59 protein-coding genes (1 of these 59 cut by a window edge) are annotated in these 55,744 nt (G+C 76.1%); 36 read left to right on the top strand and 23 right to left on the bottom strand.

Annotation, left to right across the window (positions count from 1 at the left end; genetic code table 11):
* Positions 1 to 461 carry the 3' portion of a tRNA (adenosine(37)-N6)-dimethylallyltransferase MiaA gene (gene miaA, locus ACI79L_RS19135; protein WP_456938303.1) on the top strand. It extends 460 nt beyond the left edge of the window, so the window shows 461 of its 921 coding nt (coding positions 461-921); the start codon falls outside the window, past its left edge; the stop codon is at positions 459 to 461.
* Positions 458 to 1,348: a diaminopimelate epimerase gene (dapF, locus tag ACI79L_RS19130; RefSeq protein WP_456938302.1), complete on the top strand. Its 891-nt coding sequence runs from the start codon at positions 458 to 460 to the stop codon at positions 1,346 to 1,348. The genes miaA and dapF overlap by 4 nt, the downstream gene beginning before the upstream one ends.
* On the opposite strand, the gene ACI79L_RS19125 is transcribed toward dapF, so the two are convergent.
* Entirely contained in the window at positions 1,345 to 1,548 is a 204-nt protein-coding gene (locus ACI79L_RS19125) for a hypothetical protein (RefSeq protein ID WP_456928984.1), read from the bottom strand. The two genes, dapF and ACI79L_RS19125, sit on opposite strands and share 4 nt — an antisense overlap.
* Positions 1,549 to 1,700: 152 nt before the next feature.
* On the opposite strand from ACI79L_RS19125, the gene hflX reads away from it, so the two are divergent.
* From hflX to ACI79L_RS19110, 3 genes are all read left to right on the top strand, one after another.
* Positions 1,701 to 3,164, top strand: coding sequence for a GTPase HflX (hflX, locus tag ACI79L_RS19120; protein ID WP_456938301.1), 1,464 nt, complete (start codon positions 1,701 to 1,703; stop codon positions 3,162 to 3,164).
* 114 nt (positions 3,165 to 3,278) lie between these two features.
* Positions 3,279 to 4,025 (top strand): phosphatase PAP2 family protein, encoded by a 747-nt coding sequence (locus ACI79L_RS19115; protein WP_456938300.1) that lies wholly within the window; start codon positions 3,279 to 3,281, stop codon positions 4,023 to 4,025.
* A complete protein-coding gene (locus tag ACI79L_RS19110) occupies positions 3,997 to 5,067 on the top strand; it encodes a hypothetical protein (protein WP_456938299.1) in 1,071 nt (356 codons plus the stop codon). Before ACI79L_RS19115 ends, ACI79L_RS19110 begins: the two co-directional genes overlap by 29 nt.
* Positions 5,068 to 5,095: 28 nt before the next feature.
* Here ACI79L_RS19110 and lexA read toward each other — a convergent pair whose 3' ends face one another.
* Positions 5,096 to 5,875: a transcriptional repressor LexA gene (gene lexA, locus ACI79L_RS19105; RefSeq protein ID WP_456938298.1), complete on the bottom strand. Its 780-nt coding sequence runs from the start codon at positions 5,873 to 5,875 to the stop codon at positions 5,096 to 5,098.
* 236 nt (positions 5,876 to 6,111) lie between these two features.
* On the opposite strand from lexA, the gene ACI79L_RS19100 reads away from it, so the two are divergent.
* The 7 genes from ACI79L_RS19100 to ACI79L_RS19070 all read left to right on the top strand — a co-directional run bounded on the left by ACI79L_RS19100 (position 6,112) and on the right by ACI79L_RS19070 (position 15,643).
* Positions 6,112 to 6,747 carry a LysM peptidoglycan-binding domain-containing protein gene (locus ACI79L_RS19100; RefSeq protein ID WP_456938297.1) on the top strand — a complete coding sequence of 212 codons (636 nt, stop codon included), beginning with the start codon at positions 6,112 to 6,114 and terminating at the stop codon, positions 6,745 to 6,747.
* Positions 6,748 to 6,865: 118 nt separating this feature from the next.
* A complete protein-coding gene (locus ACI79L_RS19095; RefSeq protein WP_456938296.1) occupies positions 6,866 to 7,441 on the top strand; it encodes a hypothetical protein in 576 nt (191 codons plus the stop codon).
* A 500-nt stretch (positions 7,442 to 7,941) separates the two neighbouring features.
* Positions 7,942 to 8,487, top strand: a complete 546-nt coding sequence (gene nrdR, locus ACI79L_RS19090) for a transcriptional regulator NrdR (RefSeq protein ID WP_456938295.1) — start codon at positions 7,942 to 7,944, stop codon at positions 8,485 to 8,487.
* Between the two features lie 136 nt (positions 8,488 to 8,623).
* The gene (locus ACI79L_RS19085; RefSeq protein ID WP_456938294.1) at positions 8,624 to 11,491 is read left to right on the top strand and encodes a vitamin B12-dependent ribonucleotide reductase; all 2,868 of its coding nucleotides are present in this window, start codon (positions 8,624 to 8,626) and stop codon (positions 11,489 to 11,491) included.
* A 412-nt stretch (positions 11,492 to 11,903) separates the two neighbouring features.
* Positions 11,904 to 12,725 carry an MEDS domain-containing protein gene (locus ACI79L_RS19080; protein WP_456938293.1) on the top strand — a complete coding sequence of 274 codons (822 nt, stop codon included), beginning with the start codon at positions 11,904 to 11,906 and terminating at the stop codon, positions 12,723 to 12,725.
* A complete protein-coding gene (locus ACI79L_RS19075) occupies positions 12,722 to 13,795 on the top strand; it encodes an anti-sigma factor RsbA family regulatory protein (protein ID WP_456938292.1) in 1,074 nt (357 codons plus the stop codon). Before ACI79L_RS19080 ends, ACI79L_RS19075 begins: the two co-directional genes overlap by 4 nt.
* Before the next feature lie 216 nt (positions 13,796 to 14,011).
* Positions 14,012 to 15,643, top strand: a complete 1,632-nt coding sequence (locus ACI79L_RS19070; protein WP_456938291.1) for an FAD-binding oxidoreductase — start codon at positions 14,012 to 14,014, stop codon at positions 15,641 to 15,643.
* Between the two features lie 214 nt (positions 15,644 to 15,857).
* Here ACI79L_RS19070 and ACI79L_RS19065 read toward each other — a convergent pair whose 3' ends face one another.
* The gene (locus ACI79L_RS19065) at positions 15,858 to 16,130 is read right to left on the bottom strand and encodes a hypothetical protein (protein ID WP_456938290.1); all 273 of its coding nucleotides are present in this window, start codon (positions 16,128 to 16,130) and stop codon (positions 15,858 to 15,860) included.
* A 137-nt stretch (positions 16,131 to 16,267) separates the two neighbouring features.
* A complete protein-coding gene (locus tag ACI79L_RS19060; RefSeq protein WP_456938289.1) occupies positions 16,268 to 16,573 on the bottom strand; it encodes a hypothetical protein in 306 nt (101 codons plus the stop codon).
* 223 nt (positions 16,574 to 16,796) lie between these two features.
* On the opposite strand from ACI79L_RS19060, the gene ACI79L_RS19055 reads away from it, so the two are divergent.
* The 6 genes from ACI79L_RS19055 to ACI79L_RS19030 all read left to right on the top strand — a co-directional run bounded on the left by ACI79L_RS19055 (position 16,797) and on the right by ACI79L_RS19030 (position 23,803).
* Positions 16,797 to 18,593: a multicopper oxidase domain-containing protein gene (locus ACI79L_RS19055; RefSeq protein ID WP_456938288.1), complete on the top strand. Its 1,797-nt coding sequence runs from the start codon at positions 16,797 to 16,799 to the stop codon at positions 18,591 to 18,593.
* Positions 18,590 to 19,705 carry a flavin-containing monooxygenase gene (locus tag ACI79L_RS19050; protein ID WP_456938287.1) on the top strand — a complete coding sequence of 372 codons (1,116 nt, stop codon included), beginning with the start codon at positions 18,590 to 18,592 and terminating at the stop codon, positions 19,703 to 19,705. The genes ACI79L_RS19055 and ACI79L_RS19050 overlap by 4 nt, the downstream gene beginning before the upstream one ends.
* A 27-nt stretch (positions 19,706 to 19,732) precedes the next feature.
* Positions 19,733 to 21,097, top strand: a complete 1,365-nt coding sequence (locus tag ACI79L_RS19045) for a DJ-1/PfpI family protein (protein WP_456938286.1) — start codon at positions 19,733 to 19,735, stop codon at positions 21,095 to 21,097.
* Between the two features lie 39 nt (positions 21,098 to 21,136).
* Positions 21,137 to 21,595 carry a hypothetical protein gene (locus ACI79L_RS19040; protein ID WP_456938285.1) on the top strand — a complete coding sequence of 153 codons (459 nt, stop codon included), beginning with the start codon at positions 21,137 to 21,139 and terminating at the stop codon, positions 21,593 to 21,595.
* A 143-nt stretch (positions 21,596 to 21,738) separates the two neighbouring features.
* Positions 21,739 to 22,902 (top strand): patatin-like phospholipase family protein, encoded by a 1,164-nt coding sequence (locus ACI79L_RS19035; protein ID WP_456938284.1) that lies wholly within the window; start codon positions 21,739 to 21,741, stop codon positions 22,900 to 22,902.
* Positions 22,903 to 23,014: 112 nt separating this feature from the next.
* Positions 23,015 to 23,803: a GAF domain-containing protein gene (locus ACI79L_RS19030; RefSeq protein ID WP_456938283.1), complete on the top strand. Its 789-nt coding sequence runs from the start codon at positions 23,015 to 23,017 to the stop codon at positions 23,801 to 23,803.
* 36 nt (positions 23,804 to 23,839) lie between these two features.
* On the opposite strand, the gene ACI79L_RS19025 is transcribed toward ACI79L_RS19030, so the two are convergent.
* The gene (locus ACI79L_RS19025) at positions 23,840 to 24,052 is read right to left on the bottom strand and encodes a hypothetical protein (RefSeq protein ID WP_456938282.1); all 213 of its coding nucleotides are present in this window, start codon (positions 24,050 to 24,052) and stop codon (positions 23,840 to 23,842) included.
* Between the two features lie 167 nt (positions 24,053 to 24,219).
* Between ACI79L_RS19025 and ACI79L_RS19020 the strand changes: the two genes are divergently transcribed.
* The gene (locus ACI79L_RS19020; protein ID WP_456938281.1) at positions 24,220 to 24,417 is read left to right on the top strand and encodes a hypothetical protein; all 198 of its coding nucleotides are present in this window, start codon (positions 24,220 to 24,222) and stop codon (positions 24,415 to 24,417) included.
* Between the two features lie 12 nt (positions 24,418 to 24,429).
* Here the strand turns inward: ACI79L_RS19020 and ACI79L_RS19015 are convergent, their stop codons facing one another.
* Positions 24,430 to 24,915 (bottom strand): hypothetical protein, encoded by a 486-nt coding sequence (locus ACI79L_RS19015; protein ID WP_456938280.1) that lies wholly within the window; start codon positions 24,913 to 24,915, stop codon positions 24,430 to 24,432.
* A 237-nt stretch (positions 24,916 to 25,152) separates the two neighbouring features.
* Between ACI79L_RS19015 and ACI79L_RS19010 the strand changes: the two genes are divergently transcribed.
* The 7 genes from ACI79L_RS19010 to ACI79L_RS18980 all read left to right on the top strand — a co-directional run bounded on the left by ACI79L_RS19010 (position 25,153) and on the right by ACI79L_RS18980 (position 30,592).
* Positions 25,153 to 25,848 (top strand): SemiSWEET transporter, encoded by a 696-nt coding sequence (locus ACI79L_RS19010; RefSeq protein WP_456938279.1) that lies wholly within the window; start codon positions 25,153 to 25,155, stop codon positions 25,846 to 25,848.
* Positions 25,849 to 25,903: 55 nt separating this feature from the next.
* Positions 25,904 to 26,749 (top strand): SDR family oxidoreductase, encoded by an 846-nt coding sequence (locus ACI79L_RS19005; RefSeq protein ID WP_456938278.1) that lies wholly within the window; start codon positions 25,904 to 25,906, stop codon positions 26,747 to 26,749.
* A complete protein-coding gene (locus ACI79L_RS19000; RefSeq protein ID WP_456938277.1) occupies positions 26,746 to 27,612 on the top strand; it encodes an alpha/beta hydrolase fold domain-containing protein in 867 nt (288 codons plus the stop codon). Before ACI79L_RS19005 ends, ACI79L_RS19000 begins: the two co-directional genes overlap by 4 nt.
* A gap of 34 nt (positions 27,613 to 27,646) precedes the next feature.
* Positions 27,647 to 28,357, top strand: coding sequence for an ATP-dependent Clp protease proteolytic subunit (locus ACI79L_RS18995; RefSeq protein ID WP_456938276.1), 711 nt, complete (start codon positions 27,647 to 27,649; stop codon positions 28,355 to 28,357).
* Complete coding sequence (locus ACI79L_RS18990) at positions 28,354 to 28,596, top strand: hypothetical protein (protein WP_456938275.1); 243 nt, start codon at positions 28,354 to 28,356, stop codon at positions 28,594 to 28,596. The genes ACI79L_RS18995 and ACI79L_RS18990 overlap by 4 nt, the downstream gene beginning before the upstream one ends.
* A 50-nt stretch (positions 28,597 to 28,646) precedes the next feature.
* Positions 28,647 to 29,393, top strand: a complete 747-nt coding sequence (locus ACI79L_RS18985) for a hypothetical protein (RefSeq protein ID WP_456938274.1) — start codon at positions 28,647 to 28,649, stop codon at positions 29,391 to 29,393.
* Positions 29,394 to 29,614: 221 nt separating this feature from the next.
* Entirely contained in the window at positions 29,615 to 30,592 is a 978-nt protein-coding gene (locus tag ACI79L_RS18980) for an NAD-dependent epimerase/dehydratase family protein (protein ID WP_456938273.1), read from the top strand.
* On the opposite strand, the gene ACI79L_RS18975 is transcribed toward ACI79L_RS18980, so the two are convergent.
* The 3 genes from ACI79L_RS18975 to ACI79L_RS18965 are packed head-to-tail and all read right to left on the bottom strand — an operon-like array spanning position 30,577 to position 34,349.
* The gene (locus ACI79L_RS18975) at positions 30,577 to 32,700 is read right to left on the bottom strand and encodes a phosphotransferase (protein ID WP_456938272.1); all 2,124 of its coding nucleotides are present in this window, start codon (positions 32,698 to 32,700) and stop codon (positions 30,577 to 30,579) included. The two genes, ACI79L_RS18980 and ACI79L_RS18975, sit on opposite strands and share 16 nt — an antisense overlap.
* On the bottom strand, positions 32,697 to 33,488 hold the full coding sequence (locus ACI79L_RS18970) for an SDR family oxidoreductase (protein ID WP_456938271.1): 792 nt from the start codon (positions 33,486 to 33,488) through the stop codon (positions 32,697 to 32,699). Before ACI79L_RS18970 ends, ACI79L_RS18975 begins: the two co-directional genes overlap by 4 nt.
* A 45-nt stretch (positions 33,489 to 33,533) precedes the next feature.
* Positions 33,534 to 34,349 carry an alpha/beta fold hydrolase gene (locus tag ACI79L_RS18965; protein WP_456938270.1) on the bottom strand — a complete coding sequence of 272 codons (816 nt, stop codon included), beginning with the start codon at positions 34,347 to 34,349 and terminating at the stop codon, positions 33,534 to 33,536.
* Positions 34,350 to 34,511: 162 nt separating this feature from the next.
* Between ACI79L_RS18965 and mgrA the strand changes: the two genes are divergently transcribed.
* Positions 34,512 to 35,543, top strand: coding sequence for an L-glyceraldehyde 3-phosphate reductase (mgrA, locus tag ACI79L_RS18960; protein ID WP_456938269.1), 1,032 nt, complete (start codon positions 34,512 to 34,514; stop codon positions 35,541 to 35,543).
* Positions 35,544 to 35,574: 31 nt separating this feature from the next.
* Positions 35,575 to 36,135 carry a putative glycolipid-binding domain-containing protein gene (locus ACI79L_RS18955; RefSeq protein ID WP_456938268.1) on the top strand — a complete coding sequence of 187 codons (561 nt, stop codon included), beginning with the start codon at positions 35,575 to 35,577 and terminating at the stop codon, positions 36,133 to 36,135.
* A gap of 6 nt (positions 36,136 to 36,141) precedes the next feature.
* Here the strand turns inward: ACI79L_RS18955 and ACI79L_RS18950 are convergent, their stop codons facing one another.
* Both ACI79L_RS18950 and ACI79L_RS18945 read right to left on the bottom strand, forming a co-directional pair.
* On the bottom strand, positions 36,142 to 36,477 hold the full coding sequence (locus tag ACI79L_RS18950) for a VOC family protein (protein WP_456938267.1): 336 nt from the start codon (positions 36,475 to 36,477) through the stop codon (positions 36,142 to 36,144).
* 97 nt (positions 36,478 to 36,574) lie between these two features.
* Positions 36,575 to 37,081, bottom strand: coding sequence for a MarR family winged helix-turn-helix transcriptional regulator (locus ACI79L_RS18945; protein ID WP_456928949.1), 507 nt, complete (start codon positions 37,079 to 37,081; stop codon positions 36,575 to 36,577).
* An 88-nt stretch (positions 37,082 to 37,169) separates the two neighbouring features.
* On the opposite strand from ACI79L_RS18945, the gene ACI79L_RS18940 reads away from it, so the two are divergent.
* Entirely contained in the window at positions 37,170 to 37,862 is a 693-nt protein-coding gene (locus ACI79L_RS18940; protein ID WP_456938266.1) for a GTP cyclohydrolase II, read from the top strand.
* 3 nt (positions 37,863 to 37,865) lie between these two features.
* Positions 37,866 to 38,747 (top strand): dioxygenase family protein, encoded by an 882-nt coding sequence (locus ACI79L_RS18935; protein ID WP_456938265.1) that lies wholly within the window; start codon positions 37,866 to 37,868, stop codon positions 38,745 to 38,747.
* Between the two features lie 67 nt (positions 38,748 to 38,814).
* Here ACI79L_RS18935 and ACI79L_RS18930 read toward each other — a convergent pair whose 3' ends face one another.
* The 6 genes from ACI79L_RS18930 to ACI79L_RS18905 are packed head-to-tail and all read right to left on the bottom strand — an operon-like array spanning position 38,815 to position 44,811.
* A complete protein-coding gene (locus ACI79L_RS18930) occupies positions 38,815 to 39,999 on the bottom strand; it encodes an alpha/beta hydrolase family protein (RefSeq protein WP_456938264.1) in 1,185 nt (394 codons plus the stop codon).
* A gap of 13 nt (positions 40,000 to 40,012) precedes the next feature.
* Positions 40,013 to 40,762: an SDR family NAD(P)-dependent oxidoreductase gene (locus ACI79L_RS18925; protein WP_456938263.1), complete on the bottom strand. Its 750-nt coding sequence runs from the start codon at positions 40,760 to 40,762 to the stop codon at positions 40,013 to 40,015.
* Complete coding sequence (locus ACI79L_RS18920) at positions 40,759 to 41,721, bottom strand: fumarylacetoacetate hydrolase family protein (protein ID WP_456938262.1); 963 nt, start codon at positions 41,719 to 41,721, stop codon at positions 40,759 to 40,761. Before ACI79L_RS18920 ends, ACI79L_RS18925 begins: the two co-directional genes overlap by 4 nt.
* Positions 41,721 to 42,659 (bottom strand): VOC family protein, encoded by a 939-nt coding sequence (locus ACI79L_RS18915; RefSeq protein WP_456938261.1) that lies wholly within the window; start codon positions 42,657 to 42,659, stop codon positions 41,721 to 41,723. Before ACI79L_RS18915 ends, ACI79L_RS18920 begins: the two co-directional genes overlap by 1 nt.
* Positions 42,660 to 42,672: 13 nt before the next feature.
* On the bottom strand, positions 42,673 to 43,803 hold the full coding sequence (locus ACI79L_RS18910; protein ID WP_456938260.1) for an FAD-dependent oxidoreductase: 1,131 nt from the start codon (positions 43,801 to 43,803) through the stop codon (positions 42,673 to 42,675).
* Positions 43,804 to 43,812: 9 nt separating this feature from the next.
* Complete coding sequence (locus tag ACI79L_RS18905) at positions 43,813 to 44,811, bottom strand: cyclase family protein (protein WP_456938259.1); 999 nt, start codon at positions 44,809 to 44,811, stop codon at positions 43,813 to 43,815.
* Between the two features lie 85 nt (positions 44,812 to 44,896).
* Here ACI79L_RS18905 and ACI79L_RS18900 point away from each other — a divergent pair, with 85 nt between their 5' ends.
* From ACI79L_RS18900 to ACI79L_RS18890, 3 genes are all read left to right on the top strand, one after another.
* Positions 44,897 to 45,856, top strand: coding sequence for a LysR family transcriptional regulator (locus ACI79L_RS18900; RefSeq protein ID WP_456938258.1), 960 nt, complete (start codon positions 44,897 to 44,899; stop codon positions 45,854 to 45,856).
* A gap of 85 nt (positions 45,857 to 45,941) precedes the next feature.
* A complete protein-coding gene (locus tag ACI79L_RS18895; RefSeq protein ID WP_456938257.1) occupies positions 45,942 to 47,189 on the top strand; it encodes an MFS transporter in 1,248 nt (415 codons plus the stop codon).
* Between the two features lie 86 nt (positions 47,190 to 47,275).
* Entirely contained in the window at positions 47,276 to 47,647 is a 372-nt protein-coding gene (locus tag ACI79L_RS18890; RefSeq protein ID WP_456928938.1) for a VOC family protein, read from the top strand.
* Between the two features lie 3 nt (positions 47,648 to 47,650).
* Here ACI79L_RS18890 and ACI79L_RS18885 read toward each other — a convergent pair whose 3' ends face one another.
* The gene (locus ACI79L_RS18885; protein ID WP_456938256.1) at positions 47,651 to 47,806 is read right to left on the bottom strand and encodes a hypothetical protein; all 156 of its coding nucleotides are present in this window, start codon (positions 47,804 to 47,806) and stop codon (positions 47,651 to 47,653) included.
* Positions 47,807 to 47,865: 59 nt separating this feature from the next.
* On the opposite strand from ACI79L_RS18885, the gene ACI79L_RS18880 reads away from it, so the two are divergent.
* Positions 47,866 to 48,255, top strand: coding sequence for a hypothetical protein (locus ACI79L_RS18880; RefSeq protein ID WP_456938255.1), 390 nt, complete (start codon positions 47,866 to 47,868; stop codon positions 48,253 to 48,255).
* 6 nt (positions 48,256 to 48,261) lie between these two features.
* Here ACI79L_RS18880 and ACI79L_RS18875 read toward each other — a convergent pair whose 3' ends face one another.
* Together ACI79L_RS18875 and ACI79L_RS18870 are read right to left on the bottom strand one after the other, a co-directional pair.
* Positions 48,262 to 49,833, bottom strand: a complete 1,572-nt coding sequence (locus tag ACI79L_RS18875; RefSeq protein ID WP_456938254.1) for a Na+/H+ antiporter — start codon at positions 49,831 to 49,833, stop codon at positions 48,262 to 48,264.
* Complete coding sequence (locus tag ACI79L_RS18870) at positions 49,833 to 50,087, bottom strand: UBP-type zinc finger domain-containing protein (protein ID WP_456938253.1); 255 nt, start codon at positions 50,085 to 50,087, stop codon at positions 49,833 to 49,835. The genes ACI79L_RS18875 and ACI79L_RS18870 overlap by 1 nt, the downstream gene beginning before the upstream one ends.
* Positions 50,088 to 50,220: 133 nt before the next feature.
* On the opposite strand from ACI79L_RS18870, the gene ACI79L_RS18865 reads away from it, so the two are divergent.
* Both ACI79L_RS18865 and ACI79L_RS18860 read left to right on the top strand, forming a co-directional pair.
* Positions 50,221 to 51,153: a hypothetical protein gene (locus ACI79L_RS18865; protein WP_456938252.1), complete on the top strand. Its 933-nt coding sequence runs from the start codon at positions 50,221 to 50,223 to the stop codon at positions 51,151 to 51,153.
* Between the two features lie 54 nt (positions 51,154 to 51,207).
* A complete protein-coding gene (locus ACI79L_RS18860; protein WP_456938251.1) occupies positions 51,208 to 52,014 on the top strand; it encodes an SDR family oxidoreductase in 807 nt (268 codons plus the stop codon).
* Here the strand turns inward: ACI79L_RS18860 and ACI79L_RS18855 are convergent.
* From ACI79L_RS18855 to ACI79L_RS18845, 3 genes are all read right to left on the bottom strand, one after another.
* Positions 52,011 to 53,408, bottom strand: coding sequence for an NAD(P)/FAD-dependent oxidoreductase (locus ACI79L_RS18855; protein ID WP_456938250.1), 1,398 nt, complete (start codon positions 53,406 to 53,408; stop codon positions 52,011 to 52,013). The genes ACI79L_RS18860 and ACI79L_RS18855 overlap by 4 nt on opposite strands.
* 153 nt (positions 53,409 to 53,561) lie before the next feature.
* A complete protein-coding gene (locus tag ACI79L_RS18850) occupies positions 53,562 to 54,497 on the bottom strand; it encodes a GGDEF domain-containing protein (RefSeq protein WP_456938249.1) in 936 nt (311 codons plus the stop codon).
* A gap of 98 nt (positions 54,498 to 54,595) precedes the next feature.
* Positions 54,596 to 55,540, bottom strand: coding sequence for a S1C family serine protease (locus tag ACI79L_RS18845; protein WP_456938248.1), 945 nt, complete (start codon positions 55,538 to 55,540; stop codon positions 54,596 to 54,598).
* Between the last annotated feature and the right edge of the window lie 204 nt (positions 55,541 to 55,744).

Genomic DNA, 55,744 nt, shown 5'->3' with positions numbered 1-55,744 from the left:
TGCCGTCGAACGGACGGCGGATCGTGCGCGCGCTGGAGGTCGTGGAGATCACCGGCCGGCCGTTCCGCGCGACGCTGCCCGAGCCGCGGCCGCACTACCCGGCGGTGGTCCTCGGCCTGGACCGCGAGCCCGCCGAGCTCGACGAGCGGGTCGCCGCCCGGGTGGACCGGATGTGGGCCGCCGGGTTCGTCGCCGAGGTCGAGGCGCTGGTGGCCGAGGGCCTGCGCGAGGGGCCCACCGCCTCCCGGGCGCTCGGTTACGCGCAGGTGCTCGCCCAGCTCGACGGCGGGCTCACGGCCGCCGAGGCGCGCGAGCGGACGGTCAGCACCACCCGCCGCTTCGTCCGCCGGCAGCGCTCCTGGTTCCGCCGGGACGCGACGACGACGTGGTTCGACGCCGCCCGCCCCGACCTCGCCGACGCCGTCGGGGCGCTGCTGGCCGGCCGTACGATCGGGCGGTGAGCGACCGGTTCCTCCTCGGGCACGGCACCGAGAACGACTTCGTCGTCCTGCCCGACCCCCACGGGGACCGCTGGCCCGAGGACCGCCTCGACGCCGCCCTCGTGCGGCGGCTGTGCGAGCGCCGCGCGGGCCTCGGCGGCGACGGCGTCCTGCGGGTGGTGCGCAGCCGGCACGTGCCCGACGCGCCCGCCGTCCTCGGCGACGCGCTCGACGCCTGCGAGTGGTTCATGGACCACCGCAACGCCGACGGCTCGCACGCGGAGATGTGCGGCAACGGCATCCGGCTGTTCCTGCACGCGCTGGTCACCGAGGGCCTGCTCGACCGCGCCGCCTGCGCCGACGGCGTGCTGGTCGGCACCCGGGGGGGCCCGCGGCGGGTCGGCGCCGGCGCCGACGGCAGCTACTGGGTCGACATGGGCCCGGCCCGGCCGTTCGGCCGCGGCGAGGCCACCGTCGCCGGGCAGGCGTTCCCCGGGCAGGCGGTGTCGATGGGCAACCCGCACCTGGTCTGCCTGACGGACGCGGACCTCGACGCCCTGGACCTCACCGCCCAGCCCGGCTTCGACCCGGGCCTGTTCCCCGAGGGCGTCAACGTCGAGTTCGTGCGGGTGCTCGCGGGTCCGGCCGAGGGCGCCGACGCGCACGTGCGGCTGCGGGTGCACGAGCGCGGCGTGGGGGAGACCCGCTCCTGCGGCACCGGCGCCTGCGCCACGGCCTACGCGGCGCTGGCGGCCGGCGCGGACGGGCCCGCGGTGCGCGGCACCGTCGTGGTCGACGTCCCCGGCGGCCGGCTCACGGTGGACGTCACCCCGGAGACGACGGTGCTGCGCGGTCCCGCCGTCGTCGTCGCCTCCGGGGAGCTGACCGGGGAGTGGCTCGCCGGCTAGGGGTTGTCCGGGGTGTCCGCGCGGGTCTCGGGCTCGTCGGTGGGCGCCTCGGGCTTGTCGGCCGGGCCGGTGTTGCCGGTGCCGCGCGGCTCGCCGCGGCCGGTGTCCTGGTCGGCGCCGCCGAACGGGTTGCGGGGCGGGGTCAGGCCGGCCGGGTCGCGGCCGGGGTCGTCGGTGCCGGCGTCGCTGCTGGTGCTCACGGGGGTCCCTCCTCGGCTGTGGTGTCCGTCCCGCCCTACCCGCCTCCCGGCGGGATGCACCTGACCCGTTCCGGTGTTGTAGGGGGCGTATGACGACTGCAGAGACGACAACCCAGGTGACCGGCGTGGCCTCGCGTGTCACGCTGGACGCGATGACGACCGCCCCCGAGAACACCCCGCTCGACGACGACACGCTCGTCGAGACCCGTCCCGCGCCGGCCGGCCAGTGGGACGAGGACGACGACACGACCGGCTCCTACGCGCTCGAGGCCCGTGGCGCTCTGCGCCGCGTCGCCGGGCTGTCCACCGAGCTCGCCGACGTCACCGAGGTCGAGTACCGGCAGCTGCGCCTCGAGCGCGTCGTGCTCGTCGGTGTGTGGACCGAGGGCACCCAGGCCGACGCCGACCGCTCGCTGGCCGAGCTGGCCGCGCTCGCCGAGACCGCGGGCTCCCAGGTCCTCGAGGCCGTGAGCCAGCGGCGGGACAAGCCCGACGCCGGCACCTACGTGGGCTCGGGCAAGGCCAACGAGATCCGCGACATCGTGGCCGCGACCGGCGCGGACACCGTGATCTGCGACGGCGAGCTGACCCCCGGCCAGCTCAACGCGCTGGAGAAGATCCTCAAGGTCAAGGTGGTCGACCGGACCGCGCTGATCCTCGACATCTTCGCCCAGCACGCCACCAGCCGGGAGGGCAAGGCCCAGGTCGAGCTCGCCCAGATGCAGTACATGCTGCCGCGGCTGCGCGGCTGGGGTGAGTCGCTGTCCCGGCAGGCCGGTGGCCGCGTCGCCGGCGGTGGCGGCATCGGGACCCGCGGTCCCGGTGAGACGAAGATCGAGACCGACCGGCGGCGGATCCGGTCGCGGGTGAGCAAGCTGCGCCGCGAGATCGCCGGCATGGCGACCGCCCGGGCCACCCAGCGCTCGGGCCGCGACCGCAACGCCGTCCCCGGCGTGGCGATCGCCGGCTACACCAACGCCGGCAAGTCCAGCCTGCTCAACCGGCTGACCGGCGCGGGCGTGCTGGTGGAGAACGCGCTGTTCGCCACCCTCGACCCGACGGTGCGCCGGGCCCAGTCGCCCGACGGTCGCGAGTACACGCTCACCGACACCGTCGGGTTCGTGCGGCACCTGCCGCACCAGCTCGTCGACGCGTTCCGCTCCACGCTGGAGGAGGTGGCCGGCGCCGACCTGCTGCTGCACGTCGTCGACGGCTCCGACCCCGACCCGCTCGGCCAGATCGACGCGGTGCACGTGGTGCTGCGCGAGATCGACGCGGCGGCGGTGCCCGAGCTGATCGTCGTCAACAAGGTCGACGCCATGACCGAGGACGACGTGCTGACCCTGCGCCGGGCGCTGCCCGGGGCCGTGTGGGTCTCCGCGCGCACCGGCGAGGGCATCGAGCAGCTGCGCGAGGTCGTGGCCGCCCGGCTGCCGCACCCGGACGTCGAGGTCGACGTGCTCGTCCCCTACGACCGCGGCGACCTGGTCGCCCGCGTGCACCGCGACGGCGAGGTGCTCAGCGAGGAGCACGAGGCCGCCGGCACCCGGCTGACCGCCCGCGTCGACGGCGGCCTGGCCGCCGCGCTCGAGCGGTTCGCCGTCCCGGTCGGCTGACCGCCTCCTCCACCCCGGACCGCCCGGGTGCCCGGCCCCGCGCCGGGTGCCCGGGCGGCTCGCCGTTCCGGCCCGTGAGATCACGGGCGGGTCACGGCCCGGTACCGTGACCCGGTGACCAGCGGCGTGGTGCGGCGCACCTCCGGCGCGCCGGCCGGGCGCCCGGGAGGGGCCGCCCGGCCGCCCGCCGTGGTCGGTGCCGGCCGCCCGCCGTGGTGGCTGCTGCTCGTCGCGCTCGCGTTCACCGTCGGGGTCACCGTCGACCTGCTCAGCCGCGGGGTGCTCGAGCGGCTGGACCTCGAGGTCTCCGAGGTGGTCAGCGCCTGGGACCTGCGCGACTCCCCGGCCTACTGGCCGGTGTGGGCGGTCACCCAGATCGGCGGCCGCGGCACCATCCTCATCGTGCTGGCCGCCCTGGTCGGCTGGCTGTGCCTGCGGGAACGGACGCTGCTGCCCCTGCTGCGGGTGGTCACCGCGCTGGCCCTCCTCACCGTCGTCGTCTACGCGTTCAAGTTCGGCACCGGCCGCACCGCCCCTGCCTATCCCGGCTCGTTCTTCCACCGCGACGGCGCCAGCTACCCCTCCGGGCACGTGGCCAACGCCGTGCTCATGTGGGGCGTGGCGCGCTGGCAGGCGGTCGAGTACGGGCTCGGTCCGCGGGTGCAGCGCACCCTGTGGTGGCTGGCCGTCGTCGGCCCGGTGGCCACCGGGATCGCGATGGTCTCGCTGGACTTCCACTGGGTCACCGACGCCGTCGTGGGCGCGGCCGTCGGGCTCCTGCTGCTGGGCGTGGTTCACGCACTCGACGCGCTGGTGCTGTCACGCTGGGCGAGTGCCCGAGCCGGCCGCCCCTCCGCGTAGCGCCGCCCGGCGGGCCCCGGCCGTCCTGCTGACGACGGTCCTGCTCGCCCTCCCGGCGGGCCCGGCCGCCGCCGAGGAGCCGGCCGCCCCCTCGGTCCGCTGCCAGGTGACCGACCCCCGGCTGGCCGAGCTCTCCGGCCTCGTCGACGTCGGCGACCGGGTGCTCGCCATGGTCGACGGCGGCGACCAGGTCACCGTGTACGTGCTCGACGGCGCCTGCCAGGTGGTCGACGTGACCACCGCGCCGGTGGACCCCTACGACCCCGAGGACCTCGGCGTCGGCCCGGACGGCACGGTGTGGCTGGCCGACACCGGCGACAACACCGCGGTCCGGACGACGGTCGCGCTCGTCGCGCTGCGGCCCGACGGCGGGACGGCGCTGTACCGGCTGACCTATCCCGACGGCCCGCACGACGCCGAGGCGCTGCTGCTCGCCCCCGACGGCACGCCGTACGTGGTGACCAAGGAGGTGCTCGGGGCCAGCCACGTCTACCGGCCGGCCGCGCCGCTGGCCGACGGCGGCACGGTCGCGCTGGCCGACGTCGGCACGGTGGTGTTCACGCTGACCGGCACGCCCGGCGGTCCCGTGGGCCGGGCGGGGCAGCTGATGGTCACCGGCGGGGCGGTGGCCCGCGACGGCAGCCGGATCGCGCTGCGGACCTACACCGACGCCTACGTCTGGCCGCTGACCGGCGCCGACGTGCCGGGGGCGCTGGCCGGGGAGCCGGTGCGGATCGCGCTGCCCGAGGCGCCGCAGGGGGAGGCGGTGTCGTTCACCGCCGACGGGAGCGCGCTGCTGGTGGCCGGCGAGGGCGTGCCCGGGGACGTCACCTCGGTGCCGGTCCCGGCGGGGTCCGCGCCGTCCGCCCCGGCGGGGGCCGACCCGGCCGACCCGTCGCCGTCGGCGCTGCTCGGCGGGGACTCCGCGGGCCTGTCGCCGGTGACCGGGGGCGTGGCCGCGGCCGTCGTCGCGACCGTGCTGGTGTGGTTGGGCGGGCGGCTGCGCCGCCGCCGGTCCGGTGGTCCGCCCGCCGGCGCCTGAGCTCCGGCGCCGGCGGGGGACCTGCGGCTCAGACCCGCCGCAGGACGGTGACGACGCGGCCGAGGATGGTGGCCTCGTCGCCCGGGATCGGCTCGTAGGCCGGGTTGTGCGGCAGCAGCCAGACGTGCCCGTCCCGGCGCTTGTAGGTCTTGACCGTGGCCTCGCCGTCGAGCATCGCGGCGACGATCTCGCCGTTCTCGGCGGTGGGCTGCTGGCGGACGACGACCCAGTCGCCGTCGCAGATGGCCGCGTCGACCATCGAGTCACCGGCGACGCGCAGCATGAACAGCGTGCCCTCGCCGACGAGCTCGCGGGGGAGCGGGAAGACGTCCTCGACGGCCTGCTCGGCGAGCACCGGGCCACCGGCCGCGATCCGCCCGACCAGCGGCACGTAGGTGGGCGCGGTCGAGCCGTCGGCGGCCGCGGCGGGCGCGGCCGGGGCGGTCTCGCCCGTGGTCTCGCCGGGCAGTCGCACGTCGAGCGCGCGGGGCCGGTTGGGGTCGCGCCGCAGCCAGCCCTTCTTCTGCAGCACCGACAGCTGGTGGGCGACCGACGACGCCGACGACAGGCCGACCGCCTCGCCGATCTCGCGCACCGAGGGCGGGTAGCCGCGCCGCTCGATCGAGTCGCGGATGACCTCGAGGACCCGGCGCTGCCGCTGGGTCAGGCCGTCGCCGGCCTCGCCGCGGTCGGGGAAGGTGCGCACGGCGCCCGCGCCGTCCGCGCCGGCGCCGCGCTCCGCGGCCGGACGGCGGGTCGTCGTGCCGCCGCCCCGGGTGCCCTGGCCGGTCCCGCTCGTGCCCGCCACGTCTCCTCCTCGCCGGCCGCGTCCCCGCGGCCCGTCCGTCGCCCTCCCGGCCCGAGGCCGGTCGGCGGGCGGTGCGCCCGCACGGACCGTAGCGCGCCGGCGCCGCAGGTTCAAACGTGTGTTCGAAGGACACGCCGCGCCGCTCTCGCCCTCGTCGGACCCGTGCGGTAGACATCCGATCAGACGTTCGATCGAACAGGCGTTCGATGCGGTCGACCCGATCAGGAGGAGCGGTCATGGGCAGCGTGCGGCAGGCAGTGCTCGAGTTCGACGCGGCGGTCCGGGTCCCGTGGCGGCCGCCGCTCCGCGGGGAGGGCGCGACGGCGGCCGCCGGTGCCGGCCGCTCCACGTCGCCGGCGCGCACCGACCGGCCGGCACCGCGCGCCGCCCTGCCGGGCTCGGGTCCCCGCGTCACCGGGCACCTGCGGCCGGTGCCCGACCTCCCCGCCGCGGCGCCCGCGCGCACCGTCGGGCGGGCGGCCGAGGGGCCGCGCACCCGCCGCGACCCGGCCCGCCCGAGCGGTCGGCCGGTGCGCTCGGAGCCCGCCCGGGCCGCCGTCCGCGCGAGGTGCGCGCCGGCCCCGGCTCCGGTGCGGCTCACCCGCCGGGGGCGCCGCCTGGTCACCGTTCTGGTCCTCGCCGCCGGCGTGGGCGGCGCCGCCGTCGGCCGGGAGTTCCTCGCCCCCCACGACGGCCTGCGCCTGGCCGGCGGGAGCAGCGTCGTGGTCGAGAGCGGGGACACGGTGTGGTCGATCGCCGCGGAGGTCGCCGGCGCCGACCAGGACGTGCGCGCGGTGGTCGATGCGATCGAGGCGCTCAACGACCTGGAGGGGGCGGTCGTCGTCCCCGGTCAGGTGCTCCGCGTGCCGTAGGCGCCCTGCCCGGCGCCGTCACCGCGGAGATGTGACGAGACCGCGCCGGTGAGTTCGTCAACCATGCAGGCGCCGTCGTTTACGGTCCGGAGTCGTCGGGACACTTACGGTCAGGAGCGTGTCAGCAGCCGTGAACAGCAGCGCAGCGGTGACCTTCCGGTCCCCGCAGGACGTCGAGGTCCTCGTGGACGGCGCGTGGGTGCCGGGCGCCATGCTCGGCTGGCGCCACGACGTGACCGGCGGCTGCGAGGCCGGCGTCCGGCTGCGCGACGCCGCGGGAGCGGACAGCTGGGTGGACCTGGCCGCCGTGCGGCTGCCCGAGCGGCACCTGACGCTGGCCTCCGGGCGCACGGACCTGGCCGCGGACCCCACGGGGACGGCCGTGCTCCCGGCCGTGGACCGGCGCGCGGTCGTCCCGGGTGCCCACGCCGCCCGCCGCGGTGCCCGCCGGCACGGCGGTGACGTCACCGCCGAGCAGCCCGCCGTCCGCCCCGCCACGGCCGGGCGGCACCGCGCTCCCGCCGGCTCCGGCCGGCACCGGGCGGTGACCACCGAGATGCCGGTCGTCAACTGCCCCGCTCCGGCCGGCGGCGCGGCCGCGGAGGAGTCGGACATGCTGACCCGCCCCATCCGCCTCGGCGACCTGGTCCCGCACCCCCGCGGCGGCCGCCCCGCGGTCCGTCCTCCCGCCTGACCCGACGCCGGGGGCGCGCCCCCGGCGGTCCTCCGTCACCTCCGCCGGTGTCCCGCCGGACGTCCCGGGGAGGAGTCCGCGCGCCTCCCCGGGTGTCCGCGCGTGCCCTGCGCGCGGTGGCCGGTTACACCCCGACGCCCCTCCTCGCGCGCCGACGCGCGTGGCGCCCCGGCGTGTCGTGTGACGGGAGGGAGCCCTGCTCGCGCCTGGTCACCACGGGGTCACGACCGGGTCTCGGCGGAAGAGACACGCGGGCTCCCGCCTTGCAGATGTAGTGGAGCGCGGCCTACTGTCCCCCTACATCTAGTAGTTGCACCGATGGAAGTCCTCCACAGGCCGTCCCCAGGACCTCCACGGGGTGTCCACCGGATGTCCCCAGAGGGGTCCACAGACAGACGCAGACGGGCGGGTCCGCCAGGACCGGACGAGCCCGCCGGCACCAGCCGCCCGAGCCGGGTCCCCGGTCCGGGAGGGTCTTCCGCGGAGGGAGGTGAACCGCAGTGCGCTGCCCGTTCTGCCACAACCCCGACAGCCGGGTGATCGACTCGCGCGAGGCCGACGAGGGTGCCACCACCCGTCGCCGCCGCTCGTGCCCGGCCTGCGGTCGCCGGTTCACCACCGTCGAGGAGGCGGTGCTCGCCGTCGTCAAGCGCAGCGGGGTGAGCGAGCCGTTCAACCGGACCAAGGTCGTCGCCGGCGTGCGGCGCGCCTGCCAGGGCCGGCCGGTCGACGAGGACCAGCTCCAGCAGCTGGCCCAGCAGGTCGAGGACGCCATCCGCGCCAGCGGGGTGGCCGAGGTCCCCAGCCACGAGGTGGGGCTGGCCATCCTGCAGCCGCTGCGCGAGCTCGACGAGGTCGCCTACCTGCGCTTCGCCAGCGTCTACCGCGCCTTCACCTCGGTCGAGGACTTCGAGAAGGAGATCACCGAGCTGCGGGCCCGCCACCACCGCGGCGGCACCCCGCCGCTGCCCGGGCTGCAGATCGAGCCGCCGGCGCCGCGCCGCCGGGGCTCCGCCCGCACCCCCTCCACCACCCGCGACGGCTGACCGCCGCCCGCGCGACCAGACGTGCGCCGGCAGCGTCGCCGGCCCTCTCAGCACCACCGGAACCGTCAGCAGGACCAGATAGGAACAGGGTGGCTCTCTTCCCCAGCCGCCCGCACCACTCACCGAGGGAGAGCTCGTGACCGAGATCGAGGACCGCCCGGCAAGCCGTACGCGCCGGGCCGCCAAGGCGCCGACCAGGGGGAAGGGCCTGAAGGTCAAGCGGGTCTACACGACCGCCGGCGTCCACCCGTACGACGAGGTGACGTGGGAGCGTCGCGACGTCGTCATGACCAACTGGCGTGACGGCTCGATCAACTTCGAGCAGCGCGGCGTCGAGTTCCCCTCCGAGTGGAGCATCAACGCCACCAACATCGTCACCACGAAGTACTTCCGCGGCGCCGTCGGCACCCCGCAGCGGGAGAGCAGCCTGCGTCAGCTCATCGACCGGGTGGTGCTCACCTACGGCGCGGCCGGCCGCGAGCACGGCTACTTCGCCACCGAGGGCGACGCCGAGGTCTTCGAGCACGAGCTGACCTGGATGCTGCTGCACCAGGTGTTCAGCTTCAACAGCCCCGTCTGGTTCAACGTCGGCACGAGCGCGCCGCAGCAGGTCAGCGCCTGCTTCATCCTCGCCGTCGACGACACGATGGACTCGATCCTCAACTGGTACCGGGAGGAGGGGCTGATCTTCAAGGGCGGCTCCGGCGCCGGCCTGAACCTCTCCCGCATCCGCTCCTCCAAGGAACTGCTGTCCTCCGGCGGCACCGCCTCCGGCCCGGTCAGCTTCATGCGCGGCGCCGACGCCTCCGCCGGGACCATCAAGTCCGGCGGTGCCACCCGGCGCGCGGCCAAGATGGTCGTCCTCGACATCGACCACCCCGACATCGAGGAGTTCATCGAGACCAAGGCGCGCGAGGAGGACAAGATCCGCGCGCTGCGGGACGCCGGGTACGACATGGACCTCGGCGGCAAGGACATCACCAGCGTCCAGTACCAGAACGCCAACAACTCGGTCCGCGTCTCCGACGAGTTCATGCGTGCGGTGGAGGACGGCACCGACTTCGGCCTGCGCGCCCGCCTCGACGGCTCGGTCATCGAGGAGGTCGACGCGCGGGGCCTGTTCCGCAAGGTCACCCAGGCCGCGTGGGAGTGCGCCGACCCCGGCATCCAGTACGACGACACGATCAACGACTGGCACACCAACCCCGAGACGGGCCGGATCAACGCGTCCAACCCCTGCTCGGAGTACATGAGCCTGGACAACAGCTCGTGCAACCTGGCGTCCCTGAACCTCATGAAGTTCCTCAAGGACGACGGGACGTTCGACGCCAGGACCTTCGTCAAGGCCGTCGAGCTGGTCATCACGGCGATGGACATCTCGATCTGCTTCGCCGACTTCCCGACCGAGCCGATCGGTGAGACCACCCGCGCCTACCGGCAGCTGGGCATCGGCTACGCCAACCTCGGCGCGCTGCTGATGGCCACCGGCCACGCCTACGACTCGCGGGGCGGCCAGACCCTGGCCGCGGCCATCACCTCGCTGATGACCGGCACCGCCTACCGCCGCTCGGCCGAGCTCGCCGGCATCGTCGGCGCGTACGAGGGCTTCGCCCGCAACGCCGACGCGCACGCCCGCGTCATGCGCAAGCACGCCGCCGCCAACGACGCCATCCGCCCGGTCGGCGCCGACGACGCCGACGTGCTGCGGGCCGCCACCGCCCAGTGGCAGGAGTGCCTGGAGATCGGCGGGGAGAACGGCTGGCGCAACGCGCAGGCCTCGGTCCTCGCCCCCACCGGGACCATCGGCTTCATGATGGACTGCGACACGACCGGCATCGAGCCGGACTTCTCGCTGGTCAAGTACAAGAAGCTGGTCGGCGGCGGGTCCATGCAGATCGTCAACCAGACGGTCCCGCGGGCGCTGAAGAGCCTCGGCTACCAGGACGAGCAGGTCGAGGCGATCGTCGAGTACATCGCCGAGCACGGCCACGTCGTCGACGCCCCGAGCCTGCGCCCGGAGCACTACGAGGTGTTCGACTGCGCCATGGGCGAGCGGGCCATCTCCCCGATGGGCCACGTCCGCATGATGGCCGCGGTGCAGCCGTTCATCTCCGGCGCGATCAGCAAGACGGTCAACATGCCGGAGACGGCGACCGTCGAGGACGTCGAGAACATCTACTTCCAGGGCTGGAAGCTCGGCCTCAAGGCGCTGGCGATCTACCGCGACAACTGCAAGGTCGGCCAGCCGCTGTCCGACGCCAAGGCCAAGAAGACCGAGGCCAAGGTCGAGGTCGAGGCCGCGCCGGTCGCCGCGACGTCGCACCCCGTCCGCCGCCGGCTGCCGAAGAAGCGGCAGAGCATGACGACGTCGTTCAGCGTCGCCGGCGCCGAGGGCTACATGACCGCCGGGATGTACGAGGACGGCAGCCTCGGCGAGGTGTTCCTCAAGCTCGGCAAGCAGGGCTCGACCCTGGCCGGTGTCATGGACGCCTTCTCGATCGGCATCTCGATCGCGCTGCAGCACGGTGTGCCGCTGGAGACCTACATCCAGAAGTTCACCAACATGCGCTTCGAGCCGGCCGGCATGACCGACGACCCGGACATCCGGATCGCCCAGTCGGTGATGGACTACATCTTCCGTCGCCTGGCGCTGGACCACCTGCCGGTCGAGACCCGCGCGACCCTCGGCATCTTCACCGCCGAGGAGCGGGCGGCGCAGGTGTCGGGCACGTACGGCGGCTCGGCCTCGACGGCGGAGGTCGTCGAGGAGGAGGAGGTCGACGTCGAGGCGCTGCGCGGCTCGGTGCCGACCGAGGCGCCCGCCAAGCCGGAGCCGGCCGCCGACAAGCCGGTCAAGGAGGCCCACTCCTCGGCCGAGCTGCTCGAGCTGGTCACGGGCAACGTCACCGACGCGCCGCTGTGCATGACCTGCGGCACGAAGATGCGCCCCGCCGGCAGCTGCTACGTCTGCGAGGGCTGCGGCTCCACCAGCGGCTGCAGCTGATGTAGGCGGTCAGGGCCCGTCCTGCCGGCGCGGACAGCGATGTTCCCCACCCGGCCGGCAGGACGCCTCCCTCGCTGGTACGGCTCGTCCACCGGCCCGGTTCCTCGTCGAGGGCCGGGCCGGTGGCGTCCGACGGATGCGACGGAGGAGAGCCAGCCGATCCTGTCGTCGGAGGTGCGATCGCCGGCCCTCTGCCCCTGGGGTGGATCCCAGCGGTGAGGTACGACGAGCGTCCGACGCGCTCCGAGTGTCGCGACCGGTGGCCGCGGCTCTGCACGCCGAGCAGGACGACCGCGCCGCCGGCCGCCCTGGCCGGTGCCTCCGGGACCGTCCGCCTCCGGGCGCCCGGTGAGCTGTACCGGGACCTCCCTGCCGGGGTGCTGTGCACGCGCGTGGCGCGTAGCGTTTCCTCGTGGACGCTGTCGGGGAGCTCCCCGGCACCGAGTGCGGCGAGCACGTGCTGCAGTTGCACCGGTCCGAGGATGAACGGCTGGACGGTCTGACCACCTGGGTGCGCCGCGGTCTGGACGCGGGGGAGAAGGTCGTCTGCACCGAGCAGCCGCGGCGGCCCGAGGACTCGCTGCTGGCAGTGCTGGAGACCCGCGGGGTGGACGGGGCCGCGGCCGTCCGCGACGGGCGGCTGGTGGTGCCGCCGGCGGCGGAGTTCTACGCCGCCGAGGGCCTTGCCGTCGTCGTCGAACGCGCGCTGGCCGAGGGGTTCACCGGGGTGTGGATGTCGGCCGAGCGGCGGGTGGCGCTGACCGTGCTCTCCCCGGCCGTGCACCGGCTCGTCGAGCAGCAGATGGACGAGCTGGTCCGCACCTGGCCGGTGCACACGCTGTGCCAGTACCCGCAGGCGGCCACCGCCGGGGACCTGCTGGAGGACGTCGTCGCGAGCCACCGGTCCGGTGTGCGGCAGGCGATCCTCACCACCACGCGGGACCTGGACGGGCTGGCTCTGCACGGTGAGGTCGACGGCACCAGCACCGACGTCTTCGAGGCCGTGGTGGCCGTGGCGAGCCGCAGCGCGTCGAGGGTGCTGTGGCTGGACCTGGCCGAGGTGAGCCACCTGGATGCCGGCGGCTGCTGGCGGCTGGACGACGTCACCCGGGCCTTCCGGATGGCCGACGGCCACGTCCTGCTGATCGCCCCCCAGCCGCCGGTGGAGCTGATCCTGCGGCTGATGGAGGTCGACGAGCTGCCGGGCATGCACGTGCTGGCGGGCCGGCCATGACCGCCGTCGCAGGGCTGGTGCACGCCGCGCTGCTCCACGACTCCGCCGAGGAGCTGGCGGCCGCGGCCGTGCCGTTCCTCGCCGACGGGCTCGCCGCCGGGCAGCCGGCGGTGCTGGCCTGCTCGGAGGACCACAACGCGCTGCTGGCCCGGGCGCTCGGGGACGACGACCGCATCCTCCTGCTGTCCCACGAGGACATCTACGCCGGCACCGACCACACCGGGACCGCACACGCGCTCGCCACCTACCGCCGGATGCTGCACCGGCAGGTGGCTGCCGGCGTCCCGGGGATCCGGCTGGTCGGCGCCCTGCCGCTCGACCAGCGCCCGCGGTGGGGCCAGTGGCACCGCTACGAGGCGGTCTTCAACGTCGCGATGGGCCGGATGCCGCTGGCGAGCGTCTGCGCCTACGACCGACGCGAGATCTCCGACGCGATGCGGGACGGGGTCGAGGAGACCCATCCCGCGCTGCTGACGCCGGCCGGCTTGGTGCCCAACGACCGCTACGTCGAGCCCGCGACCGTGCTGCGCCGGACCGCGACCGTCCAGGGGAACCCGGTCCCCGAGGGGCCTCCGACCCTGGTCCTGGCCGACCTGACCGATCCCGCTCGGCTGCCGGAGCTGCGCGTGCGGGTGCGCGCCGCGCTGGACGGCGCGGGCGCGCAGGAAGCACGGCACGGCCGGTTCGCCGCCGCGGTCACCGAGGTGCTCGGGAACGCCTTCAGGCACGGCGCTCCACCGGTCGCCGTCCGGCTGTGGATCACGCCGGCCCGGCTGGAGGCCACGGTCACCGACTGCGGAGAGGGATTCGACGACCCGCTGGCCGGCTTCGTCCCACCCTTCACCAGCTCCTCGCTCGCTGGGGCGGGCCTGTGGGTGGCCCGGCAGGCCTGCGACACCCTCGCGACGTTCCGCACCCCGTCCGGCTTCACGGTCCGCCTGACCACCGTCCTGCGCGGACCGGGCCCGGCCGGCCGGCCGACCGGGCCCGCAACCGCCGACTCTGCGACCGGCCGAGCGGAGCGGGCCCGCGCCGATGCCCGAGAGCTGGCCCGCCGGCTGCAGGCGTAGCTGCGGGACGCCATCGGCGGCGCCTGCCGAGGGGTGGCCGCGGGCCCAGCCGGCCCCGCGGCGGCGCGTGCTCCCCGGCACGCGGTCACCGGCAGCCCGCGCGACGCGCCCGTGGCGCACGACGACGGCACAGCGGCGGGCTCCCACTCGTCCGGTGCAGGGCGAGCGGGCCGGGGATCCGCACGGACGCCACCCACCGCACGGCAGGTCTCCGGCATGACCCGGCGGCGCGCCGGGTCAGCCACGGGTCACCACACGCCGGGACCGGCCGGTCGACCGGGGATCCGGGCAACGGGCACGGGGGTCCGGCCGCGGATCACGTGCGACGGTGCCGCATCGCTTCCCAGCGGTCACGGACCACCGGAGGCGAGCTCGGGTCCGCAGGGAGTCGCCATGCCGCTCGATCGCGCTGTCCTCACCCGTCTCGCCCGGTCCGTCGCCGGTCAGGTGCTGCAACCGGCCGACCCGGGGTTCGCCGCGGCACGGGCCGGGGCTGTCTGGAACGGCGCCATCACGCGCCGGCCGGCGCTGATCGTGCGGCCCGGGTCGGCGGAGGAGGTGGCACGGACCCTCGCCGTCGTGCGCGAGGAGGGGGCGGACCTGACCGTGCGCGGCGGCGGCCACAGCGGAGCCGGGAACGCCGTGGCAGACGACGCCGTCATGATCGACCTGTCCCGGATCGCCGGCGTCCGGGTGGACCCGGCGGCCCGCCGGGTCCACGTGGGAGGCGGCGCGACGTTGGCCGCCGTCGACGCCGCGACCGCGCCGCTCGGACTGGCCGTGGCCGGCGGGACGGTCAGCCACACGGGCGTCTCGGGTCTCACGCTCAGCGGCGGCCTGGGCTGGCTGACGTCCCAGCAGGGGCTGGCGTGCGACAACCTGGTGGCCGCCACCCTGGTCACCGCCGACGGGCGCACCGTGACCGCCTCCGAGGACACCGAACCCGACCTCTTCTGGGCGCTGCGCGGCGCCGGCACCAACTTCGGGATCGTGACCGAACTCGTGTTCGCCCCGCACGAGCTCGACCCGCTGGCGAACGTGGGCATGTTCTTCTGGCGACCTGACGACGCCCTCGAGCCGCTCCGCTTCGTCCGTGAGTACCTGTTCGACCTCCCGGCCGGGGTCACCGGGGCCGTGGTCGGGATGTCCGCGCCGCCGGAGCCGTTCGTGCCCGAGGAGCACCGGGGCGCGCGGGGCGTCGCGGTCATGGTCGCGGGCTGGGGCAGCGCCGAGGAGCACGCCGCCGCGATCCGGCCGCTGCGCGAGCGCAACCCGCTGTTCGAGATGGTCACCCCGATCCCGCACGTGGCGCTGCAGCAGATGCTCGACGACGCCAACCCGTGGGGCATCCGTGCCTACGACAAGGGGCTGAACCTCGACCACCTGGGCGACGATGCACTCGCGGTCGTCCTCGAGCGGCTCCCCCTCATGCGCTCGCCGCTCTCCTACGTGCCCATGTTCCCGCTCACCGGCAGGTACAGCGAGATCTCCGACGACGCGACGGCGTGGGGCAGTCCCCGACGTCCGCACTGGGCGCTGGCCCTCCTCGCCCTCGCTGCCGACGACCAGACCTACGAGGCTGACCGCGTGTGGGTCCGTGACCTCTGGAACGCCTTGCGCCCCTACGCCCCCGACGACGGGACGTACCTGAACTTCGAGGCCGACACCGACGAGCGGCGGGTGCGCGCCTCCTACGGCGAGAGCAAGTACCGCCGCCTCGCCGAGCTCAAGAGCGCCTGGGACCCGGACAACGTCTTCCGGCACAACCCCAACATCCCGCCCGCCCCGGCCGACATCCCCTCGCCCCGTGAGCCCGTGCCGGCGCCGACGGACGAGGTCGTCCGCTGACCCCGCGCACCCTCGCGGACCTCCCTCCAGGCGACGTGCCGGACGGACACGGGATCGCTCGTCGGGACGTCGCCCGGCTCGCCGGTGACGGCTCGTGCCGAGGTCGGCAGCCACCTCGAGCTCGGCACGGCCTCCCCGCCCCGGCCGACGACCGTGGACCCTCGGTGCGGCCACCGGGTCGCCGCCCGCCCGGAGCAGGCGGGCGTCGCGGAGGTCAGACGGCGGCCGGCTGACCCGCGACGATCACGGAGTGCTCACCGACCTCGAACACGTCGTTGATCGCGTTGTCACCGACGAGCTGGTCGAGGACGCCGTCGAGCACCTCGCGGCTCGGCACACGCCACAGGCACAGGGCCCGGGCGTCGTCCGTCGAGGTGCAGGTCGACAGGAGGTCGACGCCCTCGGGCAGGGAGCCGAGGTCGGCGGTCTCGATCATGTGCTCCCACCGGCCACCGTCCCGGATGGTGTGGATGACTCCGAAGTACACGGCTGCCTCCCTGATCGCGGATGGCTGTGGAACGCAGCACAGGGTGCTCGTGGAACCGGCCCGCGGACAGGGCCGTGGGGCTCTGCGGCGGGCCCCCCACCCGGGGGATCGGTCCGGGCGACGACCTCAGCCGCCGGTCAGGGCAGCCGCGCGAGCAGCGCCCGGGCGAACGCCGCGGCCGCCGGGTCGGCCGGCCGGGACGTCGCGGCGACGCGCAGCCAGTCCGCCAGCGGCGCGGCCAGCGCGGGGGAGAGGGCCGCGATCCACGCACCGGTCCCGGCCCGCGCCTCGGCCACGTGCTCGGTGCTCCCGTCGGGGAGGTGCGCGACCACCTCGGGGCGGGTCGCCAGTAGCCCGCCGGTCCGCCAGTCGCCGGGAGTCGTCCGGGCGGCGAGCGCCTCGAGCCGGTCGGCCGCCGTCCGCAGCAGCTGCTCGGGGTCCACGGCCGGATGGTGCCCGACGGGCCGGACCGTCGCCGAGCGTCTGGACAGCCCGCACCCGGCGGCGGTGGACTACCAGTCCGCACAGGAGGCGCCATGACCGCGGAGCACGTCGTCGAGTCCGCCCGCGCCGGTGCGCGCGGTGCCGCGGACTCCCTCGGATCCCCTCACGCCGCCGGCGGCACCCGGAGCTGAGACTCCACGCTCACCGACAGGAGGACGTCCCGTGGACACCTTCCTCTCCACCGACCTCACCGGTCTGCCCGAGGCCGTCGCGCCCGAGGTGGTCGAGCTGCGGAACGACGAGGAGCTGCAGCTGCGCCCCGCGCCGGTCGCCAAGCGGATCGGGGACAGCACGGTGCGGATGCTGGCCTACAACGGCTCGATCCCCGGACCCACGCTGCGGGTCCGGCAGGGGTCGGAGGTCGTCGTGCACGTCACCAACGGCACCGACCTCGAGACCACCGTGCACTGGCACGGGCTGCGCCTGGAGAACCGCTACGACGGCGTGCCGCACGAGACGCAGGCACCGATCCCGCCGGGCGGGGAGTTCACCTACCGCATCCAGTTCCCCGACCCGGGCCTGTACTGGTACCACCCGCACGTCCGCGAGGACGTCACCCAGGAGCTGGGCCTCTACGGCAGCATCCTGGTCACCCCGGCCGAGCCGGACTACTGGCCGCCGGCGCACCGCGACGTGGTGCTGACCCTCGACGACCTGCTGCTCGAGGACGGCGCGATCGCCCCGTTCAGCCGCACCGAGACCAACTACGCGGCGATGGGCCGCTACGGCAACGTGATGCTCACCGGCGGGGAGACCGACCCCGCGTTCACCGTGCGGACCGGCGAGGTCACCCGGCTGTGGCTGACCAACACCGCCAACAGCCGGGTCTTCCGGGTGGCCGTGCCCGGTGCCCGGATGAAGCTCGTCGGCGGCGACAGCGGCCGGGTGGAGCACGAGGAGTTCGTCCCGGACGTGGTGCTCGCCCCGTCGGAGCGGGCGGTCGTGGACGTGCTGTTCGACCGGGCGGGCGAGTTCACGCTGGAGCACCGCACCCCGAACCGGACCTACCGGCTGGCGGCGTTCACCGTCACCGGTGAGGTCGCCGAGCCGCCGCTGGCCGACCGGTTCGAGACGCTGCGCACCGCACCGGAGCTGGTGGCCGAGCGGGAGCGGCTCGGCGCGTGGCTGGCCGCGGCGCCCGACGAGGTCCTCGCGATCGTCGCCGAGATGGACGACCCGGCCGCGCCCGCGGCGGGACCGACGACCTACGCCTGCCCCATGCACCCCGAGGTGGTCAGCGACCAGCCCGGACGCTGCCCGAGGTGCGGCATGAAGCTGATGGCGACCACACCTCCCGTGACGTACGCGTGCCCGATGCACCCCGAGGTGGTCAGCGACGAGCCGGGGCGCTGCCCGAGGTGCGGCATGAAGCTGATGGCGACCGCCCCGGCCGGGGCGGCCGCCGCCGGTCACGACACGGGCCACGGTCACGACACGGGCCACGGTCACGACACGGGCCACGGGACGGACGCCGCGGAGGCGTCGGAGACGGGCCACGACGCCGCGCACGCGCACGCCCACCACCACGGTCCCGCCACCGCCGACGGGATCGAGTGGGAGGACGAGATGGCCGAGACGAACCGGGCCACCACCACGGAGACGATGCGCTGGAAGCTGCTGGACCGCAGCCCCGGCCGCGACGGGCTCCCCGTCGACTGGCACTTCACCGCCGGCCAGCGGGTCAAGATCCGGCTGGTCAACGAGATGGACTCCGACCACCCGATGCACCACCCGTTCCACGTGCACGGCGCCGGCCGCTTCCTCGTCCTGAGCCGGGACGGGACCGTCGAGCCCAACCTGGTGTGGAAGGACACCGTGCTCATCACGACCGGTCAGACCGTCGACATCCTGCTCGACGTCACCAACCCCGGCCTGTGGATGGCGCACTGCCACATCGCCGAGCACATGCACGCCGGGATGATGTTCAGCTTCACCGTGGACCGCGGAGCGACGCCGTGACCGCCCCGGCCGAGCCGTTCGACGTCGTCGTCGTGGGTGGCGGGCAGGCCGGCCTGGCCGCCGCCTGGCACCTGCGCGAGCGGGGACTGCGCTTCCTGGTCCTGGAGGCCGCGGCGGAGCTCGGGCACACCTGGCGCACGCGCTGGGAGTCGCTGCGGCTGTTCACCCCGGCCGAGCACGACGCGCTGCCCGGCCTGCCGTTCCCGGCGCCGGCCGGCACCTACCCGGGCAAGGAGGCGGTCGCCGACTACCTGCGCGACTACGCCGCCGCCTTCGACCTGCCGGTGCAGCTGGACGCGCGGGTCACCCGGCTCGAACGCACCGACGCCGGGTTCCGGATCGGCACCGCCGATCGCACGTACACCGCCCGGCAGGTCATCGTGGCCACCGGACCGTTCCAGACCCCGTTCGTCCCGCCGCTCGCCGCCGGCCTGGACGCCTCGGTGACCCAGGTGCACAGCTCCGGGTACCGCAGCCCCGAGGCACTGCCCGAGGGACCGGTGCTGGTCGTCGGGGGCGGCAACTCGGGGTTCCAGATCGCCGAGGAGCTGGCCCGGACCCGGCCGGTCGAGCTGTCGGTCGGCTCGGCGTACCCGGCGCTGCCGCAGCGGCTGCTCGGCCGCGACCTGTTCTGGTGGCTGACCCGGTTGCGCCTGTTGCGGGTGACCGCCGGCTCCCGGCTCGGCCGCCGGGTGCAGGCCCGCGGCGAGTTCCTCATCGGCAGCAGCCGGCGCGGCCTGCAGCGGGCCGGCGTCCGTCTCCGGCCGCGGCTGACCGACGCCGCCGGCCGCACCGTCCGGTTCGCCGACGGCAGCAGCGGGGAGGTGGGCGTCGTCGTCTGGGCCACCGGCTACCGGCCCGACCACTCGTGGATCGACGTCCCGGGCGTGCTGCGCGACGGCCGGGTCGTCCACACCCGCGGGATCACCGACGTCCCCGGGCTGTACGTCCTCGGCCTGTCCTGGCAGCACACCCGCGGCTCGGCGCTGCTGGGCTTCGTCGCCGACGACGCCGCGTACGTGGTGGACGCCGCCGCGCGGACCGGCGCCCACGTACCCGGACCGCGCGGTGCGCCCGACGCGCAGGCGGCTCCGCACGACCTCCGGCACTGACCGCCGAGCACCGGAAGGGAGACCGCCATGCCCGGCAAGGAGAGGGTCCTCGCGTTCCCGGTCTACCCCGGCGTGACGCCGCTGGACCTCATCGGCCCGCTCACCGTGCTCAGGACCCCGTCCATCGGGGGTGCGCGGTACCGCACCGTCGTGGTCGGCGAGCGCGCCGAGCAGCTGCCCACCGACACGCCGCTGGGGCTGCTGCCGGCCGCCACCTTCGCCGAGGTGCCGGACCCGTGGGCGGTGATCGTGCCCGGCGGCGGGGCGGCCACCCTGACCGCGGCGGAGGACGAGGCGCTGCTGTCCTACGTCCGCTCGGCCGCCGTCGGGGCGCAGGTGGTGGGGTCCACCGGCAACGGGGCGCTCGTCCTGGCCGCCGCCGACCTGCTGCGCGGCGCGCGGGCGGCCGTCCACTGGGCCTACCGGGAGCCGCTCGAGCGGCTGGGCGCCACCGCCGACGAGCACCGCTGGCTGGTCGACGGCCGGCTGCACACCGCCGCGGGCGGCACGGCCGGCATCGACCTGGCGCTGCTCCTGCTGGCCCGGCTGCGCGGGAAGGCCGTCGCCCGGTTCGGCCAGCTGATCGACGAGTACGACCCCCAGCCGCCGTTCGGGCGGGTCGGGCCGGACCCCGCCGACGACGAGCTCGCCCGGACGCTGCGCGACCCGGGCGGTGCGGCCCCCGACCGGCCCGCGCACGACGAGCGGCTCGTCGCCCTCGTGCTCTACCCGGGGCTGACCGTGCTGGACCTGGTCGGCCCGCTGCAGGTCCTCACCGTGCTGCAGCGACTGGCGCCGGGCCACCGCCCGGTGACCGTGTGGGCCCGCCGCGAGCCGGTTCCCACCGACGTCGGCGTACGGGTGCTGCCCGACCGCACGTTCGAGGAGGTCCCGCACCCGGCGATCGTGCTCGTGCCCGGCGGCGCCATGCCCACCATCCGCGCGATGGGCGACCCCCTGGTCCGGGACTACGTGCGTTCCGCCGCCGCCTCGGCCGACCTGGTCACCTCGGTGTGCACCGGCTCGCTGATCCTCGGCGCGGTCGGGCTGCTGGAGGGGCGCGACGCCACCACCAACTGGTTCTACTCCGGGATCCTGGAGGACCTGGGCGCGACGTACCACCGGCGCAGGTGGGTCGAGGACGGCAACCTCGTCATGTCCGCCGGGGTCTCGGCCGGCATCGACATGGCCCTGCACCTCGCGGCCCGGCTGACCGACGAGGCCACCGCCCGCCGGGTGCAGCGGGCCCTGGACTACGACCCCCGACCGCCGTGGGGCGGCATCGACTACGACCACATCCCGCCGCTGTCGCGGGCCGTGCGCGGCGCGATCGGGCTGACCGCGCCGGTGGTCGCCGGACGCGCCAGGCGGCTCACCCACGCCGGACGCTGACCCGCGGCCGGACCCGCGTCGCCTCGGGGAGGGGAGGGCGTGACCACCTCCGAGAGCGCGCAGCGCCGCGGCCCGACGGCCGGCGGTGGGCGCGGCCTGCGCACGCCGGTCCTCTGGGGCGTGGTGTGGGGCTGCCTGCAGGCCGCGTCGCCGCTGGCCTTCCCCTGGCTCGACGACGCCACCGTCTACGCGCTGGGACTCGTCCTCATCGCCGCGGTCTACATCGGGTTCGCCGTGGCCGACGGACGGGCCAGGGTCATCGCCGTCGAGACCGTCGTCGCCGCCGTCTTCGTCGTCGCGGCCGCGGCGGGGGTGACCGGCTCGGCCTGGCTGCTCGTGGCCGGCCTGGCCGGCCACGGCCTGAAGGACCTCTGGCAGCACCGCACCCGGTTCGTGGCGAACACCCGCTGGTGGCCCCCGTTCTGCGCCGCCGTCGACGTCGTCGCCGCCGCACTCATCGCCGCCGGGATCGTGGCCGACGTCCACCTCGGCTGGTGAGCGGCCAGGAGCCGCGCCGCCGGGTCGGGACAGCCGGGCGGGCACGGCACTCCGGCGCGACGGGGGAGGACCTGACCGAGGGCTCGGTGCGGAGGTCCGAAGGCCCCCTCCCGCACCGGTGCGCCCGGCGGGAGTGTGGTCCCGTGGAGCGGATCGGCCTGGTCCTCGGTGCGGGCGGGGTGGTGGGCCAGGCGTACCACGCCGGCGTGCTCGCCGCGCTGCAGCACGACCACGGCCTCGATGCCCGGCGGGCCGACCTGGTCGTCGGGACCTCTGCCGGGGCGATCACCGGCGCCCTGCTGCGGCTGGAGGTCTCCGCGACGGACCTGGCCTCCTGGGTCCAACGGCTGCCGCTGACGGAGGACGGCGAGATCCACCGCCGGATGGCCCTGGCCCCGGTCCCCGACCTGCCGCCGATCCGGCCGCTGCACCTGTTGCTGCGCCCGGCCCGACCGCCCACCCGGCACATGGTCCGGCGCGCGATCGTCCGCCCGTGGCAGTTCCGCCCGCTGGCGGCCGGACTCGCCCTCCTCGCCCCGGGGCGCGACTCGATCGAGGAGCGGCTCGCGCCGCTCCGCGGGTCGGGGCGCCCGGAGTGGCCCGCCCGGTCCCTGTGGATCTGCGCGGTGCGCCGTCGGGACGGCCGCCGCATCGTGTTCGGCCGGCCCGGGAGTCCCCCGGCGTCGCTCGAGAAGGCGGTCGCCGCCTCCTGTGCGGTGCCCGGCTACTTCGCGCCCGTGGAGATCGGTGGGCACACCTACGTCGACGGCGGCGCGCACTCCCCGACCAACGCGGCCCTCCTGCGGGGCTGCGACCTCGTGGTCGTCGTCTCGCCGATGAGCGGGCCGCCGGGGATCCGGCCCGACTTCCACGCCGCCGCCCGCCGCCACGCGGCGCGGCTGCTCCGGCGCGAGATCGCGGCACTGCGGGCCGCCGGGACCCGGGTCCTGGTCTTCTCGCCCGGGCCGGAGGAGCAGGAGGTCATGGGGGACGACGTCATGTCCGCCGCCCGCCTCGACGAGGTCGTGCACGCGTCCTCCGCCGCCGCGAGCCGGCGCACGGACACCCTCGAGGCCCGCCGCCTGCTGCGTCTCGCCGCCGAGGCGCTCCGCCGGGCGCCGTCGGGACCCGGGAGCCGTCCGGTGCCGGACACCGGCACTCCGTCCCGGGGCACCATGCCGGTCAGCGGGCAGGTGACGGTCCCGCTGCACCGTCCCGACGGCGCCGTCCACCCGTGGACCGGTGCGGCCGCCGACCGCAGCGGCGTCGCGGGCTCCGCCGAGGGTGCGCCGCCGGCGACGGCGTAGCGTCCGGGGCGGCACCGGCGAGGACAGCCGGGACGAACGGGACGTCCGGCCAGGGCGTCACGCGGCAGTGAGCCGCCGCCGGGGCGACCCCGGTGCCAGCAGACGGAATCCCGTGACCAGAGACGAGCAGGACGCCTCCGCGACGCCTCGTCCGCGGGGGCGTGCCGCGGCGCTCGACCCGTCCGTGCAGCGGCTGTTGCGCTCGGTCACCGACCTGGCCCGGAGGGTGCTGCCCGACGTCGCCGAGACCTCGGTGACGCTGGTGGTGGAGAGCCGGCCGGGCACCGTGGCGAGCACCGGCCGGCCGGCCACCGACCTCGACGCGAGCCAGTACGCCGCCGGTGCCGGGCCGTGTCTGCACGCCGCCTGTGAGGGGGAGCCCGCCGAGGTCCCCGACACGCGGACCGAGCGCCGATGGCGGGCCTATGCCGGGTGCGCTGTCGACCACGGGGTGCTGTCGTCCCTGTCGGTCCCGCTCGACCTCGACGGCGACGGGCGGCGGACCGGCTCCCTGAACGTCTACGCCCGTCGGCCGCACGCCTTCGACACCGACGCCCGCCGTTCCGCCGTCCGGCGCTTCGCGGACCTGACCGCCACCGTCGTGCGCGGCCGGCCGGGACACGGCGGAACGGCACTCCGGGAGACCGCGCCCGTGGCCGACGCGCGCTCCCTCGTGGACGCCGTGCGGCGGGTCCGCGCCGAGGTCGTGCGGCTGCAGGCCCGGCAGCGGGTGCTGCGCGCCCGGCTCGCCGCGACCGACACCCGCGTTGCCGCGATGCTGGAGCAGCTGGCGCTGCGGGCCACCGCTCGCGGCCGGCTCGCCGAGGCCGACCGGTTGCGGCGGCTCGCAGCCGCCGCGCGCGCCGACGCCGTCCGCACCCGTGGCTCCGCGGGTCCCTGACCCCGGCGACGCGGAGCGGCCCGGGGACGGGGCGGCTCAGGCGGGGGAGGGCAGGGTCCGTGCGAGTGCCGCGGTGAGCGTCAGCCGGAGGTCGAGCAGGTCGTCGAGCGCCTGCTGGGCCGCCTGGCACAGGGTGAAGCCCTCGCCGCTCGGGGAGTTGCGGAACCCGTCGCGGGCGGTGCCGAGCTCCTGGTAGGCGACCGTGATGCGGCGGTCGACGTCGGGGACCTGGGGACGAGGGAGCGACACGTCGCCTCCTCCTGCGGATCGGTGATGCCGGGAGGGGGTTCCCGGTCGTCCGTGCGGCGCTCTACCCACCCGGGGCCGTGCGCACGCACGTTCCGCCGCGCGGGCACGGGCACCCGGACGGGGGAACGGCGCCGGGGAGTGTCGGTGCCGTCCCTACGGTGAGGACCGTGACCCGTCGCACCGCCCCGTCCTGCCCCGACTGCGCCGGGTCCCCGCGCGCGGTCCCGCTCGTCGTCGGGCTGCCCTCCGCGGAGGCGTTCGACGCGAGCGACCGCGGTGAGGTCGTGCTGGGCGGGTGCCTGCTGACCGAGGGCGAGCCGCTGCCCGACCGGGCCTGCCCGGAGTGCCGGCAGCCGCTGCGCTGACCCCGCGCGGGGTCAGCCGATCCCGCACTCGTCGCGCAGGTAGGCCTCGACGTTCGCGCTCGCCGTGTCCAGCCCGCTCCCGGCCTCCTCGAGCGCGGCGACCGAGTCCCCGTCGGTGAGGTCGAGGTCGGCCACCGCGTCCGCCATCCGGTCCAGGCCGGCCTGCATGGTCTCCCAGTCGGCGGCGATCTCCTCCGGTGGGTCGACGTCCCGCATCTCCTCCCCGAGCTGACGGAAGACCTCGGGGAGCGAGGCGTCGCCCTCGACCTCCGCGAGGGCGTCCTCCACCCGCTGGTCGAGGTCGGCGGCCCGGGCGCAGAAGTCCTCCCCGGCCGCCGTGTCCTCCGCCGTGTCCTCCGCGGGGGAACTGGTCGCCGGGGTGTCGGCCGCCGAGCCGCCGTCGCCCGAGCCGCCGTCGTCACCGGAGCACGAGGCGAGCAGGACGACGCCGAGGACCGCGGCCACCCCGGCCCGGACGGGACGCAGCTGCTGGCGCATGGACCGACCGTCCCGCGACCGGCGGCCCGGGGGCAGGGTCGAAGGGCCGCCCCGGGGCGAGCGAGGTCACAGGAGGATCACGGCCGATCGGGTTCCGTCGCCGGCGGTGGGCGCCGATGACACCTGCGGTCACCCGGGGATCCGCTCAGTGACGAGGGACCCGAGCCGGTGGAGCGCCGTCTCCCGGCCGGTGGCCGCGCCCCTCGCTCGCCCTCCCGAACGGATCCCCGCACCGCCATGCCCGCCGTCCTCGGCATCGTCGCGTCCACCCTCAGCATCGCCGTCGTCTGGCCCCAGGTCTGGCTCTCCTGCCGGCACGGCCGCACCCGGGGGCTGTCGCCCACGGGCAGCTGGCTGGCCGTCGCGCTGAACCTGGCCTGGCTGACCTTCGGCCTGCTGGCGCACGACCCGGCCCAGGTGGTCACCAACGCCGTCGTCGGCGCGGGCAACGCCGCGGTGCTCGCCGCCCTGCTGCTCACCCAGCCGGCGCAGCGCACCCGGCGGGTCCTCGCCCGCACCGCTTCCGGCGCCGCCGCGCTGGCCGCCCTGGCCGGGAGCTGCCTGTTCGCGGTGGACCTCGGCGCCGCGCCGGCCGCGGCCGCCGCCGTCCTCGCCGCCGTGACCGCGGTCGTCGGCGCCGCCGCCGCGGTGCCGCAGCCGCTGGGCCTGCTGCGCGACCGCACCCAGGACGTCTCCGGGCTCTCGCCGGTGCGGTGGTGGCTCGGCGCCGGGTCCTGCGCCGCCTGGACCGGGTACGGCCTCGCGGCGGGACAGCAGGCGATGGCGCTGTCGGCCGCGGTGGGGCTCGCGTGCGCCCTCGTCACGTGCGCGGTGCTCGCCGCCCGCCGGACGCCGGCGCCGGTCGTCCCGCTGCCGGTCCGCCGCCCGGTCCGCCCCGCCGAGCCGCGCCCGGTGCTGGCCGCCGCGGCCTGAGGACGCCGCCCGGGCGAGGATCGGGCGTCGTCCGCACCCACCCCGAGGAGTTCCGTTGAGCCCGAGCCCCGTCGCCGTCACCGGCTCGACCGGACAGGTCGGGGGCCGGGTCGCCCGCCGGCTGTCCGCCGCCGGCGTCCCGCAGCGCCTGCTGGTCCGCGACCCGTCCCGCGCGCCGCGGCTGCCGGGCGCGACCGCCGTCGTCGCGCCGTACGCCGACGGCGACGCCGTCCGCCGGGCGCTGGAGGGCGTGGGGACGGTGTTCATGGTGTCGGCGTCGGAGTCCGCCGACCGGGTCGACCAGCACCGTGCCTTCGTCGACGCCGCCGCGGCCGCCGGCGTGCGGCACCTGGTCTACCTGTCGTTCCAGGGCGCCGCCCCGGACGCGACCTTCACCCTCGCCCGCGACCACTGGGCCACCGAGGAGCACGTCCGCGCCCGCGGGCTGCGGTCCACGTTCCTGCGCGACGCGCTCTACGCCGACTTCCTGCCCGGCCTGGTGGGGGAGGACGGCGTGATCCGCGGCCCGGCCGGCGACGGGCGGGTCGCCGCGGTCGCCCAGGACGACGTCGCCGACGCCGCGGTCGCCGTCCTCCGTGACCCCGCCGCGCACGCCGGGCGCACGTACGACCTCACCGGGCCGGAGGCGCTGACGCTGACCGAGGTCGCGGAGACGATCACCGCCGTCACCGGCCGCCCGGTCCGGTACCACGCGGAGACCGTCGAGGAGGCCTTCGCCTCCCGCGCCTCCTACGGCGCCCCCGGCTGGCAGGTCGAGGCCTGGGTGTCGACGTACACCGCGATCGCGGCTGGTGAGATGGCCGCCGTGAGCAGCGCCGTCCCCGACCTGACCGGTTCCCCGGCCACCACCTTCGAGCAGCTGCTGCGGGCCACCGCATGAGCCTGGCGATGCGGGCGGTGGCCGGGTACCTGCGGCTGACCGCCAAGCCGCGGATGGCCACCGCCGAGCGCGCCCGGCAGCGGATGGCCGACCCCGGCGCGCCCGCCCGGCTGCCGGACGCGCTGCGCCGGCGGCACGAGGTGGCCACCCGGCTCGTCGAGAGCCGTGAGGTGCACACGGTGGCCCCGCGCGGCGGCGGGTCCGGTCGGGTCGCCGTCTACCTGCACGGCGGCGCCTACGTCGCCGGGATGGCGCCGCAGCACTGGGCGCTGGTCGGGCGGCTGGCCGACGCCGGCGTCCGGGTGGTGGTGCCCGACTACGGCCTCGCGCCGCGGTGCACGTACCGCGACGCGTACCGCCTGCTCGACGCGGTGTACCGCGGCCTCGGCGACGACGTCGTCCTCGCCGGCGACTCCGCCGGCGGCGGGCTGGCCCTCGGCTTCGCCCAGACCCTGCTCGGCACCGGCCTGCCGCAGCCGCGGCGGCTGGCGCTGATCGCGCCGTGGCTGGACCTGGCGCTCACCGGGCCCGGTGTGGCCGACGCCGAGGCCCGGGACCCGTGGCTGTCCAGCGCCGGCCTGGCCGAGACCGGCCGCGCGTGGGCCGGCGGCGACGACCCGGCCGACCCGCGGCTCAGCCCGGTCCACGGCCCGCTCGCCGGGCTGCCGCCGGTGCGGGTCTGGATCGGCACCCGCGACCTGCTCCACCCCGACGTGGTGCGCCTGCGGGACCGGGCCGCCGCCGCGGGGGCGCAGGTGGACGTGACGGTCCGCCCGGGCGCCGTCCACGTCTACCCCCTGACGCCGACCCCCGAGGGCCGGGCCGGGACGCGGGAGGTGGTCGCGGCGGTGGCCGGGGACTGAGCCGCCGCGCGCCGTTCTGCCGACAGCCGAACAATTGCGCGAATGGCGAAACGGGACCATTCGGGGGCGCATTCCTGTCGCGTTCCCGATTGACTGCGGCCGTCCGACCCCGGCGGCCCAGGAGGTACCGACCGTGCAGACCCCGACCGGCTCCCCGACCCTGCACGACGCCGTCGCCGACCGCCTGCTGCGCGAGCGCATCGTCGTGCTCGGCAGCGAGGTCGACGACGACGTCGCCAACCGCCTGTGCGCGCAGATGCTGCTGCTCGCGGCCGACGACCCGCGCCGCGACGTCCACCTCTACGTCAACTCACCCGGCGGCTCGGTGACCGCCGGCATGGCCGTCTTCGACACGATGCAGGCGATCGGCTGCGACGTCGCCACCTACGCGTTCGGGACGGCGGCCTCGATGGGGCAGTTCCTGCTCACCGCCGGCACGCCGGGCAAGCGGTTCACGCTGCCGCACACCCGGATCCTCGTGCACCAGCCCTCGGGCGGGCTCGGCGGCACGCAGTCCGACGTCGCCGTCCAGGCCGAGGCGCTGCGCCGGCTGAAGCGGGACGTCGACGAGCTGCAGGCGCTGCACACCGGGCAGACCGTCGAGCAGATCGAGCGGGACTCCGACCGGGACCGCTGGTTCACCGCGCAGGAGGCCGTGGCCTACGGGCTCGTCGACCACGTCGTGGCCTCGGCCACGGCGCTGCCCGGCCCGGCGCTGGTCCCCGCCGGCTGGGGCGCGCCGTGACCGACTGGCTCACCGCGACCCTCGACGACGCCCGCGCGGCCGAGCTCCGGCGGTCGGTGCGGCACCACCGCCGGGTCGCCGCCGCGGCCCGGCGACGCCGCGCCCGCCGGCTGGCCGCCCGTGCGGCCGCCCTAGCCGAGCGCTCCGCCGTCCTCTCCGCCCGGGCGGCGCTGCTGTCGCCCGGACCCCGCGCGGAGGTGAGGTCGGACGCCGGGGCGGATCGGCGGACAGTCGTCTGAGCTGCACTTCTGTCATCCACAAGGCTTACCGCTTGGTTCTGCTCGAACACATGATCGAACACGTGGAGGTGCAGGCCGCGGACCGGGAGATCGCCCGGCAGACCGCGCTGCGGGCGCGGGCGGTGGCGGCGTTCGCGGCGACCCGGCCGGCCTCGGCGGACCGTCCGCAGGGTGCGCCGGGGGCGATGTCGGCCGGGCGGTGGGCGGCGCGGCCGGAGGTGCTGCGGCCGGTGAGCGAGTGGGCCACGCAGGAGCTGGCGGTGGCGCTGTCGCTGTCGGCGGAGGCGGCGCAGGCGCTGCTGGAGCGGTCGCTGGTCCTGGTGCACCGACTGCCGCTGACACTGGCCGCGCTGGAGGCCGGGACGCTGCACCCGGGGCACCTGTGGCCGCTGCTGGACGAGGTCGCGCCGATCACCGACGACGCCCTTCGCGCCGCAATGGAGCGGGACCTGCTGGCCTGGGCGGCGGGACAGCTGACGACGTCGGCCCAGCTGGGCGAGAAGGCGCGGCGGGAGGTGCTCAAGCGGGGCGCCCGCGCGGCGCCGGACCGGCACGGCCGGGCGCGGGACCGGCGCTGCCGGTTCCCCGGCTGCCGCCGCCGCACCGGCCACCTCGACCACGACACGCCCTGGCCGACCGGACCCACCGCCGCGCCCGACCTGGCCGGCTACTGCGCCGGCCACCACCGCGGCAAGCACCAGGCCCCCGGCCGGCGCCACGACCTGGCCGCCGACGGCACCCTCACCGTCACCACCCCCACCGGCCTCACTGCGACGACCACCCCACCGCCCTACTGACGCCCTCCTGAAGCGGCGCCGGGAATGTCCCGGCGGACGGTGCGTTGGAGCAGGTGCCGGTCCGGTCCATGCCCCCGGGCCTCACCTCCCGCCGCTGCGAGCGGCCACTCGCCGAGAGGCGGCTGTCGGGCCGGCGCCGCACGATCCGGCCGCCCGGTCCACCAGGACCGGGCGGCCGTCCGCGTCCGGGGACCGGCCGGGGACGTGCCAGGGTGGCGGGCGTGCGTGTCCTCGTCACCGGCAGCTCCGGCCACCTGGGCGAGGCGCTGGTCCGCGTGCTGCGCGACGCCGGTGAGGACGTCGCCGGGCTGGACCTGCTGCCCTCGCCGTGGACCGACGTCGTCGCCTCCGTCACCGACCGCACCGCCGTCCGGGACGCCCTCGCCGGCGCCGACGCGGTGCTGCACACCGCCACGCTGCACAAGCCGCACGTCGGCACGCACGGCCGGCAGGCGTTCGTCGACACCAACGTCACCGGCACCCTCGCCGTCCTCGAGGAGGCGGCGGCCGCGGGCGTCGGGCGCGTGGTGGTCACCAGCACGACCAGCGCCTTCGGCCGCGCGCTGACGCCGGCTCCCGGTGAGCCCGCCGCGTGGGTCACCGAGGCCGTGCCGCCGCGGGTGCGCAACGTCTACGGCGCCACCAAGGTCGCCGCCGAGGACCTCTGCGAGCTCGTCGCCCGCGACACCGGCCTGCCCGTCGTCGTCCTGCGGACCTCCCGCTTCTTCCCCGAGGGCGACGACAGCGACGACGTCCGCACCGCCTACACCGACGACAACGTCAAGGTGAACGAGCTGCTGTACCGGCGGGTGGACCCCGCCGACGTCGTCTCCGCCCACCGCGCCGCCCTCGACCGGGCGCCGGCGCTCGGGTTCGGCCGCTACGTCGTCAGCGCCACCACGCCGTTCGGCCGGGACGACCTGGCACGGCTGCGTACCGACGCCCCGGCCGTCGTCGAACGGCTCTTCCCGGACGCCCCGGCGCTCTACGAGCGGCTGGGCTGGCGGCTGTTCCCCTCGATCGACCGGGTGTACGTCAACGCCGCCGCCCGCGCCGAGCTCGGCTGGACGCCGGAGTGGGACTTCCGCGCCGCCCTCGACGCGCTCGCCGCTGGGCGCCCGCCGCGCAGCGAGCTGGCCCGGACGGTCGGCGCGAAGGGCTACCACGCCGTCCCGACCGGCCCCTACACCGTCCGCTGACCGGGGGACTCCAGCACCACGACGTCGTCCTCGTGCAGGCCGGAGGCCACCACCGTGCCGCCGCGCTCGGCGACCGCGGTGACGAAGCCGTAGCCGGCGTCGGTCGCGCGCAGGTCGTGCACCCGGCGCCCGTCGGCCGGGTCGAACGCCATCACCCAGGCGATCGGCGTCGCCTCCGGCCGCACCCGCTCCGGCACGTTCCACAGCAGCAGCCGCAGCACGCCCGGCAGGGGCAGCAGCCGGTCCAGCAGTGCGTTGCGCGGCGCGGCGATCGCCACCCACAGCAGCCCGTCGCTGCCGAGCGAGGCGTTGTCGGGGAAGCCGGGCAGGTTCTCCACCAGCGGCTCGGTGGTGCCCGCCCGCTCGCCGGTCAGCCAGTGCCGCAGCACCCGGTAGCGGGCCGTCTCGGCCAGCAGCAGGTGCGAGCCGTCGGGCGCGCGCACCAGCCCGTTGGCGAAGCCGAGCCCGGACAGCACCGTCGTCACCCTGCCGTCGGGGTCCCGCCGCACCAGCCGCCCGGTGGCCGAGTGCTCGAACATGTCCCCGAGGTGGTGCTCGACGTCCCACCGGCCCGTCGACGTCGTGAACCACACCGTGCCGTCCGACGCCGCGACGACGTTGCTCGCGAACGTCACCGGCTCCCCGTCGACCTCGGAGACCAGCACCTCGACGCCGCCGTCGGGGAACACCCGCAGCAGCCCGCGGTCGTGGTCGCAGACGAGCACGCTGCCGTCGGCGCACGGCTCCACCCCGAGCGGGCGCCCCCCGGTGCGCCCGATCAGCGTGCGCTCCCCGGTGACCGGGTCGATCCGCACGACGCTGCCGTCGCGCAGCCCGGTGACCACCAGGCCGGCGTCGTCGAAGAGCACGTCCTCGGGGCCGGAGTCGCCGGTCGGCAGCCGGCGGGCGACGCGGAACGGCGCCGTCGGGCCGGGGTCGGCGAACGCCGGCGGGGTCCAGCGGCGCGGCCGGATGCGGCGGCGGGTGAGCAGCGGGCTGCCGACCTGCGCCGCGGCGCGGTCGGGGGTGAGCCGGCCGGCCCGCCGGATCACCGCCAGGCAGCGCCGCTCGAGCAGCCGGACGGCGAGGCCGAAGGAGCGGAACGCCGGGTTCGTCGTCTGCCCCGCCCGGTAGCGCGCCCACACCTGCTGGGCGATGACCGCGACGCGGAACAGGCCGAACACCTCGTACCAGGCCCACTCGGCGTTGGTGACCCGCTGCCCGGTCCGCGCGCTGTAGTACGCGACGACCTGCTCGCGGGTCATCATCCCGGGCAGCGTCGTGGGCTGGCGGCTGAACCGGCGCATCAGCGGGCCGTCGTCGGCCTGGATCCAGTAGCCGAGCGCGCTCGCGAGGTCCATCAGCGGGTCGCCGACGGTGGCCAGCTCCCAGTCCAGCAGCCCGACGGGGCGGGTGGGGTCGGCGGGGTCGAGGACGACGTTGTCGAACCGGAAGTCGTTGTGCACCAGCGTGTGCGCCCGGTCGGCGGGCTGGTGCTCGGCCAGCCACGCGGTCACCCGCGCGAAGGCCGGCACGTCCCGCGTGCGCGCCCGCGCGTAGCGCTTCGTCCAGTTCTCGACCTGGCGGCGCCCGTAACCGGGGCCGCGGTCGAGGTCGGCCAGCCCGGCGGCCCGCACGTCCACCGCGTGCAGGTCGACCAGCAGGTCGACGACGTTGCGGCACAGCCGCGCGACCTGCTCGCGGTCGAGGTCCACGCCCGGCGGCAGGGAGCGGCGGGGGATCGGCCCCTCGACCCGCCGGACGACGGAGAACGGCGTGCCGACGACGGCGGTGTCCTCGCACAGCGCGACCGTGCGCGGCACGTGGGGGAGGACCCGGCCCAGCGCGTCCTGGACGCGGTACTCGCGGGCGACGTCGTGCGCGGTGCCGGTGTGCTCCCCGCGCGGCGGGCGGCGCAGCACCAGGTCGCCGTCGGGGTAGCCCAGCAGGTAGGTCAGGTTGGAGACGCCGCCGGCGAACTGGCGCACCTCGGGGACGGCGGACAGGTCGACGCCGGCCCGCGCGGGGTCGGCGTGCGCGGCCAGCCACGCGGCGACCGCGGCGACGTCGAAGGCGTCCTCGGCGCGGACCGGGCGGGCGTCGGTCACGAGAGCCGCCGCACGACGGAGAGCAGCAGCACCCGCATCGCGACGCCGATCGGCACCCACGGCCAGGCCGGCACGTACGCCTTGGCCTTCCGCGCCTCGATCGCCCCGACCATCGCCCGCACGCCGGTCTCGGTGTCCACCATGAACCGGGTGGCCTGCTGCACGTGCTCGTTCATCTCCGACCGGATGTAGCCGGGGTAGACCACCGACACGTCGACGCCGGGGATCCGCTCGGAGCGCAGCCCCTCCGCGAGCGCCGCGACGCCGGCCTTGGTGGCCGCGTAGGTGGTCATGCTCCTGCGCATCCCGCGCAGCGCGGACATCGACGAGACGAGCACCAGGTGGCCGCGGCGCTGCCGGCGGAACACCTCCAGCGCCGCCTCGCACTGCGCCAGCGCGCCGACGAAGTTGGTCATCGCCGTCTCGCGGTTGGCGTCGGCGCGGCCGGTGCCGAGCGGGGCGCCCTTGCCCAGGCCCGCGTTGACGACCACCCGGTCGAGCCCGCCGAACCCCTCGTCGAAGCGGCGGAACACCGCGGGCACGGCGTCGGCGTCGGTGACGTCGAGCGCCGCCGTCTCCACCCGCCGGCCGGTCGCCGCCCGGATCCCGTCCGCGAGGGTGTCCAGCCGGTCGGTCCGGCGGGCGCACAGCGCGAGGTCCCAGCCACGGGCGGCGAACTGGCGCGCCATCTCCGCGCCCAGCCCGGAGCTCGCCCCGGTGACCACGACGACGCCCGGGCCCGAGCGGGCCTGGGGGGAGGACGGGTCGGGGCCGGGGGAGGAGGGCACCCGGGCACGCTAGTTCCGGCCGGTACCGGTCCGGTGCCCGGGGGCTCAGGTGCGGACGCCGGGGCGCACCTGCGCCAGCACGAACCCGGCGACGACGTCGTGCACGGCGTCGCGGTCGTGCTCGTTGAGGACGTCGTGCAGGTCGCCCGGGAAGGTGCGCAGCGTGGCCCGCGGCAGCCGCGCGACCAGGGCTCGGGAGTTCTCCAGCGGCACCACCGGGTCGGCCTCGCCGTGCAGGACCAGCGTCGGGACGTCGGGCCGGCCCGCGGCGAGCCCGTCGGCCACCGCGGACCAGGAGCGGACCACCGCCTCCAGCGTCTGCCGGGGCACCGGACCGCGGTTCACCAGCGGGTCGGTGCGCAGCGCCTCCAGGTAGCCGGGGTGGGTGCTGAACACCTCCGCCGGGTCCGGCGGCTCGACCTCCGCGACGTCGTCGGCGAGCATCGCCTCGATGACCGGCACGGGCTGGGCCGGCGGGTCGGAGACGACCAGCGCCTCCGCCACGTCCGGGGACCGCTGGGCCAGCAGCAGCGCGGCCACGCCGCCGCCGGAGTGCCCCACGAGCACCAGCGGGCGGCCGGGGTGCCGGGCCCGGGCGATCGCGGCCAGCGTGCGGAGGTCGTCGGCCTGGTCGTCCCGGCTGAGCATGAGGTCGCGCTCGCCGTCGCTGCGGCCGTGGCCGACGGCGTCCAGGGCGTGCACGGCGATCCCGTCGGCGGCCAGCCGCCGGCCGAGGGGCGCGTAGAGACCCAGGTGCTCGCCGAAGTCGCCGTGGTGCAGGACGACGACCGCGCGTGCCTCGCCGTCGGGGAGCCAGGCGTCGTGGTGCACGCGGCCCCGGGTGCCGTCGAAGAAGGGCATCGCGCCCCTCCCTCCGGGTCGGGCGGACGGGTCCCCGCGCCGGCGATCGTCCTCGCCGCCGCCCCGGTGCAGGGGGTCCCGCCGCCGGCCCGGGGAGGGGACGGCGCTGCGTCACCCGGGGCGCCCGGTTCGGCTCCGCGCGTGCCGGGCAGGATCGTCGTCATGACGTATGCCGCAGCCGAGGGCCGCTACGACTCGATGACCTACCGCCGGACCGGCCGCAGCGGCCTGGACCTCCCGGCGATCAGCCTGGGGCTGTGGCACAACTTCGGCGACGACGTGCCGCTGGACCGCCAGCGCGCCATCCTCCGCCGGGCCTTCGACCTGGGCATCACGCACTTCGACCTGGCCAACAACTACGGCCCGCCCTACGGCAGCGCCGAGACCAACTTCGGCCGCCACCTGCGCGACGACTTCCGCCCCTACCGCGACGAGCTGGTGCTCTCCACCAAGGCCGGCTGGGACATGTGGCCCGGCCCCTACGGGCAGGGCGGCGGCTCGCGGAAGTACGTGCTCGCCAGCCTCGACCAGTCGCTGCGGCGGATGGGCGTGGAGTACGTCGACGTCTTCTACTCCCACCGGCCCGACCCGACGACGCCGCTCGAGGAGACGATGGGCGCGCTGGACACCGCCGTCCGGTCGGGGAGGGCGCTCTACGCCGGCATCTCCTCGTACTCGCCGGAGGACACCGCGAAGGCCGCGGCGATCCTCGCCGACCTCGGCACGCCGCTGCTGATCCACCAGCCCAGCTACTCGATGCTCAACCGCTGGATCGAGACCGAGGGCCTGCTCGACACCCTCGCCGACGTCGGTGCCGGCTGCATCGCCTTCTCGCCGCTGGCGCAGGGGATGCTCACCGACAAGTACCTCGGCGGGATCCCCGAGGGCTCGCGCGCCAGCCAGGGCAAGTCGCTCTCGCCGGACCTGCTCACCGACGAGGCGATCACGCACGTCCGCGCGCTGGGCGAGCTGGCGGCCGAGCGCGGGCAGTCGCTGGCGCAGATGGCGCTGGCCTGGGCGCTGCGCGACCCGCGGGTGACCAGCGTGCTCATCGGCGCCAGCAGCGTCGCCCAGCTCGAGCAGAACGTCGGCGCGCTGGAGCGGCTGGACTTCAGCGACGAGGAGCTCGCCCGCATCGACCGGCACGCCGTCGACGCCGGCATCGACCTGTGGGAGGGCGCCCGCACCGCCTGAGACCGTCGGCGGTCGCCCCTAGCCTCCGCGCATGGACACCCGGGTGGTGGCGTGGCGGCGGACCGACGAGGACGCCGGGCACAGCCTGGCCCGCGTCGAGCGGCACGACGGCGGCTGGCTGGCCCACGGCACCGAGGTGCTGGCCGGCCCGGAGACCCTGCTCGCCTGCACGTTCCGCGTGCGGCTCGACGCGGCGTGGGCGACCCGCGCGGTCGAGGTCTCGTCGGTGTCCGCCGCCGGGGAACGCCGCCTGGCCCTGTCGGCGGACGACCGCCGCCGGTGGACCGTCGACGCCGAGCGCGCCCCGGAGCTCGACGGGTGCGTGGACGTCGACGTCGCCGCCACCCCGCTGACCAACACGTTCCCGATCCGGCGGCTCGCGGACCTCGCCGTGGGCGAGGAGGTCACCACGCCGGTGGCCTGGGTCGACGTGCCGGCGCTCGGGGTGACGCGGGTCGACCAGACCTACCGCCGGCTGGGCCCGCTGCGGTGGCGGTACGCCGACGACGCGCACGGCGCCTTCGAGCTCACCGTCGACGGCGACGGCCTGGTCGTCGACTACACCGGCATGGCCACGCGCGTCGCCGGCTGACCGCGCTCAGCCGCCGGTCAGGACGACGCGGTTGCCGTCGGGGTCGCGCAGCCGCACGACGCGGCTGCCGCCGCCGGGCTCGGGGCCGTCGTGCGCGACGCCCGCGGCGGTGAGGTCCTGCGCGGTCGCGTCGAGGTCGGCGGCGCCGATCACCATCGTCGAGCGGCCGCTGCGCTCCGGCTCGCGCCACACCTGGACGCCGGCGGAGTCGGTGAGGTGCCACTCGAGCAGGCCGTCCATCGGGCGGCTGTCGGGGCCGCGGCCGAACAGCGCGGCGTACCAGCGCTCGGCGCGGTCGAGGTCGGCGACGGTGGCCTGGGCGAGCACGCTGGTGGCGTGCACGGGGACCTCCCTGGGGTCGGGCCACGGGCGGGCCGTGGCGCGTCGGTGGGTTCCCCAGGGGAGACCCGCCGGCGGCCGCGGGCTCATCGGTCCGGCGTCACCGGTCCCGGCCGCGCGCCTCCGCCGCCGCCAGGCCCGTGGCCAGGCGGCCGTCGGGGTCGAGCCGTTCCAGCAGCGCCCCGGCGACGTCGGCGAGCTGGCCCACCTGCTCCGGCGTCAGCGCGTCGATCACGTGCTCGCGCACGGTGGCCAGGTGCCCCGGCGCGGTCTCGCGCACCTTGGCCCAGCCGGCGTCGGTGAGCCGGGCGTTGGTGGCCCGCCCGTCGTAGGGGCACGGCGCCCGCTCGACCAGGCCGCGCTCCTCCAGCCGCCGCACGACGTGGGAGAGCCGGGGGAGGGTGGCGTTGGTGCGGGTGGCCAGCTCCGTCATGCGCAGCGTGCGCTCCGGCGCCTCGGACAGCATCGCGAGCACGTGGTAGTCGAAGTGGGTCAGCCCGGCGTCGCGGCGGAGCTGGCCGTCGAGGACGCCGGGCAGCAGCTCGACGACGGCGACCAGGCGCAGCCAGGCCCGCATCTCGTCGTCGTCCAGCCACCGGGGTTCCACGACGACATCGTCCCACTCGGGTGCTTGTCGCTTCAACCAATGCGGACTAGGGTCATCGGTTGTAGGTACAAGTGACGTGGAGGCCGCAGTGACCCTCTCCCTCGACCCGGACCTGGTGTCCCCGGTCCCCTCGGCGACGGTGCGCACCCGGGTGACCGTGCCGCTGCGCTTCGCCGACGGGTACGCCACGACGGCCGAGGTGGTGACCTTCGACGGGCTGGCCGACGGCCGCGAGCACCTGCTGCTCGGGCTCGGCGACTGGCGCGGCGCGCTGGCCCGCTCGGCGGCCGGCGGGGAGGCGCCGCTGGTGCGCCCGCACAGCGAGTGCCTCACCGGCGACGTCCTCGGGTCGCAGCGCTGCGACTGCGGCCCGCAGCTGCGCGAGGCGGCCGAGCGGATCGCGGACGAGGGCGGCTTCCTGCTCTACCTGCGCCAGGAGGGCCGCGGCATCGGCCTGTACGCCAAGCTCGACGCCTACGCGCTGCAGGACGCGGGCCTGGACACCTACGAGGCCAACCGGGCGCTGGGCCGCGGCGAGGACGAGCGCGACTACACCGCCGCCGCGCAGATGCTGCAGGCCCTCGGCGCCGACCGGGTCCGGCTGCTGTCGAACAACCCCGACAAGGCCGCCCAGCTCGAGCTGCTCGGCGTCGCGGTGACCGGGCGGGTGCCCACCGGCGTCCACCTGTCGGCGGCCAACGCCCGCTACCTCGCCGTGAAGCGCGACCACACCGCGCACACCCTCGACCTGCCCACCCTCGACCTCCCGCTGGCGGGCTGAGCCGTGCACCCCACCGCCGCCGCCGACGCGCTGATCGACCCCCGCCACCCGTTCGCCGCGCACCTGCGGCACGTCGCCGGGCTGGGGGAACACCGGCCGTGGACGCCGGACGACGGCCCGCTGCCGGCGCTGTACCTCAGCCACGGCGCCCCGCCGCTGTTCGAGGACGCGCCGTGGATGCGCGAGCTGGCCGCCTGGGCCCGCGCGCTGCCCCGGCCGCGGGCGGTGCTGATCGTGAGCGCGCACTGGGAGTCGGACTCCCTCGGCATCACCAGCACCGTGCCCACCGGGCTCGTCCACGACTTCGGCGGGTTCGACCCGATGTACTCGCGGATGCGCTACGACACCCCGGGGTCCGGTGAGCTGGCGCGGCAGCTGCTCGCCGTCCTGCCGGAGACGGCGCACGTGTACGAGCACCGCGGCCGCGGCCTGGACCACGGCGCCTGGGTGCCGCTGAAGGTCATGTACCCGGAGGCCGACGTCCCGGTGCTGCAGCTGAGCCTGCCCACGCACGACACGGCGACGCTGCTGGCGCTGGGGGAGCGGCTGCGGCCGCTGCGCGAGCAGGGCGTGCTGGTGGTCGGCTCGGGCTTCATGACCCACGGCCTGCCGTACCTGACGCGGGAGATGCTCGGCGGCGCCGTCCCCGGCTGGTCGGCGGACTTCGACGCGTGGGCCGCCGACGCGCTCGACCGCGGCGACGTCGAGGAGCTCGCCCGCTTCCGGCTGCGGGCGCCCGGCCTGCGCTACGCCCACCCGACGGTCGAGCACTTCACGCCGCTGTTCGTCACCCTCGGCGCCGCGACCGACCCGACCGCCGGCGTCACCACCGCCATCGACGGCTTCTTCATCGGCCTCGCGAGGCGCTCGTTCCAGGTGGCCTGACCGCCCGGTGCCGACCTGCTGCCGTCTCCGCGCCCGGGAGGCAGCAGCAGGTCGACGTGCGGCGGGGTCAGGCGCGCTGCGCGCCCAGCTCGGCGAAGGTGTCGGCGACCCAGTCGGCGACGAAGGTGCTCACGTACGGCAGGTGGTCCAGGCCGATGTGCTCGGTCGCGCCCTCCTCGGGCGTGAACACCCGCAGCTCGCGCTTGGGCGAGTTGACCGCCTGGGAGTGGGAGCGGTGCGCCATCTCCAGCGGGATCTGCCGGTCGTTGGCGCCGTGCGCGATCAGGAACGGCACGGTGATCCGCTCGACGACGCCCTCGAGGGTCACCTGGTCGGCGAAGTCGAGGAACGCGTCGAGATCGTTCTCGTCGCCGGGCTGGCCCCACACCCACAGCACGTGCTCCCAGTAGTGCGGCACCGGCCGCTCGCCCTCGCGCTGGCGGCGGCGGCGCTGCACCGCGCCCCAGTCGTGGTTGGCGCCCCACGCCACGCAGAGGGCGAACCGCTTCTCGAACGCCGCCGCGCGCGGGGCGTAGTAGCCGCCCAGCGACCAGCCGACGACGCCGATGCGGGAGGCGTCGACGTCGTCGCGCGTCTCCAGCCAGTCGACGGCCGCGCCGGCCCACGCCTCGGTGTCGACCCGGGCGGTGAGCCCCTGCAGGCGCAGCGCCTCACCGGTGCCGGGCTGGTCGAGCATCAGGCAGGAGATGCCGCGCGCGGCCAGCTCCTCCCAGTGGTTCGAGGCGTACATGTGCTCCTTGGTGGAGTCCAGCCCGTTGACCAGGACGACCACCGGGACGCGGCCCTCGTCGGCGGCCGGCGCCTGGGAGAAGTAGGCCGGCAGCGTCGTGCCCTCGTAGGGGACCGCGACCCGGGTGACGCGCGGGCTGTGCGTGTCGAACGCCTTCTGCGCGATCTCCAGCATCCGCCGGTAGGTGGGCACCCGGTTGGGGTCGGAGTGGGCGAGCATCCGCTCGGCCTGCGCGAGGTAGTTCGACGCGCGGAACCACAGCTGCCCGGCGGTGCGGACGTGCCCGGCCTTCTCCGCCTCCTCGGCCTGGCCGACGAGCTGGTCGGTCAGCGCGGTCCAGGCGCGCAGGAAGTCCGGTGTCCCGGCGTCCTCGCCGGCGTTGGCGGCGTCCTTGATCGGCCGGCAGGCGCGGTCGACCTCGTCGATGAGCCCGCCGGAGTTCAGCGTGGCGACGACGGACAGGTTCCAGGTGTAGGGACCGGTGGGGAAGTACTCGAACACGGGGTGGTTCCTCTCAGGCGGTGCGGACGGCGTCGCTGATCGACTTCACGCCGCCGTGGGCGGTCATCCCGCCGTCGACGGGGATCTCGGCGCCGGTGACGAACGAGGCGCCGTCGCCGAGCAGGAAGGCGACCAGCGGCGCCACCTCGTCGACGGTGCCGGTGCGGCCGAGCGGGGTCTCGGCGACGTTGGCGGCGCGGAACGCCGGCGCCGCCGAGGCGGTCATCGGCGTCTCGACGTAGCCGGGGTGGATCGTGTTGACCCGGATGCCGCGCGGGCCGAGCTCCAGGCAGGCGGCCTTGGCCAGCCCGCGCAGCGCCCACTTCGACGCGGTGTAGGCGACCGGGAAGTGCCCGGTCAGGGCGGCCACGGAGCCGACGACGACCACCGAGCCGCCGCCGGTCATGAGCGGGGTGAGCGCCTGGATCCCGAGCAGCGTGCCGGTGACGTTGACCTCCCCGACCCGCGCGAGGTCGGCGGGGTCGAGGTCGGCCAGCCGCGCCCGCCAGGTGATCCCGGCGTTGGCGACCAGCCCGTGCACGCGGCCGTGCGCGCTCTCCAGGTCGGTCGCCAGCGCGGTCCAGCCGGCGGCGTCGGTGACGTCGAGCCGCCGGTAGGCGGCCCCGCCGAGGTCCTCGGCGGGGCCGTCCTGCACGTCGGTGGCGACGACGACGGCGCCCTCGGCCGCCAGCAGCCGGGCCTCCGCCGCACCTTGCCCCTGGGCCGCGCCGGTGACGACGACGACCCGGCCGCGCAGGCTCACGCCGGGCGCTTGCGGGTCCGCGGCCGCGGCCGGGCGGCGGCCACCGGCGGCAGGTCGACGCCCTCGACGACGCGGTTGCGGATCGTGCCGATGCTCTCGACGGTCATCTCCACCACGTCCCCGGGCCGCAGCGGAGGCGGGGAGAGCTCACCGCGGCGGCCCCACAGCTCGCCCAGGCAGCCGCCGTTGCCGCAGGTCCCGGACCCGAGCACGTCGCCGGCCCGCACCTGCGTGCCGCGCGAGGCGTAGGCGACGAGCTCCTCGAACGGCCAGCCCATGTTGGACAGCAGGTCCTGGCCGATCTCGGTGCCGTTCACCGACACCCGCATGTCGAGCTGCAGGAACCCCTCGTCGTCGCGGTACGGCTCGAGCTCGTCGGCGGTGACCAGCCACGGGCCGAGCGTCGTCGCCGAGTCCTTGCCCTTTGCCGGGCCGAGCTTGACCGCCATCTCGCGGAACTGGAGGTCGCGGGCGGACCAGTCGTTGAGCACGGTGTAGCCGAAGACGTGGTCACGGGCCTGCTCGGGCGTGAGGGAGGCGCCGTCGCGCCCGACCACGACGGCGACCTCGAGCTCGAAGTCGAACCGCTGCGAGCCCGGGGGGACCGCGACGTCGTCGTGCGCGCCGACGAGCGCGTACGGGTTGGTGAAGTAGAAGGTCGGCGCCTGGTACCACTCCGGCGGGACCGGCTCACCGCTCGGCGCGACCATGCCCTCGACGTGCTCCTCGAACGCGACGAAGTCGCGCACGGTCGGGGCCTGCAGCGGCGGCAGCAGGCGGACCGACTCCAGCGGCACGGCCGGCCCGCCCAGCGCCTCCTCCCCGGCCGACAGCGCGGCGGGCAGCCCCGCCCGGACGAGGTCGAGCACCGTCGTCCCGGCGGGGAGCGCGTGCAGCCCGGCGTTCCCGACCACGCCGGCGGAGACGACCCCGCCGGCCTCCCAGGTGGCGAACCGCATCAGACCGGCGGGGCCACGAACAGGCCCTTGTCCGGGTCGTTGAACGACTTCTGCGCGACGAACTCGTTCATGGCGTTCGCCGTGCCCCACTGGTCGGAGACCTCGGGGTTGCTGATGTCGTAGAGGTGCGGGTGCCAGGTGTCCTCGTCGAGGGTCTCCAGCTCGGTCGTGTACTCGACGGTGTTGCCGTGCGGGTCGAGGAAGTAGCTGAAGGTGTTGTTGCCGGCCAGGTGCCGGCCCGGCCCCCAGACCTTCTCGACGCCGGCGCGCAGCAGGCGGCCGGTACCCCGCATGTACTCGTCGAGGCCGCGCATCTCGAACGAGGCGTGGTGCAGCGACGGGTGCGGACCCCGCGCGATCGCCATGCTGTGGTGCCACGCGTTGGTGCGCAGGAACCACATCATGTTGCCCATCCGCGGGTGCATGAGCGTGTCCGACAGCGAGAAGCTCAGGTACTTGTCGTAGAACGCGACGGTGCCCTCGGGGTCGGCGGAGTTGATCACCACGTGTGACAGGCGCACCGGGATCGACTCGCCCTCCTCGATCGTGCGGTGCTGCCGCACCTCGACGTCGGAGCTGACCTCGATGGTCCGGCCCTCGTTGTCGAAGAAGCGGAAGCCGTAGCCGCCGCCGGGGGTGCGCAGGTCGGTCGGCTCGTGCACGAGCTGCACGCCGTCGGCGGCCAGCTGCTCGGCCAGGGTGTCGACGTCGGCGGCGTTTGCGGCCCCGAACGAGATGAGGTCGATCCGCTTGTCGGTGGCCTCGCGCAGCCGGACGATGTACTGCTCCGGCGACCCCTCGGCGGCGAGGAACGCCAGCCCGGTGTCGGTGTGCTCGGGCGTGAGGCCCCAGATCCCGGAGTAGAAGTCGAGCTGCTTGGCGAAGTCGGGCACGGCGAGGTCGACGTGCCGCAGGTGGGTGATCAGTCGCTGGGTCATCAGGATCTCCGGGTCACGCGGGCTGGCTGGTGAGCATGGCGATCGAGCGCATCATCGAAGGGATGTCGCCCTGCACGTGGTCGAGCTGCCACTGGGCGAGCTGGTTCGACGCGTCGACGACGGTCTTGGCGCGCTGGTAGCGGCGGGCCGTGAAGGCGTCCCACAGGTCCTGGTCGAGCACGTCCCGCTCGACGAGGAGCTCGGCGAGGACGACGGCGTCCTCCAGGGCCATGGCGCCGCCCTGGGCGATGGTGGGCGGGCAGGTGTGCGCGGCGTCCCCGATGAGGACGACGCGGCCACGGTTCCACGGCTCGTCGAGGACGTGCGTCTCGAACCAGGTGTAGTTCACCCGGGACGGGTCGGTCAGCGTCTCCCGGATCTCGTCCCACGGCCCGTGGTACGCCTGCGACAGCTCCTTCATGACGGCGAGCTGCTCGTCCGGGGTGAGCGCGCTGCGGTCCTGCGCGTCCTCGACGATGTAGGCGTAGAGCGAGTCCTCGCCCGTCGGGCAGTAGCCGGCGATGTAGGACGGCCCGCCGTAGTAGAGGTCGGTGCGCGTGACGCTGGCCGGACGCGGCCCGAAGGCGCGCCAGATACCCATCCCGACGGACTTCGTCTCCAGGTTCACGCCGAGGGCTCGGCGGGTCCACGAGCGGATGCCGTCCGCGCCGACCACGAGGTCGTAGCGGCCGGTGGAGTGGTCGGAGAACGTGACGTCGACGCCGTCGCCGTCCTGGCGCAGCTCGTTGTGGGTGGTGCCGAAGCGGACCTTGACGCCCACCTCCGTCGCGCGGTCGACGAGGATCCGGGCCAGCTCCGGCCGCGGCATGCCCATGGCGGCCGGCAGGTCCGGGCCGCCGGTCTTGGCGTCGGGGATCTCAGCCACGATCGTGCCGTTCGGGTCGGGAGCACGGATGCCGGTGACGTCGAAGGCGTAGCCCGCCGCCTGCACCCGGTCCCACACCCCCAGGGAGCGCAGCTCGCGCAGCGCGTTGCCCTGCAGCGTGATGCCGGAGCCGAGGGCGGCGACGTCGGGCTTGATCTCGACGAGGTCGACGGCGACGCCGGCCTGCGCGAGGTGGATCGCGGTCGCGGCGCCGGCGAGGCCACCCCCCACGACGAGGACGGTGTTGACGGCAGGCATCGGTGCCTCCTACTTGACGGCGATCGGGTTGACCGGCGACCCGACGGCGCCGGTCACGGGCAGAGGAGCGGCGGTGAGCCAGAAGTCGTAGACGCCGTCCTCGGCGCAGTCGGCCGCGAGCGCGTCGAGGTCCCACATCTCGCCGATGAACAGGCCCATGTTGGGGATGGCGACCTGGTGCAGCGGCTGGAAGGCGACGTCGAACTCGTTGGGCCGGACCTCGAAGCCCCACGTGTCGGTGGCGACGCCGGCGACCTCGGAGGCGTGCAGCCAGTCGGCGGTGGTGAAGGACAGCCCGGGCGCGGCGCCACCGGCGTAGTCGCCCCAGCCGCGGCCCTCGGCGATGTCGCGGCGGGCCCGGGTGAGCCGGCCGGTGCGGACCAGCAGGAGGTCGCCTCGCCCGACCCGCGACGACTCGCCCTGGGCCGCGATGGTGGCCTCGAGGTGCTCGGCGGTGATCGCGAAGCCGTCGGGCAGCTCGCCGTCGGTGCCGATCGCCCGGCCGACGTCGAGCAGCACGCCGCGTCCGGCGATGAGCGAGGCGACGGTCTCGATGCCGGTCACCGAGTCGCCCATGCTGGTCACGACATCGCCCGCCCGACGGCCGTTCCAGGCGAAGCCGTGGTCGAAGATGTGGCCGAGGCCGTCCCACTGGGTCGAGCACTGCAGCGGCATCGAGATGACGTCATCAGCGCCACCGATGCCGTGGGGGAAGCCCTGCACGCCGCGCTCGGCGTCGGTGCCCGTGTCGGTCATCGTGTGCACCGGGTTGGTGCGCCGCCGCCAGCCCTTCTGCGGGCCGTCGGTGTCGAAGGACTGCGACAGGGAGAAGCTGGCGCCGCGCCGGACCAGCGCGGCGCCCTCACGCCGCTTGGCCTCGTCGAGGAAGTTGAGCGTGCCGAGGACGTCGTCGGCGCCCCACCGGCCCCAGTTCGAGCAGCGCTTCGCGGCGGCGGCGATGGCGCCCTCGGGATCCGTGCGGTCGAGGTGGTCGGGGGTGTGGTGCATGCCCCGACAGTGGGCCGGCCCACAGGAGTGAGGGAAGACGGAATGCCTGATGACGGGCATCAGCGCCGTCGATACGGTGCGCCCCGTGAACCTCGCGAGCCTGGACCTCAACCTGCTCGTGTCCCTCGATGCGCTGCTCCAGCAGCGCAGCGTCACGCGGGCGGCGGCGCAGATGGGGCTGAGCCAGCCGGCGCTGTCGGCGTCGCTGGCCCGCCTCCGCCGCCACTTCGGCGACGAGCTGCTCTCCCGCGTCGGCAACGAGTACCGCCTGACGCCGCTCGCCGTCCAGCTCCGGGAGCTCGCGCGGATCGCCCTCTCGGGGGTGGAGCGGGTGTTCACCGCGCAGCCCGGCTTCGACCCGGCGTCGTCGACGCGCGAGTTCACCCTCCTGGTGAGCGACTACGTCGTCGCGGTGCTCGGTGACACCGTGGCGGGCCTGCTGGCGGAGGAGGCGCCGCACACCCGGCTGCGGCTGAGCGCGCACTCGCCGGCGATCGTGGACCGGGCGGAGCAGGCGCTGCTGAGCGCCGACCTCCTCTTCCTGCCGCCGGGCTTCCTCACCGACCTGTCCCGGCGGGACCTGTACCGCGACGAGTGGGTCTGCGTGGTGGCCGCCGACAACCCGGTGGTGGACGCAGGCCTGACCGTCGGCGACCTCGAGTCCCTCCCGTGGGTGGCCACCTACCACGGGCCGACGGCGTCGACCCCGGCCGCGCGCCAGATGCGCATGCTGGGGATCGAGCCGCACGTGCAGGTGGTCACCGAGAGCTTCCTGACCGTGCCCGCGCTGGTCTCCGGCAGCGACCGGATCGCGCTGCTGCAGCGCAGGCTCGTCGACCTGCTGCCCCTCGACTCCGGCATCCGGGCGCTGCCGTGCCCCTTCGACGCCGGCCCGCTCATCGAGGCGATGTGGTGGCACCCGGTGTTCGACGACGACCCCGAGCACGCCTGGCTCCGCGACCTGGTCTCGCGGGCGGCCCGGCTGGCGGTGGGGGAGCGGTCAACGGGTATCCATCCGGTCGATGGGGGCCGTAACGACAAGTGATTTCCGCTCGCCGTCCGGCGTCCTGACACTCCATCGCCAGTGATGCCGGTCACCGGGACCGGCGCGCCCGTCGATGGAGACGCCCGTGTCGGAGAACGTCCTGGTCCCTGAGCGGCGGGCGGAGGAGCCGCTGGTCGGCGAGGTCGCCGTCGATCCCACCACGGGGCGGCCCGCCGGCCGGCCGCAGGCCCTGGTGCTCCTGCTGTCCAGCTGCCTCGCGGTGCTCGGCGCGGTCCTGCTGGCGCCCGTCCTGCCCCGCATCCAGGACGCCTTCGCCGGTACCCCCGGGGTCGAGGCGCTGGCCCCAGTCGTGCTCACCGCGCCGGCGCTGGTCATCGGGCTCACCGCGATGGTCGCCGGCCGCATCGTCGACCGCGTCGGGCGCAAGCGCCTGCTCGTCGGCGCTCTCGTCGCCTACGCCTTCGTGGGGACCGCGCCGCTGTGGCTGCCCTCCCTGCAGCTCATCGTCGCCAGCCGCGTGCTGCTCGGCCTCACCGAGGCCGCGATCATGACCTGCTGCACGACCCTGCTGGCCGACTACTTCCACGGCTCGCAGCGGGAGCGGTACTTCGGCCTCCAGGTCGTGTTCACCACCGTCGCCGCGACGGTCTTCCTCGGGGTCGGCGGCGCGCTCGGCGCGGCCGACTGGCGGACGCCCTTCTGGCTGTACGCGGTCAGCCTGCCGCTCGCGCTGGCTGCCGCGAAGCTCATCTGGCAGCCGGCCCCGCAGGCGCAGGCGGCGACGCGTGCGGTGAAGCTGCCGGCCCTGCCCTGGCGCCGGCTCGCCGCGCCGATCGGCGTGTCCCTGCTGGGTGGGCTGGTCTTCTACGTCCTGATCGTCCAGCTGTCCTTCAAGCTCGACGACATCGGCGTGGAGTCCACGGCGGTCATCGGCGCCGCCAGCGCGGTCGCGTCGCTGGGCACCGCGGCCGGTGGGATCCTCTTCGGCCGGCTGGCCAAGCGCGGCCCGGCGGTCCTCGTGCCGCTCGCCTTCGCGCTCTCCGGCGTGGGCATCATCGGACTCGGCCTGTCCTCGGCGGTTCCCGCGGTGATCGCGTTCGCCGTGGTCACCGGTCTCGGCAACGGCCTGATCCTGCCGTCGCTGCTCACCTGGGCCCTCGGCTCGCTGAGCTTCGAGCAGCGCGGCCGGGGCACCGGTGTCTGGACGTCGGCCTTCTTCATCGGGCAGTTCGTCTGCCCGCTCGTCGTCCTCGCGCTCAGCGGCGCCCTCGGCGGCCTCGGCGCCGCGCTGGCCCTGCTCGGCGGGGTCAGCGTCGTCGCCGCCGTCGGCGTGCGGCTGTGCCGGCCGGCCGCGGTGGCCACCGCGCACTGACCGGCCCGCCCCGCACCGCCCCCGCACCCCTGGACCTCCGGGGTGCGGGGGCGGTGCACTGGGGCCCCGCTCCCGAGGAGGTCTCCGTGGACGTCACCGTGGTCTCCGTCCCCGTCAGCGACCAGGACGCCGCGCTGCGCTTCTGGACCGCGCAGGTCGGCCTGCAGGTGCTGCGCGACGCGGAGTTCGCGCCCGGCGCGCGCTGGGTGCAGGTGGGCACGCCGGGCTCGGGCACCTCGCTGACGCTGGTCACCTGGTTCGACCGGATGCCGCCGGGCTCGCTGCAGGGCCTGGTGTTCGAGGTCGACGACGTCGACGCCGAGTACGCGCGGATGGCCGGCGCGGGCGTCCCGTTCGAGGGGCCGCTCACGACCGAGGCGTGGGGCCGGCAGGCGGTGTTCGCCGATCCGGACGGCAACCGGTTCGTGCTGAGCAGCCGCGCCCGGGTGCCGGCCTGAGGATCAGCGGCGGGGGCGCTCCCGCATGCCGAGGGCGGCGGTGACGAGCAGGAGCATCAGGCCGACGAGGACCAGCCAGAACATGCCCTCGACGACCCACCCGACGATCGTCACGGCCAGCCAGACGACCAGCAGCAGACCGAGCAGACGCAGCAGCACGGGGACCTCCGGGGACGGCTGCGGCCAGCCTAGGCCCGGTCCGGGGCAGGATGGCCGGGATGGACGACGACCCGTGGGACCTGCTGCTCGCCGGCCTGCCGCCCGTCACCGCCGACCTCGTCCGCGCCGCGGACGCCCTCGTCCGGGAGGCCGACCCCGGCGTCGTGCGGGTGGTGTGGCCGCACCAGCGCACCGTCGGCTACGGCGTGGGCCCGCGGAAGAACTCCGAGCACTACGCCTACCTCGACGTCCACGACCGGCACCTCAACCTCGGCTTCAACCGCGGCGCGGCGCTGGCCGGCGCGGGCCTCGACGGCGGGCTGCTCGAGGGCACCGGGAAGTCGTTCCGCAAGGTCGCCGTCCGCGGCCCCGCCGTCCTCGCCGACCCGCGGCTGCCCGGTCTCCTGCGCGCCGCGCGCGAGGAGCGGCTGACCGCGCTCGGCCGGTGAGCGCCGTCACTCGCGGAGCAGCGTGACCTCCTCCAGGTCCATCTCGTGCTGCACCCGCCGGAACACCTCGTCGTCGATGCGCCGGGCGTCGCGGTACCGGACGAACACCTCGCGCTCGGCCTCGAGCATGGCCCGGCGCATCCGCCGGTAGACCGCGCTCGGCGTCTCGCCGCCGCCGGCGACCGGGCCGCCGAGCCGCTCCCACGCCGCGTTGGTCCGCGCCTCCATCCGCTGCCGCAGCTCGGCGACGGTGGCGGCGTGCAGCGGGTCGCCGTCGTCGAGGCTGTCGAGCCGGGCCACGGCGGCCCGGCCGGCGTCGTTCTGCGCCTGCGCCTCGGCGAGGGCGTCGGCGGCCTCGTCCGAGGCCTGCACGCCCAGCCGCCGGATCACCGCCGGCAGCGTCAGCCCGTGCAGGAGCAGGGTTCCCACGGTGACCACGAAGGTCAGGTAGACGATCTCGTCGCGTCCGGGGAAGGGCGCGCCCGACAGCGTGGTCAGCGGGATGCCGGCCGCCGCGGCGAGCGAGACCACGCCGCGCATCCCGGCCCAGGAGATGACGGCGGGGTACGTCCACGGCGGCGGGGCCCAGTCCTGGCGGCGGCGGGCCAGCGGCCGCAGGTAGGTGGTGGGGAAGACGAACACGACCCGGGCGGCCAGCGCGACGAGCACGAGGAACAGGCCGACCGCCGTCAGCGTGCCCACCGACGGCCCGACGCCGCTGACCACCGCGCGCAGCTGCAGGCCGATCAGCGCGAAGACCGTCGCCTCGAGGACGGTGTCGGCCGCCTGCCACACCGCGCGGTCCTGCAGCCGGGCGACCGGGTGCGCCGCGGGGGAGCGGTGCCCGCGGTAGAGACCGGCGAGGACCACCGCGAGGACGCCGGAGGCGTGCACCTCCTCGGCGACGGTGAAGCCGATGAACGGGACGAGCAGGCCGAGCGCGCTCTCCAGCACGCCGTCGCGCAGCAGCAGGCGGATGCGGTGCACCAGCCAGCCCAGCGCCCAGCCGATCGCGGCGCCGCCGGCCGCGGCGAGGACGAACACGCCCAGGCCCTCGGCGATGCCGTAGCCGGCGCCCGCGGCGACCGCGACGGCGACCCGGTAGACGGTGAGCGCGGTGGCGTCGTTGACCAGGCTCTCGCCGCCCAGGATGGTCATGACCTTCCGCGGCAGGCCCAGCCGGCGGCCGACCGAGGCGGCCGCGACGGCGTCCGGCGGGGCGACGACGGCGCCGAGCACCAGCGCGGAGACCAGCGGCAGGCCCGGCACCAGCCACCACGCGGCCAGCCCGACGGCGACCGTGGTGAGCAGCACCGCCCCGACCGCGAGCATGCCGATGGGGCGGAGGTTGGCGCGCAGCCGCAGGTAGGAGCTGTCCAGCGCCGCGGAGTACAGCAGCGGCGGCAGCACCAGCGTGAGGATCAGGTGCGGGTCCAGCGCGTAGTCGGGCACGCCCGGCAGGAAGGACACCGCGAGCCCGACCAGGACCAGGAGCAGCGGCGGGGAGACCCCCAGCCGCCGCGCCAGCGCGCTGACGGCGAAGGAGCCGGCGAGCAGGCCGACGAGAGGCAGTTCCATCACACCAGCGCCTGGTCGACGTAGCACCAGCGCCAGTCCTCGCCCGGCTCGGCCGACCGGACGATGGGGTGGCCGCTGACGCCGGCGTGCGCGGTGGCGTGCCGGTTGGGGGAGGAGTCGCAGCAGGCCACGTGCCCGCAGGTCAGGCACATCCGCAGGTGCACCCACCGGCTGCCGATGGCCAGGCAGTCACCGCAGCCCTCCGAGTCCGGCGACACGTCGCGGATCTGGTCCAGGTGCCCGCACGTCGTCATCGCGGTCCCCCCTCTCGTCGCGGCCGTCGCCGGGAGTCGACCACCCGCGCGACGCGGGCGGCAACGTCCCCCGGCCGGTCCGCTCTTCCCGTGGCAGGGTCGGCGGCGACCGTCCGAGCCGGGAGGAGGCGCCGTGGACCTCGACGAGGTCGCCGAGGAGCTCTACGCGGTGCCGCCCGGGCAGTTCGTCGCCGCCCGCACCGACGCCGCCCGCCGCGCCCGGGCCGCCGGGGACCGGGCGCTCGCGCGGGAGATCGGCGCCCTCGGCCGACCCTCGACCGCGGCGTGGGCGTGCAACGTCCTGGTGCGCGAGCAGCCCGACGAGATCGCCGGCCTCGTGGAGCTCGGCGACCTGCTGCGCGAGGCCCAGCAGACCCTGGCCGGCGACGAGCTGCGACAGCTGGGCACCCAGCGCTCCCGGCTGCTGGCCGCGCTCACCCGCCAGGCCCGGGCGGTGGCCGCGCGCCGCGGCACCCCGCTCAGCGACGCCGTCGCCGACCAGGTGGAGGAGACGCTGCGGGCCGCGCTGGCCGACCCGGGCGCGGGGGAGGCGCTGCTGGGCGGCCGGCTGACCGCGCCGCTGTCCTCCCGTGGCCTGGGGCCCGGCTTCGGCACCCGCCCGGCCCTGCGGGTGGTGCCCCCGCCGCGGACCGGGCGCACCCCGCCGGCCGCCCCGCGGCCCAGCGCCCGGGAGGACGCCGCCCGGCGCGCGGCCGAGGAGCGGCGGCGGGCCGCACAGGAGCGGCGGGACCGCGAGCTGGCCGCCGCCCGCGAGGAGGCGGAGGCGGCCGAGCGGGAGGCCGCGGAGGCGGAGGCGGCCGCCCGGGCCGCGCACGAGCGGGCCGGGCGGGCCAGCCGCCGGCAGGAGGAGCTCGCCGCCCGCGTCGAGGAGCTGGCGGCCGAGCTCGAGCGGGTGCGCGCCGACGCGGAGGCGGCCGGCGCCGAGGCCGCGCGGACCGGCCGGCAGGCGGAGGCGGCCGGCCGGGCGGCGCGGCGGGCGGCGGCCGACCGCGACCGCGCCGCCGACCGCGTCACGGAGCTGGAGCGGGCGCCGCTGGAGGCCTGACCGGTGCACCGCCGCCGCGTCGCGGGCCCCCGGCCCCGCCCCCAGCATGGGCGCATGACGGAGTCAGCGGGCCGCGTCGCGGTCGTCACCGGGTCGGAGTCGGGCATCGGGCGGGCGGTCGCGGTCGCGCTCGCCGAGCAGGGGTGCGACGTCGGCATCACCTGGTACCGGGACGAGGCGCACGCCCAGGCCACCGCCGACGAGGTGCGGGCCCGCGGGCGGCGGGCCGAGGTGCGCCACGTCGACCTCACGCAGCTGCCGCAGGCCGCCGGCGTCGTCGACGACCTCGCCGAGGCCCTCGGCGGCATCGACGTCCTGGTCAACGACGCCGGCACCGGCCACTCGACGCCGATCCTCGACACCGACTACGAGACCTGGCGCGAGGTGCTGGCCACCGACCTCGACGCGGCGTTCCTCTGCCTGCAGCGCGCGGCCCGCCGCATGGTCGCCGCCGGGCGGGGCGGGCGGATCGTGAACGTCACCAGCGTGCACGAGCACCAGCCGCGGGTCGGCGCGGCGGCCTACTGCGCGGCCAAGGGCGGGCTCGGCCTGCTCACCCGGGTCGCGGCGATCGAGCTGGCCGAGCACGGCATCACCGTCAACGCCGTCGCGCCGGGGGAGATCGCCACCCCGATGACCGGCCAGGAGGACGAGGACCCGACCGCGCCCGGCCACGAGCGCCCCGGCGTCCCGGTCGGCCGGCCGGGGAGCGCGCAGGAGGTGGCCGCCGTCGTCGCCTTCCTCGCCTCCCCGCAGGCGTCCTACGTGACCGGCTCCTCCTACGCCGTCGACGGCGGCATGCTGCAGATGGGCCCGATGGCGGGCTCGCACCTGACCGGCGACGGCTGGCGCCGTCCCTAGGCGGCCAGCAGCTCCAGCAGCCGGGCGCGGTCCGGCCCGGGGAACGGGCGCGGCGGACCGGGCGTCGCCGCGGCCACCCGCTCGCGGACCAGCGGCACGGCCAGCAGGTCGGCCAGCGGCGCCATGCACAGCCGGTACTCGAGCATCGCCCGGAACACGTCGGCGTCCTGCATCGCGACCCCGAGGAAGGCCGCGAGCTCCGGGTACAGCGGCGGCTCGGGCACCCCGCGCCGGGCGGCGTCCATCTGGGCGAGCCGGGAGCGGTCCTCGGCCAGCTGGTCGGTGACGAACGGCCCGACCCGCCGCTGCGTCGCCGCGTCGAAGGCCGCGGCGAGGTCGGCGGGCCGGTCCAGGTCGCGGGCGACCGCGGCGCGCAGGAGCGCGGCGTGCGCGATGCCGATCGACAGGCCGCGGCCGGCCGACGGGTTGGTGCACGCCCACGCGTCCCCGACGGCGGCGAAGCCGGTCACCACCGGCCGGCCGTCGACGGTGAAGCGGCGGCTGCGGTCCAGGCCCCCGGCCATCGCGGCGACCCCGCCCAGCGGCCGCCCGTCCAGCCAGTGCGCCTGCAGCGGGCACGCCGCCACCACCCGGTCGAACACGGCGGGGTGGCGCAGCTCCCGCAGGGGCCGGTCGCCGGTCTGCCCGAACACGGTGACCGACCAGGTGTCGTTGTCGCCGTCGAGGGTGAGCAGCGAGACGCTGCCCAGCGGCATGATCCCGGGACCGCGGCGCACCGGCCGGTCGGGGCCGGTGAGGAAGCGCGTGTAGTAGACGAAGCCCGAGGCCTGGGCGCGCTGCTCCGGCGGCCGGGCGCCGAGGTCGGCCAGCCACTGCGCCGAGCGGGTGCGCCGGCCGGTGGCGTCGACGACGAGGTCCGCCCGCAGCTGCTCGCCCGCCGCCGTGCGCACCCCCGCCGCGTGCGGGACGCCGCCGGCCGCGGACGGCCCCGGCAGGAGGCCGGCCACCTGGACGCCGCGGCGCACCGTGACCCGCGGGGTGTCCTCGGCGGCGGCCGCCACCGCGGACTCCACCACCGGCCGGCGCCCGGTGACGAAGCGCAGCCGCTCGTCGGCCTCCCGGGGCGCGCGGTCGGCGATCCCCGGGGGCAGCAGCGCCGCGTAGTCGACCCACACGCAGCCGTCGGCCAGCAGCCGGTCGGTGAGGCCGGGGAGCTCGGCGTCGGCGACCGCGCGGAACCGGGCGAAGAGGTTGTGCGGCTGCCGGAACTGCGCGACCCCGGTGCGCCGCCAGGACTCCCACGCCTCGGCGGGCGTGGTGGGGGCGCCGTCGGGGTCGGACTCGAGGACGGTGACGTCGTGCCCGTCGGCCGCGAGCATCATCGCGGCGCAGAGCCCCACCACGCCGCCGCCGCAGACCACCACCGAGCCCATGGCCGCCCCCTCGTGCCCGGGACGGCGCGCGCGGCCGGTCGCCGGGCGGGCCCAGGGTGGCACCGGCGGCGCCGCGGGGGCGCGTCCCGCCGGGGCGCGGCCGCGGGGTCCGTGGCGCGTCGGCACCGAGGGGCGCCGGGCCGACGCGGGAGGTCAGCCGGCGGCCGAGTGGCGGGCGCGCTTCTCCCGGTACAGGGCGGCGTCGGCGCGGGCCAGCGTCGCGGCGAGGTCCTCGCCGGGCCGGGCGCCGGCCGCCCCGGCCGACCACGCCCCGACGGAGACGGCGCGCAGCCGGTCCAGCAGCTCGGCGGCGCGGTCGGGGCCGGTGCCGGGCAGGCAGAGCACGAACTCGTCCCCGCCGAGGCGGCCGAGCAGGTCGGAGCGGCGCAGCTCCCGGCTCCAGGCCGAGGCGAGGGAGCGCAGCAGCGCGTCGCCGGCGGAGTGGCCCTCGGTGTCGTTGACGGCCTTGAACCCGTCGAGGTCGAGGACGACGACGGTCAGCGGCTCCCCGGTGCGCTGCGCGTGGGCGAGCAGCCGGGCGGACTCGGCCTCCCAGGCGCGGCGGTTGGCCACCCCGGTCAGCGGGTCGGTGCCGGCCGCGCGGCGCAGCGCCCCGGACTGCCGGATCTGCGCCTCGGTGAGCACCGCAACCGTGGTGACGGCGGCCAGCCAGGCGGAGAGGAAGCCGTCCGGCGTCGCGGCGAGCGCGCCGGCGGTGACGACGGCGACCCCGCCCGCGACGTGCAGCCGCGCCTGCGCCGGCGGGAGGACGTGGCCGGCGAGCACCCCGAGCGCGACCATGACCGGGCCGAGGCCGACGACGCCGACCGCGGTGACCGAGCGCCAGGCGAGCAGCGCGGTGAGCAGGGACAGCAGCGCGAGGGCGGCGTGCACGGCGCCCATCGGCGCGCGCTCGCGCCCGTGCCACAGCGCCGCGGAGCCGAGCCCGCCCACGGCCGCGAGCGCCGTCAGCAGGACGACCGGCGTGCGGGGATGCATCGGCCACAGCGCACCGGCGGCACACAGGACGGCGGCGCAGCCGTAGAGCAGCGCGAGCAGGCCCAGCCCACCCCTGCGGTCACCGTGCACGGGTCCTCCCTCCGTTGCGGACGACATCGTCACCCATCGCGCCGGTCCTGAGCGCGACGACGGCCGTCCCCCTCGGAGGGAGGGGCGCGGGGGGAGGGTCAGCCGGTGAGCTCGGTGGGCAGCGCGATGACGTCGACCATCGCCCCGAGCCGGTACACGGTGACCGGCAGCGGCCGGCCGATCGCCTCGGCGAACAGCAGCCGCTGCAGGCTCTGCGCCTCGGCCACCGGCGCCCGCCCGGCCTCCAGCACCAGGTCACCGGCGCGCAGCCCGGCCCGGTCGGCCGGCGCCCCCGGGACGACGTCGACCACCCGCAGGCCGCGGCGCCGGCCGGTGCGCTCGGCCAGCGGGGCGGGCAGCGGCGCGGGGCTGCTGACCAGGCCCAGGTAGGCGCGGCGCACCCGCCCGTCGCGGACCAGCGCGTCGACGATGCGGCGGGTGGTGGCGTTGACCGGCACCGCCAGCCCCAGGCCCCACCCGGCGACGGCGGTGTTGATGCCGACCACCCGGCTGGCCGAGTCGGCGAGCGCGCCGCCGGAGTTGCCGGGGTTGAGCGCGGCGTCGGTCTGGATGACGTCCTCGACGACCCGGGCGGTGCGCCCGTCGCGGGTGGGCAGCGAGCGGCCCAGGCCGCTGACCACGCCCGCGGTCACGGACCCGGCCAGCCCGAGCGGGTTGCCGACGGCGACGACGAGCTGACCCACCCGCAGCTGCGCGGCGTCGCCGAGCTCCGCGGGCTCCGGTGCGCCGGCGGTCGCCCGGACGACGGCGAGGTCGGACAGCGGGTCGGTGCCCACCACCTCGACCGGCGTCTCGGTGCCGTCGCCGAACACCGCGCGCCCGCTGCGCGCCCGGCCGACGACGTGCGCGTTGGTGAGCATCAGCCCGTCGCCGGGGACGACGACCGCGGAGCCGGCGCCGCCGCCGCGGCCGTCGGGCGCGGTCACCTGCAGCGCGGCGACGTGCGGGGTGAGGTCGGCGGCGACCGCGGTCACCACCTGGGAGTAGGCGTCCAGGGCCGCGTCGGTGTCGGGTCGGGCCACGGTCCACCTCCGGTCGTGATTACAGCGTTGCACCGACCAGTGGACGCCTCGCCGGACCGCGCTGCCACCCCCTCCGTTCCGCCTTCGGTGAACGGCGGGAGGGATCCCGCGCGCTCGTGCTCTGCCCACACCTTTGGGCAGTTCACGAGCCTGCTGGTCATCACGTTGGGCCGCGACCCGGCGCGCCTAGCGTCGGCCTGGCCG

It is taken from the genome of Geodermatophilus sp. SYSU D00684 (assembly GCF_054050455.1).
Note: the sequence above shows the minus strand (reverse complement) of the source record. Positions and strands in the feature narration are given on the sequence as shown.

Bases quoted from the DNA above. Each gene is read 5' to 3' on its own strand.
- hflX (WP_456938301.1), top strand. From the start codon at position 1,701: ATGACGACCGCCCCCGAGAACACCCCGCTCGACGACGACACGCTCGTC.
- ACI79L_RS19100 (WP_456938297.1), top strand. From the start codon at position 6,112: ATGGGCAGCGTGCGGCAGGCAGTGCTCGAGTTCGACGCGGCGGTCCGG.
- ACI79L_RS19075 (WP_456938292.1), top strand. From the start codon at position 12,722: ATGACCGCCGTCGCAGGGCTGGTGCACGCCGCGCTGCTCCACGACTCC.
- ACI79L_RS19070 (WP_456938291.1), top strand. From the start codon at position 14,012: ATGACCCGGCGGCGCGCCGGGTCAGCCACGGGTCACCACACGCCGGGA.
- ACI79L_RS19045 (WP_456938286.1), top strand. From the start codon at position 19,733: ATGCCCGGCAAGGAGAGGGTCCTCGCGTTCCCGGTCTACCCCGGCGTG.
- ACI79L_RS19015 (WP_456938280.1), bottom strand. From the start codon at position 24,915: ATGCGCCAGCAGCTGCGTCCCGTCCGGGCCGGGGTGGCCGCGGTCCTC.
- ACI79L_RS19010 (WP_456938279.1), top strand. From the start codon at position 25,153: ATGCCCGCCGTCCTCGGCATCGTCGCGTCCACCCTCAGCATCGCCGTC.
- ACI79L_RS19000 (WP_456938277.1), top strand. From the start codon at position 26,746: ATGAGCCTGGCGATGCGGGCGGTGGCCGGGTACCTGCGGCTGACCGCC.
- ACI79L_RS18985 (WP_456938274.1), top strand. From the start codon at position 28,647: ATGATCGAACACGTGGAGGTGCAGGCCGCGGACCGGGAGATCGCCCGG.
- ACI79L_RS18965 (WP_456938270.1), bottom strand. From the start codon at position 34,349: ATGCCCTTCTTCGACGGCACCCGGGGCCGCGTGCACCACGACGCCTGG.
- mgrA (WP_456938269.1), top strand. From the start codon at position 34,512: ATGACGTATGCCGCAGCCGAGGGCCGCTACGACTCGATGACCTACCGC.
- ACI79L_RS18955 (WP_456938268.1), top strand. From the start codon at position 35,575: ATGGACACCCGGGTGGTGGCGTGGCGGCGGACCGACGAGGACGCCGGG.
- ACI79L_RS18920 (WP_456938262.1), bottom strand. From the start codon at position 41,721: ATGCGGTTCGCCACCTGGGAGGCCGGCGGGGTCGTCTCCGCCGGCGTG.
- ACI79L_RS18915 (WP_456938261.1), bottom strand. From the start codon at position 42,659: ATGACCCAGCGACTGATCACCCACCTGCGGCACGTCGACCTCGCCGTG.
- ACI79L_RS18910 (WP_456938260.1), bottom strand. From the start codon at position 43,803: ATGCCTGCCGTCAACACCGTCCTCGTCGTGGGGGGTGGCCTCGCCGGC.
- ACI79L_RS18905 (WP_456938259.1), bottom strand. From the start codon at position 44,811: ATGCACCACACCCCCGACCACCTCGACCGCACGGATCCCGAGGGCGCC.
- ACI79L_RS18880 (WP_456938255.1), top strand. From the start codon at position 47,866: ATGGACGACGACCCGTGGGACCTGCTGCTCGCCGGCCTGCCGCCCGTC.
- ACI79L_RS18875 (WP_456938254.1), bottom strand. From the start codon at position 49,833: ATGGAACTGCCTCTCGTCGGCCTGCTCGCCGGCTCCTTCGCCGTCAGC.
- ACI79L_RS18870 (WP_456938253.1), bottom strand. From the start codon at position 50,087: ATGACGACGTGCGGGCACCTGGACCAGATCCGCGACGTGTCGCCGGAC.
- ACI79L_RS18860 (WP_456938251.1), top strand. From the start codon at position 51,208: ATGACGGAGTCAGCGGGCCGCGTCGCGGTCGTCACCGGGTCGGAGTCG.
- ACI79L_RS18855 (WP_456938250.1), bottom strand. From the start codon at position 53,408: ATGGGCTCGGTGGTGGTCTGCGGCGGCGGCGTGGTGGGGCTCTGCGCC.